General features: G+C 60.4%; 59 protein-coding genes (2 of these 59 only partly in view). 18 read left to right on the plus strand and 41 right to left on the minus strand.

Translation table 11 applies throughout. The features are described from left to right. The 5 genes in view from ASO19_RS08460 to ASO19_RS08480 are tightly spaced (at most 60 nt apart) and all read right to left on the minus strand, a layout consistent with a single transcriptional unit that may run on beyond the window. Positions 1 to 1128, minus strand: the 5' portion of a protein-coding gene (locus tag ASO19_RS08460) for a right-handed parallel beta-helix repeat-containing protein (protein ID WP_103765801.1). The gene continues 882 nt to the left of window position 1, outside the view; 1128 of the gene's 2010 nt are visible here — the first part of the coding sequence; the start codon lies at positions 1126 to 1128; its stop codon lies beyond the left edge, outside the window. Between the two features lie 60 nt (positions 1129 to 1188). After that, entirely contained in the window at positions 1189 to 2292 is a 1104-nt protein-coding gene (locus ASO19_RS08465; protein WP_103765802.1) for a glycine-rich domain-containing protein, read from the minus strand. Then, complete coding sequence (locus ASO19_RS08470) at positions 2289 to 2885, minus strand: DUF2612 domain-containing protein (protein ID WP_052349248.1); 597 nt, start codon at positions 2883 to 2885, stop codon at positions 2289 to 2291. Before ASO19_RS08470 ends, ASO19_RS08465 begins: the two co-directional genes overlap by 4 nt. Further along, complete coding sequence (locus ASO19_RS08475) at positions 2882 to 4108, minus strand: baseplate J/gp47 family protein (protein ID WP_103765803.1); 1227 nt, start codon at positions 4106 to 4108, stop codon at positions 2882 to 2884. Before ASO19_RS08475 ends, ASO19_RS08470 begins: the two co-directional genes overlap by 4 nt. Beyond that, the gene (locus tag ASO19_RS08480; protein WP_103765804.1) at positions 4095 to 4445 is read right to left on the minus strand and encodes a hypothetical protein; all 351 of its coding nucleotides are present in this window, start codon (positions 4443 to 4445) and stop codon (positions 4095 to 4097) included. The genes ASO19_RS08475 and ASO19_RS08480 overlap by 14 nt, the downstream gene beginning before the upstream one ends. Positions 4446 to 4491: 46 nt before the next feature. Here ASO19_RS08480 and ASO19_RS09085 point away from each other — a divergent pair, with 46 nt between their 5' ends. The 6 genes from ASO19_RS09085 (at position 4492) to ASO19_RS08505 (ending at position 8514) form a co-directional block, all read left to right on the plus strand. Next, on the plus strand, positions 4492 to 5061 hold the full coding sequence (locus ASO19_RS09085) for a hypothetical protein (protein ID WP_146046937.1): 570 nt from the start codon (positions 4492 to 4494) through the stop codon (positions 5059 to 5061). Between the two features lie 175 nt (positions 5062 to 5236). Continuing rightward, entirely contained in the window at positions 5237 to 5662 is a 426-nt protein-coding gene (locus ASO19_RS08485) for a hypothetical protein (protein ID WP_146046938.1), read from the plus strand. Between the two features lie 1073 nt (positions 5663 to 6735). Then, a complete protein-coding gene (locus tag ASO19_RS08495; RefSeq protein ID WP_143539976.1) occupies positions 6736 to 7071 on the plus strand; it encodes a hypothetical protein in 336 nt (111 codons plus the stop codon). Between the two features lie 197 nt (positions 7072 to 7268). Next, positions 7269 to 7562, plus strand: coding sequence for a hypothetical protein (locus ASO19_RS08500; protein WP_143539977.1), 294 nt, complete (start codon positions 7269 to 7271; stop codon positions 7560 to 7562). Positions 7563 to 7710: 148 nt separating this feature from the next. Continuing rightward, on the plus strand, positions 7711 to 7866 hold the full coding sequence (locus tag ASO19_RS09145; RefSeq protein ID WP_156878807.1) for a hypothetical protein: 156 nt from the start codon (positions 7711 to 7713) through the stop codon (positions 7864 to 7866). 75 nt (positions 7867 to 7941) lie between these two features. After that, entirely contained in the window at positions 7942 to 8514 is a 573-nt protein-coding gene (locus tag ASO19_RS08505; RefSeq protein ID WP_043562106.1) for a hypothetical protein, read from the plus strand. Between the two features lie 4 nt (positions 8515 to 8518). Here the strand turns inward: ASO19_RS08505 and ASO19_RS08510 are convergent, their stop codons facing one another. From ASO19_RS08510 to ASO19_RS08555, 11 genes are read right to left on the minus strand one after another with little or no spacing between them, the layout of a single operon-like run. Then, positions 8519 to 9172, minus strand: coding sequence for a Gp138 family membrane-puncturing spike protein (locus ASO19_RS08510; RefSeq protein ID WP_043562108.1), 654 nt, complete (start codon positions 9170 to 9172; stop codon positions 8519 to 8521). A gap of 54 nt (positions 9173 to 9226) precedes the next feature. Further along, a complete protein-coding gene (locus tag ASO19_RS08515) occupies positions 9227 to 10246 on the minus strand; it encodes a hypothetical protein (RefSeq protein WP_103765805.1) in 1020 nt (339 codons plus the stop codon). After that, a complete protein-coding gene (locus ASO19_RS08520) occupies positions 10243 to 10542 on the minus strand; it encodes a phage baseplate plug family protein (protein ID WP_043562113.1) in 300 nt (99 codons plus the stop codon). Before ASO19_RS08520 ends, ASO19_RS08515 begins: the two co-directional genes overlap by 4 nt. Then, positions 10539 to 11237, minus strand: a complete 699-nt coding sequence (locus ASO19_RS08525; protein WP_086431786.1) for a hypothetical protein — start codon at positions 11235 to 11237, stop codon at positions 10539 to 10541. Before ASO19_RS08525 ends, ASO19_RS08520 begins: the two co-directional genes overlap by 4 nt. A gap of 21 nt (positions 11238 to 11258) precedes the next feature. Beyond that, entirely contained in the window at positions 11259 to 12266 is a 1008-nt protein-coding gene (locus ASO19_RS08530) for a hypothetical protein (RefSeq protein ID WP_103765806.1), read from the minus strand. Next, positions 12253 to 12393: a hypothetical protein gene (locus tag ASO19_RS09150; protein ID WP_181005252.1), complete on the minus strand. Its 141-nt coding sequence runs from the start codon at positions 12391 to 12393 to the stop codon at positions 12253 to 12255. The genes ASO19_RS08530 and ASO19_RS09150 overlap by 14 nt, the downstream gene beginning before the upstream one ends. Then, the gene (locus tag ASO19_RS08535; protein WP_081562633.1) at positions 12390 to 12854 is read right to left on the minus strand and encodes a phage tail assembly chaperone; all 465 of its coding nucleotides are present in this window, start codon (positions 12852 to 12854) and stop codon (positions 12390 to 12392) included. Before ASO19_RS08535 ends, ASO19_RS09150 begins: the two co-directional genes overlap by 4 nt. An 11-nt stretch (positions 12855 to 12865) precedes the next feature. After that, positions 12866 to 13309: a phage tail fiber protein gene (locus tag ASO19_RS08540; protein WP_081562632.1), complete on the minus strand. Its 444-nt coding sequence runs from the start codon at positions 13307 to 13309 to the stop codon at positions 12866 to 12868. A 3-nt stretch (positions 13310 to 13312) separates the two neighbouring features. Continuing rightward, positions 13313 to 14482, minus strand: a complete 1170-nt coding sequence (locus ASO19_RS08545) for a DUF3383 family protein (protein ID WP_103765807.1) — start codon at positions 14480 to 14482, stop codon at positions 13313 to 13315. Between the two features lie 30 nt (positions 14483 to 14512). Next, positions 14513 to 15094 carry a phage neck terminator protein gene (locus ASO19_RS08550; protein WP_146046947.1) on the minus strand — a complete coding sequence of 194 codons (582 nt, stop codon included), beginning with the start codon at positions 15092 to 15094 and terminating at the stop codon, positions 14513 to 14515. Next, a complete protein-coding gene (locus tag ASO19_RS08555) occupies positions 15040 to 15429 on the minus strand; it encodes a hypothetical protein (protein ID WP_043562126.1) in 390 nt (129 codons plus the stop codon). Before ASO19_RS08555 ends, ASO19_RS08550 begins: the two co-directional genes overlap by 55 nt. Before the next feature lie 137 nt (positions 15430 to 15566). On the opposite strand from ASO19_RS08555, the gene ASO19_RS08560 reads away from it, so the two are divergent. Then, the gene (locus ASO19_RS08560; protein WP_043562128.1) at positions 15567 to 15758 is read left to right on the plus strand and encodes a hypothetical protein; all 192 of its coding nucleotides are present in this window, start codon (positions 15567 to 15569) and stop codon (positions 15756 to 15758) included. A 56-nt stretch (positions 15759 to 15814) separates the two neighbouring features. On the opposite strand, the gene ASO19_RS09155 is transcribed toward ASO19_RS08560, so the two are convergent. The 6 genes from ASO19_RS09155 to ASO19_RS08585 form a co-directional block, all read right to left on the minus strand. Continuing rightward, a complete protein-coding gene (locus tag ASO19_RS09155) occupies positions 15815 to 16279 on the minus strand; it encodes a DUF4054 domain-containing protein (protein WP_181005248.1) in 465 nt (154 codons plus the stop codon). Between the two features lie 67 nt (positions 16280 to 16346). Beyond that, positions 16347 to 16760 (minus strand): hypothetical protein, encoded by a 414-nt coding sequence (locus tag ASO19_RS09160; RefSeq protein WP_181005249.1) that lies wholly within the window; start codon positions 16758 to 16760, stop codon positions 16347 to 16349. A 3-nt stretch (positions 16761 to 16763) separates the two neighbouring features. Next, positions 16764 to 17789, minus strand: a complete 1026-nt coding sequence (locus ASO19_RS08570; RefSeq protein ID WP_052349250.1) for a hypothetical protein — start codon at positions 17787 to 17789, stop codon at positions 16764 to 16766. 56 nt (positions 17790 to 17845) lie between these two features. Continuing rightward, entirely contained in the window at positions 17846 to 18346 is a 501-nt protein-coding gene (locus ASO19_RS08575; protein ID WP_081562629.1) for a structural cement protein Gp24, read from the minus strand. Between the two features lie 35 nt (positions 18347 to 18381). Next, positions 18382 to 19311 (minus strand): DUF2213 domain-containing protein, encoded by a 930-nt coding sequence (locus ASO19_RS08580; RefSeq protein WP_052349251.1) that lies wholly within the window; start codon positions 19309 to 19311, stop codon positions 18382 to 18384. Next, positions 19308 to 20744 (minus strand): phage portal protein, encoded by a 1437-nt coding sequence (locus tag ASO19_RS08585; RefSeq protein WP_103765809.1) that lies wholly within the window; start codon positions 20742 to 20744, stop codon positions 19308 to 19310. Before ASO19_RS08585 ends, ASO19_RS08580 begins: the two co-directional genes overlap by 4 nt. Positions 20745 to 20780: 36 nt before the next feature. On the opposite strand from ASO19_RS08585, the gene ASO19_RS09255 reads away from it, so the two are divergent. Then, positions 20781 to 20912, plus strand: coding sequence for a hypothetical protein (locus ASO19_RS09255; RefSeq protein WP_256462226.1), 132 nt, complete (start codon positions 20781 to 20783; stop codon positions 20910 to 20912). A 12-nt stretch (positions 20913 to 20924) separates the two neighbouring features. Here ASO19_RS09255 and ASO19_RS08590 read toward each other — a convergent pair whose 3' ends face one another. The 4 genes from ASO19_RS08590 to ASO19_RS08610 all read right to left on the minus strand — a co-directional run bounded on the left by ASO19_RS08590 (position 20925) and on the right by ASO19_RS08610 (position 23968). After that, the gene (locus ASO19_RS08590) at positions 20925 to 22154 is read right to left on the minus strand and encodes a PBSX family phage terminase large subunit (RefSeq protein ID WP_219811869.1); all 1230 of its coding nucleotides are present in this window, start codon (positions 22152 to 22154) and stop codon (positions 20925 to 20927) included. 14 nt (positions 22155 to 22168) lie between these two features. Beyond that, positions 22169 to 22636 carry a terminase small subunit-like protein gene (locus ASO19_RS08595; protein ID WP_143539806.1) on the minus strand — a complete coding sequence of 156 codons (468 nt, stop codon included), beginning with the start codon at positions 22634 to 22636 and terminating at the stop codon, positions 22169 to 22171. Then, positions 22617 to 23021 carry a hypothetical protein gene (locus tag ASO19_RS08600; RefSeq protein ID WP_086431794.1) on the minus strand — a complete coding sequence of 135 codons (405 nt, stop codon included), beginning with the start codon at positions 23019 to 23021 and terminating at the stop codon, positions 22617 to 22619. The genes ASO19_RS08595 and ASO19_RS08600 overlap by 20 nt, the downstream gene beginning before the upstream one ends. A gap of 299 nt (positions 23022 to 23320) precedes the next feature. Continuing rightward, positions 23321 to 23968 (minus strand): hypothetical protein, encoded by a 648-nt coding sequence (locus ASO19_RS08610; RefSeq protein ID WP_103765810.1) that lies wholly within the window; start codon positions 23966 to 23968, stop codon positions 23321 to 23323. Positions 23969 to 24213: 245 nt separating this feature from the next. Here ASO19_RS08610 and ASO19_RS08615 point away from each other — a divergent pair, with 245 nt between their 5' ends. The 3 genes from ASO19_RS08615 to ASO19_RS08625 all read left to right on the plus strand — a co-directional run bounded on the left by ASO19_RS08615 (position 24214) and on the right by ASO19_RS08625 (position 27079). Beyond that, entirely contained in the window at positions 24214 to 24978 is a 765-nt protein-coding gene (locus ASO19_RS08615; protein WP_166651630.1) for a LexA family protein, read from the plus strand. 95 nt (positions 24979 to 25073) lie between these two features. Next, positions 25074 to 26126 carry a DNA polymerase IV gene (gene dinB / locus ASO19_RS08620; protein WP_249079264.1) on the plus strand — a complete coding sequence of 351 codons (1053 nt, stop codon included), beginning with the start codon at positions 25074 to 25076 and terminating at the stop codon, positions 26124 to 26126. A gap of 116 nt (positions 26127 to 26242) precedes the next feature. Further along, a complete protein-coding gene (locus tag ASO19_RS08625; RefSeq protein ID WP_043561701.1) occupies positions 26243 to 27079 on the plus strand; it encodes an aldo/keto reductase in 837 nt (278 codons plus the stop codon). Between the two features lie 65 nt (positions 27080 to 27144). On the opposite strand, the gene ASO19_RS08630 is transcribed toward ASO19_RS08625, so the two are convergent. Together ASO19_RS08630 and ASO19_RS08635 are read right to left on the minus strand one after the other, a co-directional pair. Next, complete coding sequence (locus ASO19_RS08630) at positions 27145 to 29142, minus strand: DNA gyrase/topoisomerase IV subunit B (RefSeq protein WP_103765812.1); 1998 nt, start codon at positions 29140 to 29142, stop codon at positions 27145 to 27147. Positions 29143 to 29183: 41 nt separating this feature from the next. Beyond that, positions 29184 to 29720 carry a hypothetical protein gene (locus tag ASO19_RS08635; protein WP_081562618.1) on the minus strand — a complete coding sequence of 179 codons (537 nt, stop codon included), beginning with the start codon at positions 29718 to 29720 and terminating at the stop codon, positions 29184 to 29186. A 261-nt stretch (positions 29721 to 29981) separates the two neighbouring features. Between ASO19_RS08635 and ASO19_RS08640 the strand changes: the two genes are divergently transcribed. Further along, entirely contained in the window at positions 29982 to 30590 is a 609-nt protein-coding gene (locus ASO19_RS08640) for an Ig-like domain-containing protein (RefSeq protein WP_146046939.1), read from the plus strand. Between the two features lie 128 nt (positions 30591 to 30718). Here the strand turns inward: ASO19_RS08640 and ASO19_RS08645 are convergent, their stop codons facing one another. The 9 genes from ASO19_RS08645 to gltX all read right to left on the minus strand — a co-directional run bounded on the left by ASO19_RS08645 (position 30719) and on the right by gltX (position 42703). Continuing rightward, on the minus strand, positions 30719 to 31864 hold the full coding sequence (locus tag ASO19_RS08645; RefSeq protein WP_043561026.1) for an OmpA family protein: 1146 nt from the start codon (positions 31862 to 31864) through the stop codon (positions 30719 to 30721). Between the two features lie 171 nt (positions 31865 to 32035). Continuing rightward, positions 32036 to 32389 (minus strand): DUF1491 family protein, encoded by a 354-nt coding sequence (locus ASO19_RS08650; protein ID WP_103765814.1) that lies wholly within the window; start codon positions 32387 to 32389, stop codon positions 32036 to 32038. 34 nt (positions 32390 to 32423) lie between these two features. Further along, positions 32424 to 34301, minus strand: coding sequence for a S41 family peptidase (locus ASO19_RS08655; protein ID WP_103765815.1), 1878 nt, complete (start codon positions 34299 to 34301; stop codon positions 32424 to 32426). A 178-nt stretch (positions 34302 to 34479) separates the two neighbouring features. After that, positions 34480 to 37206, minus strand: coding sequence for a type I DNA topoisomerase (topA, locus tag ASO19_RS08660; protein WP_043561693.1), 2727 nt, complete (start codon positions 37204 to 37206; stop codon positions 34480 to 34482). A 60-nt stretch (positions 37207 to 37266) separates the two neighbouring features. Then, entirely contained in the window at positions 37267 to 38475 is a 1209-nt protein-coding gene (gene dprA, locus ASO19_RS08665; protein ID WP_258036043.1) for a DNA-processing protein DprA, read from the minus strand. Beyond that, a complete protein-coding gene (plsY, locus tag ASO19_RS08670; RefSeq protein WP_043561018.1) occupies positions 38459 to 39094 on the minus strand; it encodes a glycerol-3-phosphate 1-O-acyltransferase PlsY in 636 nt (211 codons plus the stop codon). Before plsY ends, dprA begins: the two co-directional genes overlap by 17 nt. After that, entirely contained in the window at positions 39091 to 40368 is a 1278-nt protein-coding gene (locus tag ASO19_RS08675) for a dihydroorotase (RefSeq protein WP_103765816.1), read from the minus strand. Before ASO19_RS08675 ends, plsY begins: the two co-directional genes overlap by 4 nt. Then, the gene (locus tag ASO19_RS08680) at positions 40365 to 41303 is read right to left on the minus strand and encodes an aspartate carbamoyltransferase catalytic subunit (RefSeq protein WP_043561013.1); all 939 of its coding nucleotides are present in this window, start codon (positions 41301 to 41303) and stop codon (positions 40365 to 40367) included. Before ASO19_RS08680 ends, ASO19_RS08675 begins: the two co-directional genes overlap by 4 nt. Further along, the gene (gltX, locus tag ASO19_RS08685) at positions 41300 to 42703 is read right to left on the minus strand and encodes a glutamate--tRNA ligase (RefSeq protein WP_103765817.1); all 1404 of its coding nucleotides are present in this window, start codon (positions 42701 to 42703) and stop codon (positions 41300 to 41302) included. The genes ASO19_RS08680 and gltX overlap by 4 nt, the downstream gene beginning before the upstream one ends. Before the next feature lie 84 nt (positions 42704 to 42787). Here gltX and ASO19_RS08690 point away from each other — a divergent pair, with 84 nt between their 5' ends. Further along, positions 42788 to 45052, plus strand: a complete 2265-nt coding sequence (locus ASO19_RS08690) for a ComEC/Rec2 family competence protein (RefSeq protein ID WP_146046940.1) — start codon at positions 42788 to 42790, stop codon at positions 45050 to 45052. A gap of 7 nt (positions 45053 to 45059) precedes the next feature. On the opposite strand, the gene ASO19_RS08695 is transcribed toward ASO19_RS08690, so the two are convergent. Together ASO19_RS08695 and nth are read right to left on the minus strand one after the other, a co-directional pair. Beyond that, positions 45060 to 46004: a glycosyltransferase family 8 protein gene (locus ASO19_RS08695; RefSeq protein ID WP_043561007.1), complete on the minus strand. Its 945-nt coding sequence runs from the start codon at positions 46002 to 46004 to the stop codon at positions 45060 to 45062. A gap of 115 nt (positions 46005 to 46119) precedes the next feature. Next, on the minus strand, positions 46120 to 46818 hold the full coding sequence (nth, locus tag ASO19_RS08700) for an endonuclease III (protein WP_373364563.1): 699 nt from the start codon (positions 46816 to 46818) through the stop codon (positions 46120 to 46122). Positions 46819 to 46971: 153 nt separating this feature from the next. Here nth and ASO19_RS08705 point away from each other — a divergent pair, with 153 nt between their 5' ends. Beyond that, entirely contained in the window at positions 46972 to 48765 is a 1794-nt protein-coding gene (locus ASO19_RS08705) for an ABC transporter ATP-binding protein (RefSeq protein WP_103765834.1), read from the plus strand. 45 nt (positions 48766 to 48810) lie between these two features. Here the strand turns inward: ASO19_RS08705 and ASO19_RS08710 are convergent, their stop codons facing one another. After that, a complete protein-coding gene (locus ASO19_RS08710) occupies positions 48811 to 49950 on the minus strand; it encodes a type III PLP-dependent enzyme (protein ID WP_103765819.1) in 1140 nt (379 codons plus the stop codon). A 466-nt stretch (positions 49951 to 50416) separates the two neighbouring features. Here ASO19_RS08710 and ASO19_RS08715 point away from each other — a divergent pair, with 466 nt between their 5' ends. Together ASO19_RS08715 and ASO19_RS08720 are read left to right on the plus strand one after the other, a co-directional pair. After that, positions 50417 to 51175 carry an aspartyl/asparaginyl beta-hydroxylase domain-containing protein gene (locus ASO19_RS08715; protein ID WP_227656466.1) on the plus strand — a complete coding sequence of 253 codons (759 nt, stop codon included), beginning with the start codon at positions 50417 to 50419 and terminating at the stop codon, positions 51173 to 51175. Between the two features lie 56 nt (positions 51176 to 51231). After that, positions 51232 to 52209 carry a YihY/virulence factor BrkB family protein gene (locus ASO19_RS08720; protein ID WP_227449777.1) on the plus strand — a complete coding sequence of 326 codons (978 nt, stop codon included), beginning with the start codon at positions 51232 to 51234 and terminating at the stop codon, positions 52207 to 52209. Between the two features lie 11 nt (positions 52210 to 52220). Here the strand turns inward: ASO19_RS08720 and ASO19_RS08725 are convergent, their stop codons facing one another. Next, the gene (locus tag ASO19_RS08725; protein ID WP_103765820.1) at positions 52221 to 52811 is read right to left on the minus strand and encodes a septal ring lytic transglycosylase RlpA family protein; all 591 of its coding nucleotides are present in this window, start codon (positions 52809 to 52811) and stop codon (positions 52221 to 52223) included. Between the two features lie 174 nt (positions 52812 to 52985). Here ASO19_RS08725 and aroQ point away from each other — a divergent pair, with 174 nt between their 5' ends. Both aroQ and ASO19_RS08735 read left to right on the plus strand, forming a co-directional pair. Further along, positions 52986 to 53435, plus strand: coding sequence for a type II 3-dehydroquinate dehydratase (gene aroQ, locus ASO19_RS08730; protein ID WP_043561671.1), 450 nt, complete (start codon positions 52986 to 52988; stop codon positions 53433 to 53435). After that, on the plus strand, positions 53432 to 53672 hold the 5' portion of the coding sequence (locus ASO19_RS08735) for an acetyl-CoA carboxylase biotin carboxyl carrier protein (RefSeq protein ID WP_043560999.1). 215 nt of this gene lie beyond the right edge of the window; 241 of the gene's 456 nt are visible here — the first part of the coding sequence; the start codon lies at positions 53432 to 53434; its stop codon lies beyond the right edge, outside the window. Before aroQ ends, ASO19_RS08735 begins: the two co-directional genes overlap by 4 nt.

Genomic DNA, 53672 nt, shown 5'->3' on the forward strand with positions numbered 1-53672 from the left:
GGATACAAGGTTGTTGCGGACCTGTACGCCATGAGCCGCCACGATGCCGATGGATCCACCCCCGTTGCGTCCGTGCGTATTGTTGTTGGAGAGGATGTTTCCCGTAATGAGGATGTTCCGCTGGATCAGCCCGTCTGCACTTTTCTGGTCTGTCGTCGTGATGCCAATGCCCCCGTCGGCATTGTCGTGGACATGATTGTTGGCGATCAGGATGTTCTCGTTGGCGGGCTGGTCGGAACTGTCGGCATAGACGCCGATCCCGTCATGGTTGCTGGAGACCGTATTACCTGTGGCCCCGCAGCGACGGCAGCCCATGTAGAAGACGAAACCGCCATCGGTGTGACCGGTTGATAGGCTGTCCGTGAACCAGCAGTTGTCAGCCGACCAGATGAACTGGGGGCTGTTGCCGCCATCCAGCAGCGTGATGTTGGTAATGAGGCTGTTGCTGATGAACCCCAGAGAAAGCGGCCAGTTGAAGGTGTTGCGGATCGTGATTCCGGAAATCAGCAGATTGTCGATCCGTGTTGGAAATGAAGGCATATCAGGCGTATTGTCTGTATGGCTCAGCGTGTTGGCGCATATGCCGCCACTTACGGCGGTCTGTCCCCCCTGCTGGCCGGACCGGTTTCCGTCAATGATTCCCTGTCCCGTGATGGAAATCCGCTCCAGAGACTGGCCGGGGGCATAGATGTCCAGACAGTTCGTGTTGCTGTCTGGCGCCAGGGTGATGATACCATCCAGGACGAGATGCGTATCCGGGCGGGTGATGCGGAGCGTTCCAAGCATGACGGACAGCCCGGCAGGGTGCACCAGCCGGAAGGTGCCTGCACAGTCATTGATGGCGGCCTGATAGGCGGCACTGTTGGCGGCTGTGTGCTGGCCGTCAGGGTCGTGGGTGACACCGTAGCTGGTCACCAGTTTTTCCGGGAAGCGGGCCAGAACATCCCGGACTTTTTCTCCTGCAAGGGTACTGTCACCATCAATGGTCAGCCCCGCTGCCTGGCCGTTGATGGCGTCAATCTTGCCGCCAATTTCCCTGGCAACGGTTGTGGAGGGGACGATGTCGGTCGGGTTTCCCGTTGCCGTGTAGGAGCGCCAGGCAGGAACCCTGTTTGCTGGTTGTGTCATGGTTTCCTCATGCTGGTTTCATTGCGCCGCCTGCGGGCGGTCCCAAAGGCTGGATGACGCTCAGACCAGCCAGCGATAGCGGATCAGGCCGTTGCCTCCTGTGCCGCCAGAAAAGAGTGTGTTTTTGGAGAAGGCATCATAGGCTCCACCTCCTCCCGCACCGAAGGAGGAGGCATCCAGTCCTCCCTGTGCACCGGCCCGTCCACCGCCCCCGAAAGCAGAGTCGCCTCCGTTGCCAACAAGAATGAACGGGCCGTTCTGCCCGTCTGACCCTGGGGCACCGGTCTGCATGAGGATGTTTCCTCCATGTGCGGAACCGCCAGGGGCCCCAGCACTGGAGGCCTTTGCCTGCCATGAGGCTCCTCTGCCGCCACCTGCCGTCATGACGGCAGTTCCGTTGATGAACAGTACGGTATCGCCGCCAGGCTGTTCTGTGGTGCCCCCCCGACCGACCCTGACGGACAGGGTATCGGCAGGAGAGATGGAGAAGATACCCTCTGCATAGGCGCCAGCTCCACCGCCACCGCCTGAAGAATTGGTGTTGGAGAATTCGCCCCATGCCTGGCAGTTGGCACCTCCCCCTCCTGCCCCCAGTGCCACGACATGAAGGCGTGTGGCCCATGCTGGGGGAGTGGGCATTGATCCGTCCTGATAGAGCGAGGCGAACAGGAGATTGGCTGAGGCTCCATCAAGACGGCTGAGCCTGCTGTCCAGACGGTCGGAGAGGGCCCCCAGTGCGTGCTGGAGTGCCTCATCATTGCCGATGCGCCGCCAGTATGTTCCGTCAGGGTCGGTTGCGGGGTTGGTCATGTTGCCATCCTGCTGGCTGATGAGCAGAATGGACGGGTCCGTGGTGGATCGCAGAACAGCTCCCAGCGGGTAGCCTCCGACATCATGGGCGAATGATGCATCGAATGTCATCGTGGTGCCTGCACACCATGCCCGTGCGATGGATGAGAGGGCAAACAGGATGCCGTTCATGTCCCGGCCATCTGGTGGTGTGCCCCCAGCCCCCGTAGGCTGAAAGGTCAGCGCGGGGAAACCCAGCATGAAAGAGGCCGCCCCTGCATCACTGCTCTGGAGAGGGATGTCACGCCGATAGGCCAGACCTGCATTCTGGGCAAAAGGAACGGTAATTTTCTCTGGAAGGTCGGAAGTCTTCATAGAATGTCATTCCCGAAATCATTTTTGGCAGGGGGGATGAAGGTGTAGCGGTACTGCACGCCAGAGGGGCGGGGCAGCACACCGGATGCGATGATGGAAACGTCAATGGCTGTGGGGCGGAAGGAGAAAACGAGCATCATGGTGTGGTCGCTCGTATCGGCCAGGTAGCAGTTGCCACGGTTGCCGAAGAGGATCATGAGGATGCGGTTGATGTCAGCGATGGACCCGGCAGAAATGTTTGCTGCTGCCTTGGCTAGGATCAGCTGGCGGTAGTTTTCGTCTGTCAGGCGGTAATTGGCTGTTGCTCCACGCCCGGAATACCAGATGCCTTCACCAAAGGTTCTGGAGGTCGGATAGCCTTGTGCAAATCCCCAATAGCCTGTCGTGTCAATGCGTAGAACCCGCCCGACCCCAACAATCCTCCCCCACACGTCCAGCCCCCAGCCTTTGGCCGTGGCCGGGTTCCAGACATCATGGAGGAAGGTCTCGATAGACCGTTGCGGGTCCACCGCCGCATTGAAGCGCTCGAGGATGCCGGTGAGGGCAGGGCTGTTGGCATACTGGGCGAGGATGGTCTCCCGTATGTCGATCATGCCACCACCTGCACGCTGATCGTGTCCGCCGTCACCGTGGGAAGCTGGTTGATCGGTAGTGTGATCCTGTTCTGGCCCGCATTGCCATCGGTGCCGATGGTCAGGGTGAGAACCTCTGCCCAGTCCCCCAGCCCGTCCACCACGGCAGAAAGGCGGGAGGCATAGACGGTTCTGCCCAGCCGGATGCGGTTGGCCCCGGTTGTCAGATACGCCACGATGGCCTGCTGGATGAGCTGTGCCGCATTGGATGGCACGGCATCCGAGGCCGCAATCTCCATGACCACATGGACAGCAACCGGCGTCGGCCTGTCATAGCGGAACGAGTATGACGGCTGGTTCCCCGCATAAACAGGGTTGGCGTCCTGCACCGTGACGATCTGGGTGCCAACGGTGGGGATGCCCGGGGGCTTCTTGTGCAGGATGGCCTGGCCGATGTCCTGCGGGTTGCCCCCTTCGACAAGGATGTACTGCGCCCCCGCCGGGATGGTCACGCCCTGCTGCACCGTCGGAGCCTGTGCCGGATTGTCCGTCACATAAGCATCCGTCACGCCGGGCAGCTCCAGCAGCGCCCCCATGAGGGACGCATTCTGCCCGATGCTGTTGGCCGCCACGCTGGCCTGCCGCCGGGCCTCAAAGTCGGTGCGGCTTTCGGCATCAGCGCCCGTGGCACCGGGGGCAGGATTGGTGAGGGATGCCAGCCCCAGCCCCGCCTGATAGAGCGTCAGGCTGTTGGCGGGGCAGCTGATGGCCCCGGATGTCTGGCAGGCAAGCTCGAGGCTGGCCGTGGCGGACTGGGGAAGCGTGATGGCCTGCGGGGCCACATAGAGGCTGCCATCCGTTCCCTGCGCCACGACCGTACCGGCAGCGATGGTCTGGCCGGGGGCGTTCACGCTGGCCTGCACCGTGACGGTCGTTGCCGTGGCGGGGCGGCGCTCGATGAAGTAGATGCGCCCGATGGCCTCCTGCATCCGCCCGGAAGAAGAGGCCGGGTCCACGCCATTGAAGATGGCGATCATCGCCCCCAGAAAGTCGCCAAGGATGGCGGTCTCGGAGAGGGCGATCTGCCCCTGCGGGGTGGAAAGGGCCGTGTTGGCCCCACCGCCCAGGGCGGCGTTCATGTCGGCCAGAACCCCGGCAAGGATGTCCTGCTCGGAAGGGGCAGTGAAGCCCGCATCGGTGAGGATGGGGGCCGGGACGTTGGTCGTGGCGTCAGAACTGGGCATGGTCCGTGCTCCCATCGCTGAAGGTTACGAGAATGATGCCGGTGAGCTGGCGTTCCTTGGTGGGATTGGCGAGGTGGCAGGTGGCCGCCGCCACGCCGGGAACAGACGTGGCGGCATCCTCGATCTCCGAAGAATAGAAGGAGAGGTCCACGTCCGAGCGGAGGATGTCCGTGTCGTAGGGGATGCCCTGCCCGGTGTCGTAGAGCACCTCGCCCAGCCATGTGCGGGCGGCAGAGCATACGTCCTGAAGGATGGCCGCCTTGTCCGTCAGCACGACCAGATTGCCCGTGCTGTCCAGTGTCAGGTCCCAGTCAGGGGTGAGGGAGAGGGTTTTCATGGGGCATCCTGTGGAGTAGCGTTCTATGGAATAGGGAGGATGTGAGATGAAGAAACTTCTGTTTGCTGCCGCTGCTGTATGGGCATTGGCAGGGGGCAAAGCGTGCGCCGATGATCGCTATATAACCGCAGGGGTTGTTACTGGAGTATGGCGAGCAATCCACGATGTTGCTGGCGCGCCGGAGTTGGAATTTTCTTCTGGGCGTGAGTTCGTGTTGACGGCATTTTGGGTGCCTCCCCAAACACGCTCATCACCGCAAAAGGCGGGAGCGACTTTAATTATTCCGGGACAATATTTTGATTGTTCTGAGAAGGCTGTTACGCTCAGTTTCTCGAATGGAGACTCTTTGCCTCTTGAAGGAAGAGGGGATTGCCTTCCCAAGTCCTCCGTAGACACGTCTAGGGGAACTGTTTTAGCAACAAAAATGGGGGAAGATTCCCAAAAAGATGTTGCGGCCAAGTTTGCCACGGGTGCTTATCCAGTAAGTGTAATTTATGGCAATCAGCAGATAATTCTGCACGGAAGCGGGTTCGAAGCAGCTGCTTCGCAGTATAGGAATGATATAGACCCATTACTTAATCCTGATTTTTATGATAAATTCGGGATTTCGCCGTAATTTTTGACTGTTGCGGAGATTAGGCAGACTACAGCGTTCTCGTGAGTTTACTCAGGCGCGATTGTCTTCCTACTGCCCTGATTGGCCCCAGTAGGGGGTGTTATTTGTTGGCATGGGTCTTCCCCTTTATTGTTCTGATGCCTTAGATGGACGAATGACCTTACGGGAGTTGACCATGAAACACTTTCTTCTCATCACCGCCGCTATCATCGGGCTGTCCGGCGTGGCTTGGGCAGATAATGGGCTTACTCTTGCTCAGAGGAATGAGCGGCAGATGGAAGCCAACAGGAAAGTAATTGATTCTTTGTGTGCGCCTCATTGCAGCCGTCCAGTCATAGAGCCATCCCAAAGCGATTGGGATGCTGTTTCAAATCGCATGGCTGCGGAAACAGAGATCCATTTGCGTCAACTCGGCATGTCCCCTGATGTCGCCCGTAAGGCTGCATGGGCAACGCAACACAAGCCCTATAGCGCATGTTCTCACTATGTGGCCCAGCTTACAGCTGATTATGACAGAGGATTGTCTCGTAGAGATTATGATGAGGACCTCATCATTTCTATCGAGCGCTCAGGGACATGCGAGAAGAAGAACCTCGACTGACTATTTAACGGCGATTTGCTGTCCTGCGCTAGTCAACTGGCAGTCCACAAAGGTGTGCCAGTTGCCGCCCGGTATCTCGGCAGTGACCTCGTGAGTAATGCTGTAGGGCAGCCACAGGCCATTCCATGGGGCTGAGGCGATGCGCTGTCCCTGCTGGTTCAGGCCGTTTTCGCCGGCCACCCACCCGGCAGGAGTGTACTCTTTTACCACCTTCACGGGCTGATAGTAGGAGATGTCTGGCCGCAGAAGGCAGGAAAAGGAAATCCCGGCCCTGTGAAGCTCCTTTCTCCATGGTGTTGTGACTATTCTCTACGTCGTTGTAAATATTATTTAGTAGGCGGCCTGGTGATAGGAAAAATGTGCTGTTTTGGTTTTCCTTATATCGGGCGAAAAGAGTAATGACGGATAGTGTCTTGACTGGATCATTCTAATGTTTCCCAGAGAAGATTGCAGTATTCCGCGAGAGTGTTTTTGTTTAATTTGGCGTCAACCATGATTGAAGTACTTTTCAGTTAGAGGTTAGGGAGGTTGTGCGGGTTGTGGACACATGGGGTTACCTGTGCCGAAACGATCCTCCTTCTGATCCAGCAGGTATTGGAGGCAGAAAAAGAGGAGTAGTTACGTGGAGGAGATCATGAAGAAATTAGGCGTTGCTTTTGTTCTGGCTTCTGGGCTTTTGGATACTCTCTTTCGGCGAGAGCCGAGGAGAATGAGGATCAGGTCAACCAGTTGATGCACTCCGTGACGGCTCAAGACTTCCTGCAAGTTCTGGACCATTTCTACGGGAAGTAAAGAGGTAAGGGGGAGGAAGCAAAAAACTCCTTCCTTACTGCCGACACGCCATATTTCATCTGTTGCCTGGATGAACTGGTCCAGCCCGTTGTGCGGCTCTCTTTTTCTTTTTTGGAAAAACCGATCGCCACAGGTTTGTGGTAGAAGCAGGCTCTTCCACAGGTCCGTTGAGTGTGGTTTTCATATGTGGCCCTGATGGATCAGGATGTGGTTGTCAGAGTCGGTGGCTGCACCCGGTAGGGTGGGTGCTGTCAATTTCAGGAATGAACAGGATTATGGGCATGAAACATCTGGTGCTGTGCGCCGTGTTCGCACTGGCTCTGCCCGGTGTGGCACGGGCGGAGGCTGTGTATCTGAAAAATGAGGATGGGTCTTTCGCCATAGACCCTCCAAAACTGTACGAATTTCTTCACAAGGCTTATTCCAGCAAGCGGGTGGCGGATAATGCCTATGATGTGCTCATCAACAAACGGCGGGGCAATTGCTACGATGCTGTCGTCCATGTGCTCAGATATTTTGATGATGGGCCAGGAAATGTGCCGAAATATTGTTACAGGCCGGATCTGGCCAGTGATGATGCCGTTACGGACGAGCCGCAGGGCCTGAGAGCGCCCTGAAAGCAACACCCGGCCAGAAAATTGTCTGATTGCCAGCGCATGGGGTGAAACCACATTGGAGAGGTTGTCGGGATGCGCTATTTTCTCCGTAGCCTATGGGGCGTAATGCAGGAATCCTGTCCATGAAACACGTTCTTTTTGTAATTGCAGCCGTTTCTGTTTGGGGCGGAGTAGCCCGTGCGGATGCATTGAGTCACATGCCCGAAACCAGAGGCACCCTCTCTCAGGCGCTGCATAGTGCCAAGGTGCAGGCGCATCAGGGGGTGAATCATCAGGAGCAGCGGACGGATGAGGAGAATTTGCGCCGCATCGGGCTTTCCGCCGAGACGGTGAGGGATGGTCTCTGGGCCGTATCACACCGCCCCCATTCGCCCTGTGCCCAGTATATCCGTCAGCTGACAGCCGATGCAAAGGGCAGTTCGGCGGCCCTGTTGCAGAGTGACCAGCGGCTTGTCACTTACGTCGAGAATTCTGGAATCTGCGAACGCTAACCGGCTGGAGCAGTGGTTTCTCTGCAAGGCAGTCGTGCAGTGATAGAGGGACCTTGCGCTTGATCGACCGTTCCTGATGGTTCAGTGCTGGGCTGCGCCCTTCTGGAAAAGAGGGCGTCCGATAGTGAATGACTGGAAAGGGAGTATCATGTCCGAGAAGGAAGAACCGGCTGCAAACCCTGTGAAGGCAGTACACGACGTGATCAGGAACATGCCAGCTGAGGAACGTGAAAAGGCTCATGAGCGCCATCATGAAGTGCTCGATGAAGTCTCCAGTGATGAATCCGAAACTGTAACTGACTGAAATCTGTTACGGGCGGGGGCAGGCGGGCCTGTTCCGTCCTGCCCCCGCCCCTGTATCGTGAGGGAAAGGAAAGTGATGATGCGGACGACACTGTGCATGACAGGCCTGAGTCTGATGCTGCTGGCGGGCAGTCTGACAGATGCCCGGGCCCAGACCCCGCTGGATGTGGCGCAGGATGGAACGGTGACAACAAGCGGTCTGGCCGCTCTTGGTGTATCTCCCAATGGGGGGCAGCGCTTGGGGCAGACCGGTAAATGGCAGATGCTGGAGCTGGACCACACGCTTACGGCTCTTCTGGCAGAAAATGATGTCATGTTGTCTGCATCGCCACGTCGGGGTGGTGATGTCTTTCTCATGTTCGTCCTGAAGAATCATGAGATTCACCAGCCAGAACTGGAGGTCCGTTTCTCTAACGGATACGAGGTGAAAGGCTTCCATTATACAGGCATCATCAACCGGGGCACGCAATGGGGATGTTATGTCTCCGAAGCTGAGGGGCACGCCCTGTTTGATGCCCTGGCAGGCAGTACGTCTGTCAGCATGTCCTGGGCAGGGGGCGCAGCCCACATCGATTTCGATCACGGGGATGAGTTCGTCCGCACACTGGCCGAGACAGCCTGGCGTGGAAATATGCCGTTTCCGAAATGATATTTCATTGCGGGGGAGCGCTTGTGCCCGGACCGGTCTGCACGCCGCCGTGAGTATGCTGTTTTAGCGAGATGCCACCCGCCTGAACGTCGCCGGATGTGACAATATCGCAGGTGGCTTCAATGCGGCTGGCTTTCAGGGTGAGGGGCCCTTGTGCGTCTATGGTGACGGATCCCGGCGTCACGATCCGCCAGCCCTGATCCGTTGCCTGTATGAACTGGTCTGGCCCTTCATTGAGGAAGCCGCCCACATATACGCAGTCCTGCATGGAGAACTGTCGGAACGAGGCCGGAGGTGAGGGCTGTCGGGTCGTGATGGCATGGGTGTGGTCCCGCCCTGATATGATGATGAAGCCAATATCCCCCGGCTTGGGGTCGATGATGAAGGCGGAACGGCCGCCTTGCAAACGCAGGTAAGGAACATTGTGGATGAGGTCATGTGGCAGGGTGCGGGAGAGCGCATCCTGCTGCTGTACCATGGGACGGACCGTGACCTTGCCTGTAATGGCAGCGGCCTCGGTCGTGACTGTTTCTACCTGTACCAGCATGGAAGGGCCGATCTGGTTGATGTGGCTGGCAATGAGTGAATCCAGTGCACCTTTCAGGCTGTTTTTGCCCGCATTGGAGCGCAGGAGATAGGGCGTGGCTGTAGCTGGCATGCTGTGATCCTTCAGGCCGTTCTGGAGGTGGTTGTTCAGGAAGGTGGCGGCCCGTCATCGTCTGCCAAGGGTCGTACGGATGCATTCCATATGTGTATGCCAGGCTCCATGTGAGGTCTCGGTACTGATGTCGTGCCAGACAAAGGTGGCCAGCCACAGGCCGTTCCAAGGTGGGGTGCCGGTTGTGCATGTTCCGGTGACGGGTGCGAAGGTGCTTTCCAGAGCCAGTGGACGCCAGAAGGTGATGTCTGGCCGGAGGAGGGTTGTCAGGGATATGCCGGAACTGCTGTATCGGGGATAGCCGATCATCCCCGTTGCGGCTGAGATGACAGGAACTGTTGTTTCCTGCCCTGCTGGCGGGATGCCGGTAAAGGTCGGCCCCCATATTTCAAGGAGCCCCCTGTAGGGAATGGCCCCCTGGTTGCTTTCCATCATGGGGATGAAAGGTGAGAGATTGAAGGTGCCTTTCGTCGCCGTCAGGATGGCCTGTATCTGCTCAAGAGCCGTTCCCCATCTGTAATGGTTTGTCAGGCTGGCATGGCGTTCCCAGCCACCATGATCCAGCAGCTGGAAGCCTGCTTCTTTGCAGATATCCGCCATCAGGGTGATGACGTCCTGCGGTCCGGCATAGCCTTTGGCCTGTGGCAGGATGGACGCTGGAATGGTGCTGGTCATGGCATGGATATGGAAGGGACTGTCCAGATCATCATAATCCGTCTGGGCACTGTCGACTGTTCCAGTGAACAGGTTTGTCAGCGGGCTCCCTTCATCACCGGCCTGTAAGGTGATGAAAGTCTGGCCAGCAGTGATTGTGTTTAGGTTGTCTGGTGCAGGATGGTCGGGAAGGATGGAAAGGCTGTCTCTGTCTATCTGGGAGAGCCCCCTGATGGTGAGGTCAGCTTCGGAACCGGTGGTAAATCCCGCATGTTTTATGGTGGCCTGTATTGCATGTCCCTCGCCAACCGTGAAGCTGTCCAGGCCTCCGTTCAGCCCGGGCATGAAGAATGTGACGGTTATCTGTTTGCGGGCAAAGCTGTGTGTCGTGGTGGCATTGGGATATGTGATGGCTGTCATGATGTATCATCTTCGTAATGAAGCAGGAATCGGGACCCCAGACCTGAAAATGTGGGATCATCAGCCCCTTGTGTGTCGGTGAAGTACAGGCGGCCTGGCAGCAGGCTGGCAGGGTTGCGGATGATGTTGGTCCCGTTCTGGCAGACAACGCCACGGAGAAGGGCTTCGGTACCGACGGTCAGGTCCATGTATAGTCCGGTGGAAAGCTGTCTCAGCCAGATGTGGCATTGCAGCCCGGCAATGGGGCAGGTCATGCTCTGGGCTGCTGTTGGCTGGAGCGGAACCGTGTAGATCATGTCCGTTTCTCCGGCTGAAGGGTGACGGGGCCTGCATTGCGGGTTTGCGCACCCTGTGGGTGGCGGCTTCCCGTCCAGCGGGACGTGTTTCCCTGTCGGACTTCCTGAATGGTGATGTTGGCCGTTATGATGTCAACGCCGCTGTCGACCGTGCGGGTGAAGGTGTAACCGGTGATGTTGGCATTGGGGTAGATGCCCTCTGGCGTGGCGACGAAATAGAGGTTTGTGTCCTTTACGAGCCGGGAAAGCGTTTCCAGAAAATCTTTCCGCACCGTGTCAGACCCCACACCAAGGGTGCTGCGTATGAAGTCTGGCAGCAGGTTTTCACCAAGGGAGCCTGTTTCCGACCCGTCACAGACCATGCGGATCATGGCCCGGTAGGGCAGGAATACCTTGTTGTAGCTCGTGAAGGTACCGTTTTCCTGTGGGGCGGAGCAGATGTTGGCCTGTTCATCCAGTCGCAGGGAATCGACATGGGCGGCGGAGAGGACACGTCTTGGCGCCTGGCCTGACAGGAAACTGGATGGGCCGCCAGCTGATCGGTTGAAACCGGACGATGTGAGGGAACTGAACTGGTCAGCCGTCGGGCGGCGGAAGATGCCCCATTGGCGGGCGGCACGCTGTACGGCCCAGTTTCCCAGCGTTTCACCACCGGTGGCGGAGGCTGACGCCCGGAGAGATGTCAGGATGGACATGAGGACTGCTCCAGAAAGAGATTATCCGGTCTGGGTGAGGGTCTGGCGGGCAAGGGCTTTTATGGTGCTGGCTTCCACGGCACGGGCAATGTCTTGCGGTCTGCCATGACCTGCCGTCACGGTGATGTTGATGGTCGGGCTGTGCGTGGTCGTGTTGTGGGTCGTGAGAGGGTGCGGTCGTGCTGTGGTTTCGACATGCCGGGCAAGGTGGGCAAGAGCTGGCCCTGCACCGGGAGTGGGCCTGCCCGGAATGGCGGGGGAACGGGAACCCGGTGCTGCAGGAAGCATCCGTGAGAGTGTCTGATCCGTACGGGCAAGGGTCAGGGACAGGCGATGCAGCCGCTCCTGGTCCTGCTGCGGCGTGGGTGAGACGTTTAGTTCCCGTGAGGCCGTGCCGGTCAGGTATGGGATGGACATGGCAGGCAGGAGCCTGCCCGGCTGGCGAGGAGGGGGTGTCTTCTGGCGTCCGGTTTCATCATGGGGTGAGGAGAGGTCTTCAGGAGCATGAAGGTTCAGGATGCTGCGGGCCGTCATCATGGCTGAAAAACCTTGCAGGAGGGGGCCGGGGTCCGCTCCCTCCCGTGTCGTATCAACCTGTCGTGCCTGGAGGTGAAGGACACGCTCCAGAGCCTGCTCTGCATTGTGGAGGGTTGGCTCCACGTCCTTCAGGGCCTGTCGGGCGGCAGGGGTGGACTGGGCCAGCAGGGTGGACCAGTCCCGCACGGTCTGTACCGCCGAGGGAGGCATGGGCTGGGGTGAAGGGGCTTTCGCTTCGGGAGTTGTGGCATCGCTCTGGCGGGCCGGTGGCTCCGGCGTTGGCATCATGGCGGGCAGAGGGCGTGCCATGACAGGGACATCTGTTCCGTCTGTGTCCTGCTGTTTCAGACCAGTGAGTGATCGCCCCCCGGTGAAAAGGGCCAGTGCCCCCATGACATTCCGCCGGAAGGTTGCCGTGCCCTGTTTCAGGGGGAGATGGGCCGGGGGACGTATCAGGTCCGACTGGGCAATGAGTGTATCAAGAATGGCCATTCATGCGCTCCACGGCCGCAATTTCCCAGAGAAGCCACATGTCTTCGCTGTCATAGAGGGTTTTCAGCTCATGCAGTGTGGCCAGCCCCGTCCCGATGACAAAGGCCATCGGACTGGAGAGATTCACGCAGCGGGCGGGAGGTCCCCGTCCGGCTGTGTCTCCCTCAAGATGGCGATGAGGGGGTATATCTGGTAAATTGCGGCCTTGAAAAAATCCACGTTCAGCCGGAAGGCCTCTGCCCGCAAGGCAGGCAACGTGTTGGGGTCCGTTATGTCCGCCTCGATGAGCGGGGCAGGCTCAAGGGCCCGGTTCGTGGGGTCCCGGCGGATTGTCACACAGTCCAGAAGGCCGGAGAAAGCCCGGTCACAGTCTTCATCGCTCATGTGCCCGAACAGGGCCATGCTCTGGCCGGAGAGACCGGCAATGCCGCTGTGCAGGGCCTCCCGTGGGGTGTTGGCTCCGGCACGGGCCAGGGCACGGACGACATGCCGTGCCCAGCGGTCCGCCGTGAAGGCCGACATGCGGGAAATGACAAAACATTTGCCTGCATCAGGGCCTTCGGCAGGGGTCCATTCGATGGTTTTCATGGTGGGTTGCCTTACAGCCCTGCCGGGAGGACATTTTCCCATGTGATGTTCACGGTCCGGTTGCCCAGCGTTGTATCCCCCGCCGGAACGGGGTCATAATCCGTCAGGCAGCCATTGGTGAAGGTGAAACGCTGTCCCAGCCCATGCAGCAGAAGCTCGCCGTTCAGTTCGTAGACTGTCCGGGCCTGCCGGGAGGCCGTGGCGATGGCATCGAAGACGGGAAGGGAGCGTGATCCGGCAGAGAAATGCAGGGCCATGTGATAGGCCGAAGGGACAAATCCCTTGTTGAGACGGCCATCAATGGAGAGGCTCGTCGTGGCCAGCTTCAGCTTCTGGGAGCCACTCCAGCCATGGTCGGTTGCCCAGTTCTCCAGCGTGATGGGCGCATTGAACAGGGTCTTGACCGTGAGGGTGAAAACGGCGTCAGCCGAGGTGATGAGCGCAGTGCGGGACATGACTTACTGGACCTCGATGGATGCAAGATGAATGGACTGGACGGACTGGCCATCCGTGTACCAGAAGCGGCACGGGGGGCTTCTGCGGGCGGCCCGGATGTCGGCTGCGGCGGTGGAGGCATTGGGCTGGAAGTACCAGCCCCGGCTCTGCACCGTGTCGCTGATGGTGGTTCCGGCAGCCTGGTCGATCTGCTGTTTCTGAAGGGATGTCAGCTGGATTCCGGGGCGGATGGCCCCGAAGCGCAGGGCCTGGTTGATGGTGTCCTGCACGCTGGCCGAGATCAGCCCATCCCCGAGGCTGTCATACGGAATCTGCCCGGTCTGGAGCAGAAGCGTGGTCAGGGCGGACTGGAAGGACGCATTGAGCCATATCTGGTTGATGTAGCTGTCCGCCCAGAGGAAAGCCCCCGAGACATGCCCGTCCTCCAGCCACTGGAAGCGGCCCAGCCCGTTGGCATAGGCCCCGTAGAAATTGTAGCCATTGGCCCGGAGGGTGGCGGCTGTCGTGGCATCGGTCACGCTGGGGGTGAGCAGCCCGCTGCGGCGGAAGCAGAGCGTGGTGCGCCCGTCCGTTGCGCTGAAATCGAGCGAGGCCAGCCAGCCGAGACAGAAGGCGGCAGCTAGAGGGTCCTGATAGATCAGGGTGGTGCCATCAATGTTCCGGTTCTGCAACCATGTGCCGAAGCTGGCACTGTTCTGCGGGTTGAGGGCCTGCTCGTCCGTGTCCCATGGGACATACCAGTAACGGTCCGTCGTGCCGGCCACCCATGTGGCGAAGGCCTGTTTCTGTGTCAGGGTGGGTTCCCATGTGGTGGTGAAGCCGGTGAAAGCCTGATTCTGGCTGGTGATGAGGTCCATCAGGCTGGCAGGATCGGCCTGGTGGGCCGGGTCCGCCATATGGATCAGCAGGGTGGGCGGTATCTGGGCTGCATCGTCATGGCTGGCGAAATAGACGGCGGCCATGCGGGCTTCCGGGCTGTTGGCGGGGAAGTCTTTCGTCACGTCTGCCAGGGAGCCGTAGGATTTCAGCTGACCTGTACCGAGAGCGGCTGAATCCGAAGGGGTTGTGATGAGCAGCCCGTTCATGAAAGGAACGCCACTGGCTGTGCCGAGTGTGACGGGATTGATGCTGACAGTCTGGGCAAGAGGGATGGTGCCGGTCAGGGAGGCCATGATGGAGTGTCCTTGTCTGTGAAAAAGGAATCAGTGGTCGGCAGATGGGAGGGGAGTGGCCAGGGTGGCTTCCACCATGGAGGCCATGCCGAGGGCTGTGGCCGTCTCGGCCGGGCGTTTCAGGGTGGTCATGATGACGAGACGCAGTGTCAGGGTGGCGGAGGCCTCATACTGCTGTTCTGCACTGGTGAAGTCCTGCTGCGTGAGGGGCCCGGTGTCTATGGGGGCCATGTCAGGCCGTCTGTGGCGGAACCACGCCACGGTCCGCCGGTCCCGCCACAGGGTGCTGACACCGCCCAGAACCGTCAGGGATTCAGGCCCACGGGCGGTGAGCCGGATGGACAGTTCCACGGGCTGGGAGATGGTGACGCCTTCTTCATCATGGCCATGGCTGTTGGTGGCGAGCGGACGGCGTGTGGTTGGCTGCATGACGAGATGGCTGCCTGAAGGCATGGGCAGACGGTTCTGCTGGCCCTGGAAGAGGCCCCAGCCTTCAGGCAGAATTTCTGCTTTCAGCCAGTCTCCCAGCATCTGCATGACCGTGCTGTCTGTCGGGGTCAGCTGGAACTCTGCCGGCATGGAATCTGGCGGGTGACGATCAGGCGGCACCATTCATTGGCTCCCCATTGTTCGAGTATTTTCGTGACCAGCCATTCCGATCCTTCAAACAGGAGGCTGTCGCCCCCGCTTTGCAGAGGGCGACTGAGAGTATGGGCGCTGCCTTGCAGAAAGACGGTGCGGCTTTCTCCCTGCTGGGCGATGTCGCCAATGAGCTGGAGGAGAGTGGCCGGGGCGGGCTGGATGTCGATCAGCACAGGGATGTCCTCATGAAGCGGGGTCGTGCTGTAATCGGCGGCAATCTGGCTGCCTGTCATGCGGCGGAGAATGGCAGGCTGAAGCGGGTTGATGGTGGTTGTCACGCTGCTGGCGAGAGAGAAGAGATTCATGCTGTCTGGTCTTCCATCAGGTGGTGAAACCGGTCAGGCGGGACTGGATTGACGAAAGCGCATGACTGCGCCACTTTACGGCCAGTTCTGGCTGGTTGCGGATGCGTGTTCAGCCAGTGAGACAGGAGTAAGATCGTATGTATGGTGCTGTAACCGGCAAGGCCGTGCTGTTTGCCGTGGTGCTGATCCTGTGTCTGCTTTCTCTGACACGGACCATTTTCCTGATGATGCGGGCCGGTGATGGCAAGCGTATCACCTTCGGTACGCTGGTCCATCTCGTGGTGCCTTTCCTGTTCGCCTATGTTGTCTGGAAGCTGCTCTGGCACTGAGAGCGTCAGGTGATGATGGAAGACGGCCCACCCTTCTGGGGTGGGCCGTTTCCGTATCAGGGCCAGAGATAGGCTGGATGTGCATGGCCAGGCAGGAAGCGCATCTGGCGGAGGGGGGCCGTGGCCTGCCAGAAGATCAGTCCATACTGCGTCTGGCTGAACCACCCGGCCTGCCTTGGCAGGGCACTGCCATCCAGTGTGATGGAGACGGCCCCCCGTGTGGCGGAGGCGACCCGTCCGACTGGCGGTGCCGCTGGCGGGCTGCCGGTGGCCTCACCAGACTGGGCTGGTGTTTCGGTGGCGAAGAGCTGCGCTTGGTGCGCTACCAGCAGCCAGAGCAGCGTCCTGCGTCGTGTCATGTCCCGGACAGGGGAACGGCCCGTATTGTTGAGGATCAGTTCTGCCAGCTGGAAGAAGCTTTCCGCCTGCCCGGCACTGACATGCCCGACGAAGGCCGGATAGGCGGCGAGCCAGTCCTGATAGGAAAAGGTAACCTGCCCTGGGGGGGAGGAGTCCGTCATGGTGGCATTGTCTCCCGGTTGGAGGCCCGTGCCGTTGGGCTGGAGGGCATAAGGCACGGGCGGGTGGTTAGGCTGTTTTCTGCATGGGGGTGACACCTTCGGCCAGGGTGGTGTTGTCAGCCCCTTCCAGCCCCGTGCGGTCCTTGGCCAGTTCGGCCATGGCATTGTCGGCACGGGCGGGCGTGGTTTCGGCAAAGATGATCTTCCGGGTGATGAGGTCGCTCTGCCTGTTCTGTTCCAGCCAGGCTTTCCAGAAGTTGGTCGGCACAGTGGTCCGTCCTGCCCGCCCGAGCAGACGGTTTTCCACGGGATGGTAGAGCGGGTCCTGCCGGATGCCATTCAGCAGTATGGAGGACCGGGCCTGTGGCGGAGTCATGACGGGGGCCGTGGCCTGTGTCCGTTCGCTCAGGCTGGAGAGGTCATGCAGGTCGAGCCGGATGCCGGAAGGCAGACGGCAGAGGACGGTGACAGTATCGGCCATGGTTCAGATTCCTGTCATGGTGACGCAGGCCACCGGGTAGAACCAGATGGTTCCCCATGTGCCCTGGGATTTTTTCTGGCGGATGTAGGAGCTGTAGCGTTCGACCGCATGGGCACGCAGCTTCTCGGTAAAGGCGGTGGTGACACTTTCCTGCCCGTCCACCTCCCGCAGGAAGAGCTGCATCTGCGTGACCTTGCTGAGACCACCAGACAGCGTACTGCCGGCTTCCGGCAGGGTCTCGATCTTCAGGTTGGGCAGGTTCTCCCGCAGCAGTTCACGCAGGGAGACACGGAACTGGTTCGTGTATAGCAGGCACTGTTGCCGCTCCGTCGGAATGACGAGGGTCAGGGGGCTTTCCAGCGTGACATTTCCGCCCATCTGTTCGGAAAGCTGCTGGAAGGCCTTGAGAATGTCGGCATAGACCTGCATCGGGTCGGTCATGCTCAGCCAGTCGCTGCTGCCCGTTGCCGCTCCGGAAGGAGCAATCTTCGGGGTGGGCTGGATGGCCGGTGGCAGGGCCGTGTCATTGAGGGCACCACGCAGCTGGAGACCTTCCATTCCGAAGAGGCTGATGCGGTTGCTCGTCTTGTTCAGGATGGAGATGGATGCCTCATTCTTGCGGGAGACCCAGTCCAGCCGTGCCGCCCCCATGCGTTCCGCCTCCCGTTCTCCCCAGCGGGTCCATGTCTGGAAATGGAAGGACTGCCTCTGCACCCAGTTGGCGTTGACGTCACTGTCCCCGGAGCTGTCATAGTCCCCGTAGGAAGCTGTCTGGCCGGAAAGTTCGACAAAGGGGAATTGTGCCGTGTCCGTCAGCCAGTCGCCTTTCTGGCCCTGGCCATAGATGGCCTCGGCCCGGATGGGTGTGATGAGAGCCTTGATGGTGCGAGGGTCGGCATAGGTGGAAAAGATGGACGGAATGCCGGAATTGGGAGCCGTCACGGCGCTGTCGAAGGCCATGGCGTGGTCAAGCACGCCATGAATGCCGAAGTCACGTTTCAGCATGGCGGAAGAAATGGAGTGGGGCATGGTGATACCTTGCTTGTGGTCGGGAGCGGAGAAGGGGCGGGCGGGTTGAAGAGGGGTCAGGCCGTCATGGGGTGCATGGGGCCGGAAATGATGATCGGTTCTCCCGCACTGCCGCCACGGGAGACCGTCCAGCCTGTGGCCACGGTTCCCTGCGGTGTGTTGCCTGCCGGGGCCGTCTGGAGGCTGCCGTCACCTGTGGAGGCATAGACGGCCTGTCCCGCCGTGGCTGCCGTGCTGGCCACGGCCCAGAAGTCTCCGCCCTCAGCAAGGCTGGCCATGAAGCCCTGCGGCAGGGTCATGGTGGCGGACTGGAGATACTGTGTCGTCAGCCCCTGCTGCGAACGGTAGAGGAAGCCCGCCGGGGTGGTGGTGCCGGTGTGGCTCAGGCTCACGCCGTCTTCATGACGCCAGACGAAACGGGCAATGGTCAGCCCGCCCTCTCTGGCGATGAATCCGCCTTCCGGGGCGATGGCCGTGCGGATGGGGTTGGCACTGGCCGGGGCTCCGGGAAAACCCTGCGGCCATGTGTAGGAGACAGTCTGCTGGAAATCGGACATGGATGTGCTTTCTGTAAATCTGGGCAGGGATGGGGTCAGTAACGGCGTGGGGCCGTATACCCGGTGGCGGTTTCATCAGCGGCAGGAGCGTGCGTGATGGGTGGAGTCATGGCCTCCAGACGGGTCTGGACGAGGGCATGAAGACCGGCCTGATTGATGGCGGCGAGACTGTCCGCTGCCATGCCGGACTGCCGGAGGGCATAGCGGTAGACGTCATCGGCACTTTCCATGCCATGAACCTCTCCGACCAGGGGGCGGACAAGGCGGCGTGCCTCCTCCGTGGCCTGGCGCAGGGCACGGTCGGCGGAAAGGGCCTTCTGGATGGCCTCGTTCAGGGCAGATTCCGCCTCTTCATGGTGGGGTGCCTCGGCGGTGGGCGTGTCGTCTTTCCGTGTCATGGTGGTGGCTGCTTTCCCTGTGGCTGAAGAATCATGGACCAGCACGTCAGGGCCGGCCCGTCCTTTTGTTACGAGAGCAATATGGTTTCCCCGGATGTTGACCATGCGTCCGTCATAGGGCTGGCCCTCATGGGTGCCCGGTGTCATGTCCGCCTCATAGGCGTAGCCGCAGGACAGTTCCTTCTGGTCACCGGACTGGATGCGGGTGATGGCAGGACCATCAAAGATGACCATGCCGACCGTCAGGTAAGGGCTTTCGAAGCGGGCATTGTCCATGGTGGAGCCGACCGTCAGTTCCCTTGGGTGGGCATCCGCACTGGTGGGGACGTGTTCCTCCAGAACAGGCAGGGAGTTGAAACTGTCTGCCGCCTTTTCCAGTTCTTTCGGGTCCCGCAGGAGGCGGTAGGACTGGTCCGGGTTCAGGCCCAGCCGGGCATGGTCGGGAATTTCCCGCCCCTGATAGAGGCAGATGTTGGCCTTGCTGATGGGGGTCCGTTCCACACGGAGGCGTCCGTTGTCATCAAAACTGCGGACGGACCCGGTGCGGTCATAGGCGAGAATGGTCATGAGGCCTCGGATGGCTGTGGTTGTGTGGTCTGCTGCCAGAGGGGCTTGAAGGTGATCTCCAGCGCAGGGTCGGTGTCTCCCCAGAGGTTGAGCTGGATCAGGGTGAGCAGGCGGCTCAGCACGGGCCGCATGTGGGCTTCCTGAAAGGCGGCGATCTCATCGTAGAACACCCTGATTTCTCCAGCGGAGGAGGCGTTCAGCCCGTTGGGGGTGATGCCGAAGAGCTTCACGAGCGGTATGCCGGGTATGGAGGCCATGGCTTCCATGGCCTGGGACTGGAGGTCGGCAAGCCCTGTCAGGGGTGTGGCCACGATGGATACATCCTCGTTCTGCCGGTCGGCCACGATGATGTCCTGTCCTTCGGAAATTTTCTGCATGAAGGAGGCCCGCCCCGTGATGGAGGCTGTCGGGTCGGCCTCGTCGCTGGTGCCGGTGGCCATCAGGCCGCCCATGTCGGTCTTCAGGACAAGCCTTGAAAAATTGGCCGTGATGTTGCTGATGCTGTTGCGGGTCCGCAGGAAGTTGTGGACATAGGGGCGCAGCTGCTGTGTCAGGCTCATCCCGCCGAAATTGAATGACGGTTTGAAGAGGTCGGATACGCCATAAGGCACCATGCTGATGAGCCTGTCCCGATGGACAAGGCTACCCTGCACCCACCAGTTGCGGGGCCGGTAATAGTCATCCTGCAGGGGAGAGTCGGCATTGTAGGCGTTGGGCGTGGTCCAGACCGGTTCGATGTTTTTCAGCCCGGCTAGAGTTCCCCTGCGGACCCCGTGGGGGGTGAGGGGCAGCGGGAGTGTCTGCCCATAGGTCGTGCGGGGCGTGTCAGCCATGTTGAGCCAGATATGGCCGATGCCGTAGAGCAGGCTGTCCAGAATCTGCTGGTGCAGAAGCTCGCGGACATTCAGCCGTTTCATCTCCACATCCAGCGCATGAAGGCGGGCTGCGGGATCCGACGGAAGAGCCGGAGAGGGATGGTCTGGGTTGTGCGTGCTGAGGCTGATCCATTCCCGTGTGGCTTCCCGTGCGATGACATCACAGGGTTTGCGGAACTCCGCCCGCTGGGCCATCTGGGCGAGGGTCGGATACCCCAGAAAACCAAGCCCGTCGGCCATCCATGATGGCTGGGCTGCCGTCTGTCCCATAGCCCAGCAGGCCATGTCCATCATGGCCGTGGGGGCAGAATCCATGCCGGGCTGGTCATGCCCTTCCGGCACGACGCCCGGTGGTGGCCGGTAGGGGGAGAATGGCGTGGCTGTCTCTCTGTCATCGGGTGTAGGGATGGTGTGGGAGGCCCGCCACAGGCGGGTCAGCCAGTGGGGACTTGTCTTCCCGGCCATACTGGTGTGACGTGGAGCGGCGGGTTCCTGCCGGGGGCGTGCGGTTGTTGTAGGCTGTTTTTCAAACAGACGGGTGAGAGAAAAACCGGGCATGGGCAAGGCCTATCTGTAACGGAAAGGAGACGTGTCATGAGATGGATCGACTGGAAGGCATCATCACAGCGTATTGCCGGACGGATGCTTCTGCTGGCCCTTCTGGGTGGGCTGATACTGGGGGGAGCCGTAGGGGGATGGCTGGTCTGGGCGCTGGGTCATCCGTGAGAGCCATGTCCATCAGGTAGGTGGTGCAAACCGTGAGAAATCCGGCAGGGGGGACTGGTTGGTGATGAGGCCATCCAGAGCGTAACGCAGGGCGTCGATGTAATGGTTGTTCGTATCTTCCACCTGCGGGAGGACATCGCCTGTCAGCGGGTCCGACCTGTAACGGTAGAGGCGGAACTCACGGACTGTCTGCTGGCAGCGGGGATGGATGCGGATGGACCGGAAGGAGCGCAGCCTCTCGATGCCATCCTGTACGCTTCCGGGCCATTTTCGGGCGGCACTGATGCGGAAATGATGGCGGGTGCGAAGGTAACTGATCGTTTCCGGCCGGGCACCGTCTGCCCGGATGGGCCAGTGGCGGATGCCCGGTATCCTGTCGAACAGGGCAGGCAGGTGGTCCAGTGGAATGTGGGTGCCGCCTGCCTCATGGTCGATATGGAGGATGTCCTCGTGAATGAAGCAGCGTATGACGGCTGTGGGGTCCCGTGAGAAGCCCCAGTCCACTCCAAAATGGAAGCGGCAGCTGCTGGGGGGCCGGAACTCTTCAACCGTGATGCGGTCGGGGAAGATGAGGGCTTCGTGATGCAGCTGATAGCCTCCCTCCCAGATATGGCCATAGTCCTGTGGTCGCAGATGTTGATCCCGTTTTCGTTCCTGGTCCAGAACATTTGGGAACCACGGATTGTCTGACCAGTTCGCCCGGATCGTGATGAAGGAGGGGTCACCTTCCGTGGCAGGATCACGCATGAAGGCATCCACAGGGTCGGAGGGATGATTGGGATTCCAGCTGAACCAGAGTTCGGAACCGGGCTGGCGGATGGTCGGGCGCAGGAGTTTCAGGGACCTGGCCGAGAGGGACTGCGCTTCCTCCACCCAGGCGATGTTCATTCCTTCCAGGGATTTTATGGTTTCGGCATTGTGGGACTGCATCCCCTGGAAGAGGATGACACCGCCGCCGGGTGTACGGATTTCCCTGTCCAAAACTGTGAAGAGGTGGGACAGGTTCAGGCGTGCGATGGTGTCCCGGAGCAGCTGGTGAACGGAAACAGTCAGGGATTTCTGGATTTCCCGGATGCAGACCGCCCTCAACCCGGGGCGCAGTGTGGCCTGTTCGATCAGCATTCCGGCAAAGAAACAGGACTTCCCGGAACCTCGTCCTCCCCAGATGCCTTTATAGCGGGCAGGCTGTAGAAGGGGCGCAAAGGCCCGGGGTGTCATGATGGTGACCCGGTCTGTTGTCATGAGGCCCCTGCATTTTATTGCGGTGATGTGTCCGGTGGTGTTGTGCCCGGAGCAGCGGGATCAATGATGAGCCGCTGGATGGTGTGTACGGGGCCGCCATCATGCCCGGCATGTTCCATGGTCTGCCGGTCGCCATACCGCTTTGGGGCACGGCGGGCCATGATCCAGCGGAGCATGTCGAACCTCAGCTTGTGGAAATTGACCGTGGCCGCATCAGCTTTTTCTGGCATGGCCCTGATATGGGAGAGGATGGTGCTTTCCAGACTGTCGGCAGACAGTTCCCGTGCCCGGCGATAACGGGGCAGGAGGGCCGGATGTTTCTGGAGCCAACGATAGAAGCTGCGCAGGGTGGGGCGCTGTGCGCCGGAGCAGATGTCATGCAGGGGAGTGCCGAGCATGAGGTCTTCCATCATTTCATCAAAGAGTTTCTGCGAGAAGGAGACAGGCTTTTTGCGGGGCGTGTCATGAGACATGGGTTGCATGAAGGCGGTTGCGGGCATGTCTGCCAGAGAAGAAGGGCAGCCTGTCACTTTCCAGAGCGTTGACCTGCAGTTCCCGGTGTGTCCGGAGGCGGAGCTGGGTGAGGGTGAAGGCGGAGAGACTTGCAGGCTGGGGGGTGACGGCCTGACGCTGCTTGAGGAAGGGAATGGCCCTGACGACCGCATTTTGTTTCAGTCCCAGAATGAGTTCATCCCTCCATGTCAGAGGAATGTCGGCCCTGTGTGTCAGGGCTGGAGCTTCGTGGATCGGGCAGAGAACAAGACTGTTGCCCTCTTCGGCAAGAACGGTGCAGAGGCCGCGTCTGGTCAGAACGATGCGGCCGCGGCCGAGCGGCTGCCCGGCGGGGGAGGAAGGCATGTGAGCCATGGAAGAAAGTCCGTTTTTAATGAATGCAGGTGCCGGGCATGGAAGCCGGATCATGCATGTCCGGCAGGATGGGCCTCGGTGGTGCAGTGGAGGTGGATCATGGCGCATGGGGTCGCACCGCCGGGAAGGGCGGTGGTTTGCGGAATCCATCCTGAAGGGAAAGAAAAGCTGTCTGTCTTGGAACAGCAGTCATGAAAAGAGCCGTACACCCCTCTGGGCGCACGGCTCGTGATGATGTCCTTTTTATAGGCTAAAGCGGGTAAGCTGTCAACAGGAAAAAAGCAATCCGGGTGCCATGGTCAGTTGCGGAGTTCCGCAGCCGTGATCTTCTGGGGTTTGTTCAGGATGATCTCGCCATGCCGGATGATCTTCTCAAGACCTTCAGGGGCCAGATGATAGCGTCTGGACAGGGTCATCATGTCGAGCCCTTTGCGATGTTCCCGGGCAATGGTGACAGCCTGTCTGGCTTTTTTGCGTCGCTGTTCCTGCCAGAAGGCGGCCAGCATTTCCAGTGTGGCGGCGCACTCTTCCGAAGCCTTTTTGCGGGCACTGTCCGGGTGCAGATCGGGATAGAGTTTGGAGCCGAGGGAAGAAAAGGACCAGCCGAGTCCCAGCATGTTCACGAGCAGCTGGTGTCGGGCCCGTCCCGCATGGCGGCGGAAGGCGTTCAGCCGCCCCCAGGCTTTGCCCTGCAATGCATTGAAGGTGAAGACATTCCCCGCCTGTGCGGGGGCGCCGCCATTTTTCATGATGTCGAGATAGCCGTGTTCGGCCAGCATCCAGTCCTTGACCCACTGTTCTGCTTCAGAAATGACATCAGCAGTCAGACGTGAGGAGAGGGCACCAAGAGTGTTGGCACGGCGGCGCCTGCGGCCGATGATTTCATAATCGGGCTTGCGGGTCCGCTCCCGTGTCGGGGTGGTCGTGATGTGCGTGATGCGAGACAAAGGAATTCTCCCGGAAAACTGCGTTATGGTCCGTAATGGGGCATGGCCCCATGACAATCAGGTCATATGGAGAGGATGAAAGCAGTGAGGGTATTTCTTCCTTGGCAGATTGAGTGTCGGAGAGCCTCCTGTAAGGAATTGCTCTGAGGATGCGGGGATATACCCTTAACTGTCAAGAAAAATTAACAGGACCTAGGGTGTCCCCTGTCTGGACATACGCAGGAAAGAGGGATAATCCCCGTACCATGTCTATTGAATCGTTGTTGTCGCATCTGGATTCCCTTCTGGCGGCCCAGGGATTGTCCGACAGGCGGGCCTGTCTGAAAGCCCGTGAGATCAATCCTGCTGTTGGTGTGGATTTTTTGCGGGACATGCGTCGGCGCAAACATCTCCCCCGTACGGACAAACTGGCAGCCCTGGCCCAGGTGCTGGGTGTGCCGGTTGGTCCGCTGGTAGCAGAGATCAGCAGGTCTGAAGAGCAGAAGACAGTCGAACAGCCAGCGCCGTCTCCTAATCTGCCTGTTTCGCAGGTGCAGGTCTGTGGTGAGGTGCAGGCCGGGGTCTGGAAGGAGGCACATGAATGGCCTCTTCCAGACCAGTATGCGATCACCATTCCTTACGATGCAGCCTATCCCGGTCTGAAGCGATACGGGTTGATGGTGAAGGGGCAGTCCATGAACCGTGTGTTTCAGGATGGTTCGGTGGTTATCGTCATCAATTTTTCCGAGCTGGGACGCCGGCCCCGTAATGGGGATTATGTGGTCGCCATGCAACGTTCCAGAGTGTCGGATGGTTTCGAGGCCACCATAAAGGCGGTTCAGGTCAAGGAAAGCGGACAGATGGTTCTCTGGCCCCAGAGTACCGAGCCGGAGTTTCAGTCACCGATCATCCTGCCTGCACCGGGTGATACGGTCTGCCACAGCGCTGCTGAGAGCCCGGATGTAACCATCCTTGCGCTGGTTGTCGGCAGTTATGTGCCGATGCCAACGGCATCTTTTCAGGGATCGTGAGAGGGGCTGAGGCAGGCATGTCCCATCCGGCGGGGTTGGAAAGGGTAAAAGAGGGTAGGGCTGATGACGCTGCGAGGCGGATCCTGCATGTGGACATGGATGCGTTTTATGCTTCCATCGAGCAGCGAGACAATCCGGCTTTACGGGGCAGGCCAGTGGCTGTGGGGCGTGGGTCAGGTAGAGGTGTCGTGGCCGCTGCCAGTTATGAGGCCCGTGTCTTTGGTGTACGTTCCGCTTTGCCCTCGCACATGGCACTGGAACGTTGCCCGGAGCTGATCTTCGTTCCTCCCCGTTTTGACGTCTATCGTGCTGTCTCGGCTCAGATTCATGCCATTTTCCGGCATTATACGGCGCTCATACAGCCGCTGGCGCTGGATGAGGCCTATCTGGATGTTACGGAACAGTGGCCTCCTTATGGATCTGCTACAGCCGTTGCTGAAGCCATCCGGCGGGATATTCGGCAGCAGACAGGGCTGACGGCTTCAGCGGGGGTATCGTATAACCGTTTTCTGGCCAAACTGGCTTCGGGGCAGCGAAAGCCCGACGGGCTTTTTGTGATTTCTCCCCGGCAGGGCGCTGCTTTCGTGGCGGATCTGCCTGTGGAGAAATTCCATGGTGTGGGGCCGGCGACCACGCGGCGGATGCATGGTCTGGGAATCCACACGGGAGCGGACCTCAGAAAATGGACAGTACCGGAGTTGAGGCAGCATTTTGGCAGTTCAGCCCAGTTCTATCATGATATCGCCAGAGGTCAGGATCATCGCCCGGTAGAGGCCAACCGGCCCAGGAAGTCATTGGGAACGGAGACAACCTTTCCGCATGACGTGGCTGAATGGGACAGGCTGGCAGCGACGTTGAAAGCGATTGTCAGCAAACTGGCTGCTGGCTGTGCGCAGAAGCGCCTTGCCGGACGGACCGTTACGCTCAAGTTGCGCTATGCCGGATTTCATACGGTAACCCGGGCTCGCTCAATGGCTTTCCCTGCCGCCGATGAGTGCGTATTGCTGCCAGTGGCTCTGGAAATTCTGCGCAGTTTCTTTCCGCTGGACCGGCCAGTGCGACTGCTGGGACTGACCATTTCCTCGCTGGTGTCGTATGAGGACCGTTCCCTGCCGGTACAGATGGGTCTGTTTGAGCAGACTGTCTGATCTCCCGGGAGTGCATGGAGAATGGCTTGCCTGATCTTTCGGGAAGAGCGAGGATGAATGAACCGGCGGCACTGGCTGGTGGTCAGTGCCGTGTCGCCCAGAATCAGGGAGGGAACATGAGTGATTTTCCCAAGGATGCTGCATCCTGTGTACAGCTGAATGATGGTCATGCCATGCCGTGGATCGGGCTTGGTGTTTGGGAAACACCGCCTGATGAAACAGCTGATGTTGTCAGAACAGCCATAGAGCTGGGCTACAGGGCCGTGGATACGGCCCGGCTGTATCGCAATGAGGCGGGAGTTGGCGAGGGGCTGAAAGGGCACCCCGCCATGTTTGTCACAACCAAGGTCTGGAATGACGAGCAGGGTTATGATTCGACCCTGAAAGCTTTTGATGAGAGTGCCCGTCTGCTGCAGCGTGATGTGGTGGATCTCTACCTCATTCATTGGGCAATGCCGCAGCAGGGACTGTATGTGGAGACGTGGAAGGCTCTGATCGACCTGCAGAAACAGGGGCGTGTCCGGTCTATCGGCGTGTCCAATTTTGAGAAAGATCACCTCCAGCGAATCATGGATGAGACAGGTGTTGTGCCTGCCGTCAATCAGATCGAGATTCATCCTTTCTTCCAGCAGGAGGAGTTGCGGGCTTTTCATAAAAGCGTGGGAATTCAGACCGAAGCGTGGCGTCCTCTGGGCAAGGGGACTGTACTGAACAACGAGCTGATCGGTGATATTGCCAGACGCCACGGCAAAAGCCCGGCACAGGTGATTCTGCGCTGGCACCTCCAGAATGGGGTGATCGTGATTCCCAAATCAGTTCATCGGGAGCGCATGGCAGAGAATCTGGACCTGTTCGATTTTGTCCTGCCCGAGCAGGAGATGGCGGCGATCGCCACGCTCCATAGGGCGGATGGCCGCATGGGAGAGAATCCGGCGAATCCGGTATTCGGCTGACATGGAAAAGGCGCATCCTGTTTGTGGGATGCGCCTTTTCCTGTTTCCGGGGATGCTCGGGCGTGTCAGATATCGAGAAGATTGACCGACTGGGCCTGCTCCTGAATGAACTGGAAGCGCAGCTCAGGCTTGCGGCCCATGAGGCTCTCGATCCGTCTGCGGGTCATCAGGTTGTCTTCTGTCGGGACGGTTACACGCAGGAGTGTGCGGCGTGCAGGGGACATGGTGGTTTCCTTGAGGTCGGAAACCGGCATTTCCCCCAGCCCTTTGAAGCGTGAAATTTCAACTTTGGCATTGGGCTTGAAGTCCGTCTTCAACCTGCGGTCACGGTCGAGGTCGTTCATGGCGTAGACGGTCTTGCTGCCATGAGTGAGCCGGTAGAGTGGTGGCTGCGCCAGGTAGAGGTGCCCCTGTCGGACGAGGTCCGGCATCTCCCGGAAGAAGAAGGTCATCAGCAGGGAGGCGATATGGGCGCCATCCACGTCAGCATCTGTCATGATGATGATGCGGCCATAGCGCAGTTTTTCAAGGTCGAGAGTCTTGCCAAAGCCACACCCAAGTGCCTCGATCAGGTCTTTCAGCTCCGTATTGGCCAGCAGTTTTTCCTGTGTGGCAGAGGCGACATTGAGTATCTTGCCCCGCAGGGGCAGGACGGCCTGTGTTTCCCTGTCACGGGCCTGACGGGCAGACCCCCCGGCTGATTCGCCTTCCACGAGAAAGATCTCCGTCTCATGGGCATTGCTGCGAGAGCAGTCTGTCAGCTTGCCGGGCAGACGCAGGCGCTTTGTCGCCGTTTTGCGGGTTGTTTCACGGGCTTCACGGCGGCGCAGGCGTTCTTCTGCCCGTTCGACCATATAGCCGACCAGACTGTCAGCCTGCTGGGGATTGCCCCCCAGCCAGTGGTCGATCCGGTCCCGCAGGGCACCTTCCACGAGGCGACTGGCCTCCTGTGTGGTCAGCCTGTCTTTTGTCTGTCCCTGGAATTGTGGGTTGCGGATGAAGACGGACAGACGGGCATTGATGGTGCCCAGCACATCTTCCGCCGTGATGGTGCTGGAACGGCGAATCTTGCGCTGGTCCCCCCAGTTGCGGAAGCCTTTGACGAGTGCCGCTCGCAGGCCGTTCTCATGGGTGCCACCCTGTGGTGTGGGAATGGTGTTGCAGTAGGAAATGAGAGCGCTGTTTCCCTGGTCGAGAAAGGCAACAGCCCACTCGACACGCCCACCGGGTTGGCCATCGGCAGCCACAGGCAGCTCAGCCTCACCAGCCCAGAGGGGGGTAAGCAGGGCAGGTGAGGGACCAAGATCAGCCGTCAGGGCATCTTCCAGACCATTTGGATAGGCGATGACAGCTTCGGCTGGTGGAGCATGGTCCCCTTTCAGAAGTTCCGGGGCACAGGACCATGTGATGCTGACCCCCCGGAACAGCGCTGCCTTGATCTGGCACTGGCGGTACAGGCGGGCCGGGGAGAAATGCAGGGGGCCGAAAATGTCACTGTCCGGGGTGAAACGCACCATCGTGCCACGCCGGATGGCAGGTTTTGTGCTTTCTAGCGTACTGGTTGGCAGACCACGGGAGAAAGTCTGTCGCCATCCCTTGCGGTTGCGGTAGACCTCGACTTCCAGATGGGAGGCCAGTGCGTTGACGACAGAGCTGCCCACACCATGCAGACCGCCTGATGTGGCATAGGATTTGCCAGAGAATTTCCCCCCCGCATGGAGCGTGGTGAAAATGACCTCAAGGGCTGATTTTTTCGGGAAGCGGGGATGGGGGTCAGTCGGAATCCCACGGCCATTGTCACGGACCATCAGGGTGTGGGCGTCTTCCAGACAGACCTCGATGGTCGTGGCATGACCCGCCACGGCTTCATCCATGGCGTTGTCAATGATTTCGGAAGCAAGATGGTGGTAGGCCGCATCGTCCGTACCCCCGATATACATGCCAGGGCGACGGCGTACGGGCTCCAGTCCTTCAAGGACCTCAATGGCCCCGGCATCATACTGTTCAGCTGGCTGTACATGGGAGGGGGCAGGTGTGGAACCCTGCTCGAACATATCGGCCATCCTGTGATCCTGTCTGTCGGGGCGTGGGGAGGGGCGGGAGGTCAGCCCCGGCGCCTGCGGCGGCTCGTGGCCCGGTGGGGAGGCTGGGGTGCCGTGCAGCTTTCGTAGGAAGAAGGCTGAACAATATCCTTGGCCTCGGCATAATGGGCGAGATCGCTGTTCGAATCGTCCAGCGCCTCGATCTCGTCATACATCGGCACACGTTGGGCACAGAAGGCCGTACCGGACTTCAGCCCCCCCAAGGACTGCACATCCGCCAGCTGCGTGATGTAATCATCATGTTTTTTCTGTGCTTGGCGGCCAAATGTCCGGTGGAAATAGGAATCCAGCCGTCTTTCCGATTCTGTCAGGATGGGGCGGAAGCGTGTGATGAACTGGTTGTAACGGTCCTGCGTCTGGCAGGAGAGAGCCGTCACCATGAGTTCCGATTTCAGACCAGCCAGATTGAAGGCTGAATGGTCTTCTGCCGAAGAGTGGCAGGCTGCTGCCCATGAGGCAGGGGCAATGGCAAAAAAAGCCGCAGTGGCAAGGGCCAGTCCAGTCCTGGAGAAGGACAGGCCGTAGGACAGAAGAGACATATGAAAACTCCCGCTGACAGGTTCTCTGCCTATATCATGGTCATTTGGGAAAGTCTGCCCTGAGACGGGCAATTCTTTGGTGGATATGGCCGTGTAATGATGAAGGAAACGTTAAACATAACTGACAGAGAAAGAAATATGGAAGACCTCATTCTCATGATGGTGCTGAAAGCGTATCGTGCGTTCTGAAAACTGGCGGATTGCGGGCAGGGGCCTGGATGCGCCTTTTTTATCTGTTTTTAGTTTTCTCTGGAGTGGACTGTGCAGCAGAGCAGTTTTCTAGTGCGGGCAGGGGTTGTCGGTGCAACTCTTCTGGCCCTTGGCGGGTGTGTCGGCCAGCAGTCAAGGGGGCCGAGTGGCATCGAGATTCCTCCCAATCCTTTTGCCAACGAGAAGCGGGCTGCTCATTGTGAGGTATCGCCTGTGCAGACAGACGCCACGGGCCGCATGAGTGTGAGCATGACGGTCAGCGCTGGTGATGGCGGTACCTGCCCGTTTTCCATCAGCAAAGGGGGTGGAGGCAGTTACGTGTCTTTTGGTGTGGTTCCTCCGCCGGAGAATGGCAGGGCCTTTCTGTATAATTATGATAATCGCACATATGTGGAATACACCCCTGCGGCGGATTACAAGGGGACTGACGGCTTCACCGTGGAGCTGATTCCTGCCCATGCACAGCCACGCCGTCAGCTTCAGGTCCGTGTGCAGGTCGAGCCGGCTGTCGTTGCAGCTGCCCCTGCCCCCTCTGAGGAACCGGGCAAGAAGATGGCCGAATCAACTGAGAAAAAGACGCCTCAGGCTGTCCATCATGCGACCTCCCGAACGGTGCATCATGCCGTCAGCAGGCACGCTCCGGCAGCCAAGACGAAGTAACAGGGCGTAGAGACCTGTCAGAAAAAACGGGCCGGACACGTATTCAGTGTGTCCGGCCCGTTTTTTGAGAGAGCACATCAGGATGTCTGACCGGCAGGCGAAGGCCGGTCAGACTCTGAAGTACCTGTTTACTGGAAGTCGATTTCCACCCGGCGGTTCTGCGGTTCTGCCGTACCGGGGCGGGTGGAGACCAGTGGCTTCGAATCACCAAAACCGTGAACCTCGATGACGCCAGCCGGTACGCCATCGCGGATCAGCTCTGCCTTGATGGTCTGCGCACGGCGGAGAGACAGGGCCATGTTGTAGGCTTCAGCCTTCCGGCTGCCAGGACGGACAGCTGAAGAATCGGCATGGCCATTGACCTGGATCCGGGTGAACTGGGCTGATGTGGAGTTGCGGGCAGCTGTTTCCACGATGGCCCGCGCCCGGTCGGACAGGTTGGCACGATCCCAGTCGAAGAACACCAGATAGGTGCGGACGGGGGCAGGTGCCGGGGTGGAGAGGGTGGGGGCCTGTGTCGGTGGCGGCGGAGCCGGGTTGAACTCATAGCGCAGCCCGAGCATCAGGGAATGGTTGAAATCTGTCCGGCTGCCACGCTTGCCGCTGACGGGTCCACTGTCGGGGGCAGCGATGTTGTAGGATGCTGTCGTGAAGTGCCTGTGGCGGCCCGTGATGGTGTAGAAGCGATATTCCATTGTGGTGGAAAGGCCAACAACCCATGGCACGGGCAGTGAAACACCAAAGATGCCCTGATAGGCAAAGCCGCCTGCGCTGTCACGGGTCCGCTGCCTGTAGCCCCTGTCTGCGCCTGTCCCCTGGATTCTGGTGTTCGTGAACTGGCTTCCATAACCGATACCAGCCCCGAAATAGGGGTAGATCCAGTTCTGGCCGATATCCATGTCAAACAGGGCATTGGCCATGCCCCCGTATTTCTGCTGGTGACCATGGGCTGTGCTGCTGAAGCCGGGGGAATGGAACCGGGAAAGGCGGTTGTTGCGGTAGTTGCCCTCCACTTCCACACGGAAACCGTTCCCCAGTCCCCAGCCGATGCTGCCCAGCCCGGTGATGCCTGTCGCAAAGTCGTCCCGACCATGCGCAAAGAGCTTCGTGTGGGGATTGACGGTCTGGGACTGGTTGAAGCTCGCCCCCGCTGCCCCGCCGACATAGAGGCCACGGACAGGCTGTGCCCGGGCCGCACCAAACGCCATGACTGACAGGCAGGCGGCACAGGCGCTGCGGGCCAGCAGTGATGTAATGGAGGGGCGTGCGGTCATGTAATTACTCTCCAGCCAGACAGGTGGCTACCCTTTTCACTGAAAGTGACAGTAAACGCAATGGATTGCCGGGACATACCTGTGCCGTTTGCGTCTGAATCGGGAAAAGATGTGTCCTATGTGTTACAGGTGGATGAGGCGTCGGTCGGCCCCCGGGGAACATGGGGCTGGTCAGTCTTCATGGCTGAAGCGGCGTGTGGTGATGTCATGCTCCAGCGGGTGGGTGCTGTCCGGGACATCAACTTCCATGATCCAGAGGTCAGGGTCGTACCGTTTCTGCCGTTCCAGATAGGCATTGGCCTGCATCATGGCACTTTCCGTGTCGCTGTCCTCAAAGGTCTGGCGCAGCCATGTCGCACCCTGTTCCCGTAATATGGCGATGCGTCCATCCCGGCCATTCAGCATGATGAAGACACTGCCAGCATCTTCGTCACCTTTACGGACCAGAACGGCCATCAGGCCATTCTGGTTGAGGTGCCTGAGGGTGGCACGGACCCAGAATCCGGTTTTCAGGCCATGGAACATGAGTCCGGTCTCCCTGCCAGATGGTGCATAGTCGTCATGGGGTGGTGTTGGCCGCCGGGTGAATTGCCGTGTTGTCCGGCAGATGCAGGAGGGCAGCACGATAGGTGTGGGGGATGATGAAAAGTGCCAGAGCGGCGGAGATGTCGGTCGGGCTGGCAGCGGCAGGGGGGCAGACCTGTCGCAGGGCACGCCGTGCCGCCTCCGGGCTGTCTGTGTGGATGAGGCGGGACTGGCGCAGGGCATCGGTCATGAGGGACTGGTCAGCACGAAGCGCTGCCAGCTGGTCCCGGAGGGAAAACTGTCCCTGGGGGCTTGTGCAGAGCTGGGGCAGGACACCAAGGTCCTGCAGGGCCCAGCCTTGGGGAGCGGTGATGTGTGCCCATGTCAGGGACAGGTGCCCCCCGTTGGGCAGGGTGGAAGAAATCTGGACCATGCCTTTGCCAAAGGTGCTGCTGCCAGTCACAACGGCCCTTTGCTGGTCGGCCAGCGCTGCTGCCAGAACTTCGGCTGCACTGCCCGTATCCTGGTCAACCAGCAGGGCCAGCGGGGTATTGTTGGTCAGATCTCCGCCCTGGATGCTCCAGACGTGATTGGCCTCCGCCGCCCGTCCTTCGGTCGTGGCGATCACGCCGTGGTCGAGGAAGAGCGCCGCCGTCATGACCGCCTGTTGCAGGATTCCTCCATGGTTCCCGCGCAGGTCCAGCACGAGGCCGGGCAGGGTGGGTGCTGGTGGGGTCCGGCCGTCTGGAGGGTGGGGCAGACTGCTATTTGGGGGTGTTTCTGGCAGGAGCGTGGAAAGATACTGGCTGACCTCTTCGGCCGTCCGGCTGGAAAAATGGGTGACCCGCAGGATGGGGAACCGCCCGGCCTGTTCAGGGAAGACACTTTCTTCTGCCATGCGCCCACGGGTGAAATTCCTGATGAGATGATGTCCGTCCTGGGTGCGGAATTCCAGCTCCACCGTACTGCCAGCAGGGCCAGTCAGCATGGCCTGGAGGGCGGGCAGGGCCATCTGGCGTGTGCTCTGGTGGTCGAGGCTGGTCAGGCTGTCTCCCGGTATGATTCCGGCATCCCACAGAGGGCTGTCGAGGTTGAGGGCCGCCACGACAGGGAAATGGGCTCGTGTCCGGCGGAGGGTCAGCCCGACGCTTGCTGCGGGTTCGGGTGGGGGCTGGGCAGGGGTGACGGCATCAGACTGGCTGGGCGGCGGTGGAGGAGACTGATAGCGGGAATAGGGGTCCAGCCTGGCCAGAAGGCCATTGAGAAAACGGCTCAGCAGGGTTTCATCATTCATGAGCTGGTAGGATGGCACATCACGTCGCAGGAGCGTGATGAGCTGGAGGCTCAGATGGCTCCAGCCGGTCACGTCGTCCTTGTCGGGTGTCCGAACAGACAGCAGAGGGTGCCTGTCATGGAGCAGGCTCATGTGAGCCGGGCTGAACATGGTTCCGGGCTGGACGGCGAGGGTGAAGCTGGATGATGGCGCCTGCCCATGGTCCGGCTGTTGTAAAGGCTGGGGGACTTCCAGCAGGGCCTGCATCCCCCAGAGGCAGAGTTCCTGCGGTGTGTGCGGGGTCAGCGTCCGGGGAAGCATGAATGTAAGGGCGGTTGATAATGTCAGCTCTGCCAGCCGGTCTTCATCCGTGAATTCCGGGAGAGCCGGAGCGGTGGGGACGGGGGTGGGTCGGGAGGAGCTGCCTGTCCCTGCGGGTTGGGATGTTGTGGTGGCGATGGATCCGACCGGGGTGGAGGAGGGTGTTCCAGGGCGGCCGGCAAAATGGTGGAGCAGCCGGCTCCAGAAAGGATGGGCCTGAACAGGCTGGGCGATGGCAGAGCCGACTGTCAGCACGCCGGACAGGGCAACCCCGGTGAAGGCTGTGCAGACGGGACGCAGGAGGCGAACTGGCATCATGAAGGCGATGGACCGGACTGGTAAGAAAAAGGGAAGATGAAAAGCCGGGACACTGTCACATGGTTTCTTTCGGGGACAGAGGCCGGGCAGGGCGGATCGTGCCCGTCGCGGGCCGGGGGCGTGCCATCATGGAAGACACATCCCCCGCTATTATGCCGCATTCATGGAAGAAGGGAAATCAGAAAGGAAGGTCATCCTTGCTGATGGGCGCCTCTGGTGAGGTTTTGCTGCGGCTGCCGGTTTTTGTGGTTCCGCTTTTTGTCGTTTTGGCTCTGCTGGTTGCCTTCCCTGTCGCTGCCTTTTTGGTGGCCGTTTTTCTGGTCGTGCTCTTCGCCGTAGTGGTTTTTCTGGTCGTGGTCTTTTTGGCGGCCGTTTTTTTCGTGGTTGTCTTGCGGCCACCTTTCAGCGGTTTGCCTTTTTCATCCAGCAGGGTGAGGGCCTCTTCCAGCGTGACGTCATCCATCGAGTCCCCCTTGGGGAGAGTGGCAATGGTCTGGCCATGCTGCACATAGGGACCAAAACGTCCCTTGCGGACCATGACGACCTCACCATCCTTGGGGTGCGTACCCAACGTGCGGATGGAGGCCAGCTTTTTGGCCAGAGCATCAACGGCCCGGTTCAGGCCGATGGTCAGCACGTCATCATCCTTGCTGAGCGTGCCGTAGATGCTGCCCATCTTGACGAACGGTCCGAAACGGCCAAGACCGGCCGTGATCATCTCGCCCGTTTCCGGGTGGGGGCCAACCTCACGGGGGAGGGAGAGAAGGCCGATGGCTTCCTCAAGGGTGAGCGTTTCGCCGTTACGGTCCTTGGGGATGGTGGCCCGTTTTGGTTTGGCCTTCCTGTCTTCAGGGTCCGGCTCGCCACGCTGGACATACAGCCCGTAAGGTCCACGACGGAGGGTGATGTCCTCGCCCGTGGCAGGGTCATGGCCAAGCAGGCGCATACCGTCCGGTAGGGCAGTCTCCTCGCCATTATCAACCGCCAGGGGGCGGGTGACACGGCATTCCGGATAGTTGGAGCATCCCAGGAAGGCTCCATGCCGCCCCAGCTTGAGGCCCAGCCGTCCATCAGTGCAGGACGGGCAGCTGCGTGGATCACTGCCATCCGGTCGGGGTGGGAAGAAATGGTTGCCGAGGTCCTGGTCCAGCGCATCAATGACATCAGAGATTTTCAGGTCTTTTGTCTTGGCAACCGTGGCCGAGAAGTCGTTCCAGAAGGCGGACATGACATCATGCCAGTCAGCCCGGCCATCCGAGATGTCATCCAGCTGCGTCTCCAGCGAGGCCGTGAAGCCCGTATCTACATAACGCTGGAAGAAAGAGGTGAGAAAAGCTGTGACCAGCCGCCCCCTGTCTTCCGGCACGAAGCGTCGGGCATCAAGGCGCACATAATTGCGGTCCCGCAGGACGCTGAGGATGGAGGCATAGGTGGAAGGCCGCCCGATGCCGATTTCTTCCATCTTCTTGACCAGTGATGCTTCGGAATAGCGGGGAGGTGGCTGGGTGAAGTGCTGTTCGGCTGTCACGTCCTTCGTGCCCAGCTGGTCGCCTTCCTTCATGGCGGGGAGAAGACGGTTCTGGTCATCATCCCCGCCTTTTTCCTTGTCATCATGGCCTTCGATATAGAGCTTCAGAAAGCCGTCAAAGGCGATGATGGAGCCGGTGGCCCGCAGCAGGGTCTGCTCCTGTTCATCACCGATGGTGACGGCTGTCTGGTCCAGCTCGGCAGACTGCATCTGTGAAGCAACGGAGCGCTTCCAGATCAGCTCATAAAGGCGTTTCTGGTCCGCCGTGAGCACGGAGGCGACAGAAGAAGGTGTACGGGACACATCGGTAGGGCGGATGGCCTCGTGGGCTTCCTGTGCGTTTTTTGCCTTCGTGGTGTAGGAGCGTGGCTTGCCCGGGCAGTAATCTTTGCCAAAGGATGAGCTGATATGGGAGCGGATGGCCTGCACGGCCTCCGAGGCCATGGTGACGCCATCGGTACGCATGTAGGTGATCAGGCCGAACGTCTCGCCATTCAGGTCCACACCCTCATAAAGCTGCTGGGCGGTGCGCATGGTGGTCTGTGCACTCATGCCCAGCTTGCGGGAGGCTTCCTGCTGGAGGGTGGAGGTGGTGAAAGGCGGTGCCGGATTGCGGCGTGTCCGCTTCCGCTCGATCTTCCGTACGCTGAGGGCGGAGGAGCGGACCAGATCACGGGCCCTGTGGGCCATGTCCTCATTGGTCAGGGCGAACTGGTCGAGTTTTCTGCCTTCAAGATGGGTCAGTTTTGCGGTGAAGTCCGCCTTGGCGGGAGTTGTGAAGAGACCTTCCACACTCCAGTATTCCCGGGGTTTGAAGACCTCGATTTCCGCTTCCCGTTCGCAGATCAGCCGCAGGGCGACAGACTGCACACGCCCTGCACTGCGGCTGCCCGGCAGTTTGCGCCAGAGAACGGGAGACAGGGTGAAGCCGACCAGATAGTCCAGCGCACGGCGGGCCAGATAGGCATCAATCAGGGGGCGGTCCAGCGTACGGGGGGCCTTCATGGCCGCAGCGATGGCGTTTTTGGTGATCTCGTTGAAGGTGACCCGCTCAACCTCAATATCCTTGAGGAGCTTTTTTTCCTCGAGGGCACTGCGGACATGCCACGAGATTGCCTCACCTTCCCTGTCCGGGTCGGTGGCGAGAATCAGTTTGCTGGCCCCTTTGAGAGCCTTGGCAATGGTGGCAATCTGTTTCGAGCCACGATCATCGGTCTGCCACGACATGGCGAAATTCTCGTCAGGGCGCACGCTTCCATCCTTGGGAGGAAGGTCCCGCACATGGCCGAAGGAGGCGATGACGGTATAATCGCTGCCGAGATAACGGTTGATGGTCTTTGCCTTGGCAGGGCTTTCTACAACCACAACATTCTTCACTGCCATGAGTCTTTCCCGGTCTCTGGTGTCCTGGTGGTAAGGCTGTCTGGCCGATGCCCGCTAGCTGGGAAGTTTGATCTGCCCATCGTCGTGGCGTTGGACAGCTCCGTTCATTTCCAGCTCGATGAGTATTGCCGCAACTGCTGAGATGGACAACTGACAGCGTGATGCAATCTCGTCAACAGTGGAGGGGGTATGCGCCAGCAGGGAGAGAATATTTTTTTCGTCAGATTCCGGTAATGATTGACTGGCCGCAGGGGCTTTCCGGGGGGCAGCTGGCGGGGCGGTCGGTACTTTTTCAGTGAGTGTGAAAAGGGATGGCTGGCGTGAGGGAGGCCTGCTCCATGGGGCCAGTCCGGGGTCTGGTGAGGGCGTGTCTGCCAGGGCGGACAGGATGTCCTGAACCTGCTCGACCAGTATGGCCTGATTCTGTTTCAGCAGGTCATTCCCGCCGCTGGAACGTGGATCGCCGGGAAAGCCAGGCACGGCAAAGAGCAGACGCTGGAAGGTTGCAGCGAGTCGGGCCGTGATGAGTGTGCCGGAGCGTCTGGCTGCCTCAACCAGCAGGCAGCCACGGGCCAGACCGGCAATGAGAAGGTTGCGCCGTGGAAAATGGCGGGCATTGGCCGGCATGCCGGGAGGATATTCCGTAATCAGGCAGCCCTGCTGGGCTATGGCGGCCTGCAAGCCTGCATGTTCGGGAGGGTAGGTAATGTCCAGCCCGCCGGGCAGGGCGGCAATGGTCCGGCCAGAGGGCAGGGCTCCCCGGTGGGCCGCTCCATCAACTCCACGGGCCAGACCGGAAACGACAGTCAGGCCGGCTTCTGCCAGACCGGCGGCGAATTCCTCTGTCAGTTTCAGGGCCGGATTGGAGGCCTTGCGGGCCCCGACAATGGCCAGGGAGGGCGTGGAGAGCAGGTCTGTATTGCCTTGGGTGAATAGAAGTACGGGAGCATTCGGCAGTCCGGCCAGCAGGCGGGGATAGGCAGGATCGGAGCGTAGCAGATGGTGGCCTCCCCGTTTTCCCAGCCAGGCAATTTCGTCTTCCATGCGGGATGCGGAGGGAATGGCTGGCGCCGGACAGCCGGAAAGGCGGGCACGGGCAGGCAGCGCTGCAATGGCCTGCTCTGCCGTGCCGTAAAGGCCCATCAACCGGCTGAATGTGGCGTTGCCAATGCCCTTTGTGCGGGCCAGCCGCAATCGAGCCAGACGTTCCGTTGCTGTCAGGTTGGCTTCTGATAATGCAGCTGGCTCATTTCTGTCCGACACGGGGTTCCGTTCCGCTACAGAGGCGGGCAATGTTGCCGTAATGGCGCAGGAGGATCAGCAGGGTGATGCATGCTGCTGCAATGGGACGGGCCGACATGATGGGTGCCAGAGAGAAGGCCACCATCAGGAACGGTGCTGCCAGAAAAGCCAGAAGCGCCCCCACGGAAGAAATCCTGCTCAGACGGACACCAGCCAGCCAGAGCAGGGTGCAGAGCAGCCCGACCGGCCAGCACATGCCCCAGAAAACACCGATGCCTGTAGCAACGCCCTTGCCGCCACGAAACCTGAGCCATATGGGGAAGCAGTGCCCCACGACAGCGGCACACCCTGCTACGGAGAGGCACAGGGCCGTGTCGTGAGGGGAGAGGGCCTCCGCCAGCAGGACGGCCAGAAGCCCCTTGAAGGCATCCAGAAGCAGGGTTGCCGCAGCGAGGCCTTTGCGGCCTGTCCGCAGCACGTTGGTGGCCCCGATGTTGCCGGAACCGATGCGCCGGATGTCACCCTGCCCACTGAGTGCGGTGAGCAGGAGGCCGAAAGGGATGCTCCCCAGAAGATAGGCCCCCAGAGCGATGACAGGCAGGCTGGGGGGCATGAGGGACCAGGTCAGGATGCCGCTCATGCAGGGAGACCTTTGGCAGTGAAGACTTCACGACCCTGACGGAAGGTCCGCAGGACACGTCCTTTGAGGTTTCGGCCATCAAAGGGGGTATTCTGTGCCCGGCCGGGCAGGCTGCCCGCGGTGACGGTCCATTCTTCTTCCGGGTCAAACAGGCAGAGGTCTGCCGGGGCACCGACGGCCAGCGTCCCGGCTTCCAGCCCCAGAAGACGGGCCGGGGCCACAGTGAGCAGGCGCAGGGCCTCCAGCAGCGGCAGGCCAGCCTGAAGCGTGACACCCAGCAGGGTGACGAGGCCGGTCCCGCCAGCCCGGGCCTGGGCAAAGGGAAGACGCTTGTCATCTGCATCGGCCGGGCTGTGATCGGAGGCGATGGCATCAATGGTGCCGTCTGCCAGACCCGCCAGAACGGCCTGCCGGTCAGCTTCCAGCCGCAGCGGCGGGGAGAGCTTGGCGTAGGTGCGGAAATCCCCGATATCCGCCTCCGTCATGGCGAAATAGGGCGGTGCCGTGTCGCAGGTGACCCGGATGCCCCGCTTTTTGGCATCAGCAATCAGGCCGAGGGCTTCCCCGGTGGAAACATGCCCGAAATGGATGCGTGCGCCCGTCAGTTCGGCAAGGCGAAGGTCACGGGCGATCATCATGGCCTCGGCGCAGGCGGGAATCTGTGGCAGGCCCATTTTCACGGCCTGCGGGCTGGCAGTGGCGCAGCCCCCTTTGGCCAGGGAGGGATCTTCCGGGTGGAGGACAATGACGGTATCCAGAAAGCCGGAATAGGCCAGCAGGTTGCGCATCTGCTTGGTGTCGGCAATGGCCCGGGCACCGTCGGTGAAGCCGATGGCCCCGGCTTTTTTCAGCAGGCCGATTTCGGCCATGTCCGTTCCGGCGCAGCCTTTTGTCAGGGCTCCATAGGGATAGATGGAGACAAGACCAGTCTCTTCCCCACGGCGGCGGATGTAATGGACGAGTGCCGGGTTGTCGATGGCAGGCTCGGTATCGGGGAGCAGGGCCAGGGAGGTGATGCCTCCTGCCACGGCAGCCTGAATACCGGAATCAATGCTCTCCCGGTATTCAGCTCCGGGTTCGCCAAAGCTGGCCCGCATGTCCACGAGGCCGGGGCAGAGGACAGCCCCTTTGCCATCCACGATGCGGGCAGCCTTGGGAGCATCTTTTGGGTCGAGGGCGGCAATGCGCCCTTTCTCGACCAGCAGGCTCCCTTTGCCATCCCGCCCGGAGGCAGGGTCAATCAGCCGGACATTTTCAAAAAGGATGCTGCTCATGCGGGATTCTTCATGCGGGAAAGACGGTCGAGGACAGCCATGCGGACGGCCACGCCCATCTCGACCTGTTCAGAAATGACGCTCTGTGGCGAATCGGCGACATCGGAGGCAATTTCAACACCCCGGTTCATCGGGCCGGGATGCATCACCAAGGCTCCTGGCTTGGCCAGAGCGAGGCGGCGGCGGTCCAGCCCGAAGAGGGAGAAATATTCCCGTGCGCTGGGGACAAGGCCGCTGCCCATGCGCTCCCGCTGGACACGGAGACACATGGCCACGTCCGCATCCTTCAGGGCCTCATCAATGTCATGATGCAGGGTGACGCCTTCCAGCGTGCCGAGGGCACCGGGCAGCAGGGTGGGGGGGCCTGCCAGATGGATGTCGTTGCCCATGGCCCGCAGGAGGTGAATGTCCGACCGGGCCACACGGCTGTGGGCGATGTCGCCGCATATGGCGATTTTCAGCCCGCTGAGGCGGCCGAAATGCCGCCGGATGGTCAGGCCGTCCAGCAGGGCCTGCGTGGGGTGCTCGTGCATCCCGTCCCCGGCATTGACGACACTGGCCTCGACCTTCTGCGAGAGCAGGGCCGGGGCACCGCTCTGGGCATGGCGGACCACCAGCAGGTCGCAGTGCATGGCGTTGAGGGTGGAGGCCGTGTCCAGCAGGGTTTCGCCCTTGTTGACCGAGCTTGTGGCGACGGTCATGTTCACCACATCGGCACCCAGCCGCTTGGCGGCCAGCTCGAAGCTGGTGCGCGTGCGCGTGCTGTCCTCAAAGAAGAGATTGATGACGGTACGGCCCTGTAGCACGTCCCGTGGTGCATTGCGGGAACGGCTGAGCAGGGCATAGCTCTCGGCGAGGTCCAGAAAAGGCGTGATGTCCTTTTCTGTCATGCCTTCAATGCCGAGAAGATGGGGCGTGTGGTGTGTGGGGTTCATGCGGACAGGACACTCCGGATGCGGGCGAGAACCTCATCCCGGCCCAATGCGGCGAGCGTGAGGTCGATTCCGGGCGATGTCGTGGTACCTGTCATGGCAGCACGGAGCGGCTGGGCGACGGCACCCAGTTTCAGCTCATGCTCGGCAGCGAAGGCCCGCAGCGTGCTGTCGATCCCTTCTGCCGTGAAAGGTTCCAGCCCGGCGAGTTTTTCCTCCAGCCCGGCGAGAACCTTCCGGCCTTCCTCGCCCAGATGCTTTTCCGCCTTGGGGGTGATGGTCAGCGGCAGGCGCAGCCCGGCGAAGGCGGCGTTGTCGGCCAGCTCCACGACCGTCTTTGCCCGTTCCTTCAGCCCCGGCATGAGGGCAAGCACACGGGCACGGACCGTCTCGTCATGGTCAAGGTCATCACGTCGCTCCAGACGCTGCATGACAAGGGCCGTCAGCCGCTCGTCATCGGCACGGCGCATCCAGATGCCGTTGAGGTGGCTGAGCTTGACGTAATCCATCCGGGAGGGAGAGCGGCCGATGCCGTCCATGTCGAAAAGCCTGATCTGTTCCTCACGGTCCAGCACCTCGGCATCGCCATGTCCCCAGCCGAGGCGCAGCAGATAGTTGCAGAGGGCCTCCGGCAGGATGCCTTCCTCACGGAAGTCCACGACGGACTGTGCACCATGACGTTTGGAGAGCTTGGCTCCATCCGGCCCGTGGATGAGGGGCAGATGGGCGAACTCCGGAAGGTCCCAGCCCATGGCCCGGTAGATCATGGCCTGACGGAAGGTGTTTGTCAGGTGGTCGTCACCCCGCATGACGTGCGTGATGCCCATGTCGTGGTCATCCACCACCACGGCGAGCAGATAGGTCGGTGTCCCGTCGGAGCGGAGCAGGATGAGGTCATCCATTTCCGCATTGGCGACACGCACCTCGCCCTGCACATGGTCCCTGATGATGGTCTCGCCTTCCTTCGGAGCCCTGAGGCGGATGGCATAAGGCACGCCTTCTGGGGCTTCGGACGGGTCACGGTCACGCCATGTGCCATCATAGCGGGGCGGGCGTTTCTCGGCCCGGGCCTTCTCCCGCATGGCGGCCAGCTCTTCGGGCGTGCAGTAGCAGCGGTAGGCCATGCCCTTTTCCATGAGCTGGGCCACGACCTCGGCATGACGGTCCTGCCGGCTGGCCTGGAAGACAGGCTCTCCATCCCAGTCCAGTCCCATCCATTTCAGGCCATCAAAAATGACGTCCACGGCGTGCTGGGTGGAGCGTTCCCGGTCTGTATCCTCGATGCGCAGGACAAATTCTCCACCGTGATGACGGGCGAAGAGATAGTTGAACAGGGCAGCACGGGCGTTGCCGATATGGAGCAGGCCGGTGGGCGAGGGGGCAAAACGGGTACGGATCTTCATGAGCAGGCCTTATAACATGCCGGGATGGGTCGGGCCATCCACTTCAATGTGTCATCATGGGCTTTATCACAGGCAGCGGCACTTGTGGAATGGACGGGCCAGGGGTGGATGCAGGAGGCGGCAGAGCGGAGGATGATGGGGCAGGCTGTACTCAGGATGGTAGCGTCGGGGCTGGCCCGTCAGGGCAGTCGCCTGACCTGCTGGCTGCCTGTCGGTGTAGCCTTGGGCATTGTGGGGTATTTTGCCCTGCCGGCAGAACCTGCGTGGAGCACAGGCCTGATGATGGGTGGTTTGGCGGGCATGGGGCTGGTGTTGCTGGCCTGCTGCCGCTGGATGGTGGCCGGGACGGAACAGGCGGCACACTGGCAGGTGTTGGGGCATTGTCTGGGAAGTGGCCTCCTGGCGATTGGCCTGGGGTTTCTGCTGGCCTGGGGGCAGGCTGTCCGGCAGTCCCCCATGCCGCTCCTGCCCATGGAATCGGTCTGGCTGGAAGGACGGCTGGCGGCTCTGGAACCTGTTCCAGGCCGACATGAAGGGCAGAAGCCCAGCTGGCATGTGGTGGTGGAGGGGGCCGTGTTCGACTCTCCATGGTGGAATGGCATGGCGCCCCTGCAACGGCGGGTGACTGTCACCTTTCTGCCCAGAGAAGGGCAGGAAGATGGCCTGATGGCGTTGGTGACAGGCCAGCCTGTGCGGATACGGGCGCTTCTGCGCTCTCCGCCCCCACCGCTCTGGCCGGGAGGGCATGATGGGCAGCGTGCGGCCTGGTTTGCTGGACGTGCCGGAGCGGGACTGGCCCTCTCACCGCCCTTGCCGCTGAGAGCTGCACCGGCAGGTGGTGTTGTGGGCCGTCTGGAGGACAGGCTGGTCCACCTGCGGCAGACAATGGCCTGGATGATCGGAGCGGCCCTGCCGGGGCAGGTGGGAGCGGTGGCATCCGCCGTGCTGTGTGGCGAAACGGGCCGTCTTTCTGCCGAGACGAGGCAGAGCTATGCGGCTGCCGGGCTGGCGCATCTTCTGGCCGTGGCGGGCCTGCATCTGGGGCTGGTGATGGGGCTGGTGTTTGCCACGGTCAGACGTTGCCTCAGCCTGTCGCAGCGCCTGTCGGCCTACTGGCCCTGTCGTGAGGTTGCCATGCTGGTCTCTTTTGGGGCCGGGGTGGTTTATGTGGTGCTGACAGGGTTGCATGTGCCGGGGCTGAGAGCGCTGGGCATGGCGGGGTTGGCCGTGTTGGCCCTGCTGCTGGGGCGGCGGGCCGTTTCCATGCGGGGGCTGGCTCTGGTCTGCCTGGTGCTGGAGGTGATGTCTCCTGTTCTGGTGCTGGATGTTTCCTTCCAGATGTCTTTCGCAGCTGTGATGGCTCTGATTGCGGGTCACGAATCATGGCGGAACTGGCTGTTCCGGTTGGGAGGGCATCATGGGCGGCAGGCTCCGCCTCTCTGGCGGCGGGGGGCAGCTCTGCTGGTGGCCCTTGTTCTGACCTCCCTGCTGGCCGGACTGGCGACCCTGCCGCTCAGCATGGCGTATTTCGGCGCCTTCCAGCCATGGTTTGTCATGGCCAATCTTCTGGCAGTCCCCTTGATGGGTGTCTGGGTGATGCCTGCCGGGATTGTGGCCCTGCTGCTGATGCCATTTGGCCTTTCTTCGGGGCCACTGCACGTGATGGGGTGGGGCATAAAGGGTATCGGCTGGTTGGCAGGGTGTGTGGCGGCGGCTCCGCTTGCATCATTGCCGGTGCCGTCTTTTCCGGCCTGGGGGGTGGGGCTGTATCTGCTGGGGCTGACCGTGATGTGTCTGTGGCGGGGATGGGGCCGGTTTGCTGGCGTGGGTGTGATGGCTGTGGCGCTTTCAGCACCCTGGCTGGTGGACCGGCCCGTGATGCTGCTGGTGGAGCAGGGTGCCGGTTTGGCTGTCCGGCAGGAAGGGGCCATGAGGGTGATGGAGGGGCGCCCTGGTAGCGGGCTGGTCCGACAGGAGATGCAGCGTGCCTTGGGCTGGAATGTCAGAGGGCTGGGGCAGCCGGACTGTGCGGCAGGTCTCTGTCATCTACGCCTTGGGAATGATCGGCTGGTTTTGTGGCGTGGGGTTGCCGGGCCGGAGCGTGGTGGAGAGGCATCATGCCAGGATGTTGTGTTGGAGATACGTATGGGCGGACAGCATCCTCTCTGTCCGTCTGTCCGGCAGCTTGGTCCGGCTGATCTGCGGCGGGAAGGAAGCTGGGCCGTTTATGGGACGGGGGCGGGTGGTATCAGGCTCGTGTCGGACAGAATGGTGCAGGGGGATCGCCTCTGGACCGGCGAAGGAGCGTTCCAGAATGTCGTGCCCCTGCCACCAGCTCCGGCTGAGTGAAGGGGAATCAGGACCCGCACAATGTACGGATCAGTGGCGGGGCAATGCGGCTGAGGCGCTGCTCCAGGGCAGCGGAGAGGCGCCGGTAATGGCTGGCACCAGGCAATGCCGGGTCTTCCCACGGTTTGGTCCCCTCGGGGAACTGGATGATGCAGCGTTTCAGCCGTTCGCTTTCCCGGCGTTTCTTCCATGGTTCCGGGAGATGCAGGCAGAGATTTTCCGTCAGCTTGCCGGTCAGGAAGTTCCAGCGTTCGGGCAGGAGATGGACATGGTCGTGGAAGACCTGATTGAGGATGTCTGTCCCCGGGCAGAGATAGGGGCGTGTGGCAAGGGTGAAGCAGCGGTTTATCTGCGACGGTGAGATGAGCCGGGGGCGGAGCAGCATCATGCTGCTGTTGAAGTAGTCTTCCGGCCGGGCAAGGGAGAGATGCTGGCGGGTATAGTCGGGCAGGGAGACATCGGGCAGCCCGGCAGCGGGAGCATCGCCCAGCAGGGTATGGATGGGCACTTCATGCTGGCGGAGAATCTGGGCGACAGGGTCGGCCACGGCACCGATGGCGGCCTGCCGGGGAAAACGGTTCAACAGGGGGGGCAATGGTCCGGTAACGAGCAGGGCACTGTCCAGCCAGAGCACATGGACATCATCCCGGAACAGCACCGGGAGATAGCAGCGATAGAAACATTCATTGCGCCATCGTTGATGGGTGTGCAGGCGCAGGGCTGCGGCTTTCTGTCCGACATCGTGAAAGGTCAGCAGGCTGTATTCTGTTCGGAACAGGTCACTGATGATGAGCTGGAGGGCTGGCGCCACATTGGTGTGGAGGATGTGGAAATCGAGCTTCGTGCGGGGATTGTGATCCACGACGGACTGGATGGCACAGAGCGTGGCCCAGAGGTCTTTGCCATTCGTGCCAAAAACGATGGCCGTCTCTTCCAGTCGAGGCGATGGCATGGTCTATCTCATGGTTTGATCGTAAAATTAGACACAAAAGGTCTTTTATAGACTTTTAAGATAAAATAAAGGCCTTGATATGAAGGCTTTTTGGGAGGAGAAGCTTGTGGCCTGCTCAGCGCTTGGGGGGTATTTTGTTCTTTTCCCTGTAGAGACACCATTCGGTGACGGGGCAGCGCCAGCATTCCGGTGTGCGGGCCTTGCAGACATAGCGGCCATGCAGGATGAGCCAGTGATGGGCAGGGCGGAGCATCTCTTTGGGGATGCGGCGGACCAGCTCATCCTCCACGGCACGGACGGTCTTGCCCGGTGCGAGGCCAGTACGGTTGCCGAGGCGGAAAATATGGGTATCGACAGCCATGGTTGGCTGGTCGAAGGCGATGTTGAGGACGACATTGGCTGTTTTCCGACCCACGCCGGGCAGGGCTTCCAGCTCTTCCCGGCTTCCGGGGACCTGCCCGTCATGTTTTTCCAGAAGCTGCTGGCAGAGCAGGGCCACGTTATGGGCTTTTGAGCGCCAGAGGCCTATGGTGCGGATATGTCTGGCAATGCCTTCTTCACCCAGTGCGGCCATGCTGGCAGGGTCGGGGGCTTCTTCGTACAGGGCACGGGTGGCCTTGTTGACGGAAACATCCGTTGCCTGTGCTGAAAGCACGACACTGACGAGCAGCTCGAACGTGTTGTGATAGATCAGCTCGCTGCGGGCGTCCGGGTGTGCTTTCTCCAGCGCGGCCAGAAAGGCGCGGACGGCCTTCAGGCTCATGCGGGGCTGGGAGCTGGTCGAGCGTGTGCGGGGCGTGCTGGTAGAAGCCATGAGGGTATGGTGGGTCCGGCCATTATGGGAAAAACTCTGTCCGTTCCTAAGGGGAGTCGGGTTTTTCTTCAAGCGGAGGGGCCGGGTGTGGTCTGACAGGTTTTGAAGGAGGAAAAGGCAGACGTGGCAGAAAATGGGGATGGACGGGACAGCATGAAGAAACTCTCCTTTGGGGCGATACTGGCTTTTGTGGTGAAGCGCTGGCTTGGCCAGCCTGCCATGCTGGCATGGACGCTGGGCGGTGTGGCCTTGGCCACGGTAGCTGATATATGCACTCCTCTTCTGGCTGGTCGCCTAGTGGGTGATATTTCCACAACGACATCTGCCTCATCGGCTGCTGGTGGCCGGGAGGCTTTGCTGCATGATGCCCTGCTCATGGTCAGCGGGCTGCTGGTTCTGGGGCTGGTGGGCGTCATGGGCCGGCGGTCTTCCTATCTGGGGATCAGCAAACTCAGCCTTGCTGTCATGCGCCGGGTGCTGGATGATGCTTTCGCCCGGGTGCAGCGTTTCTCGTCAGACTGGCACGCCAACAATTTTGCGGGCTCTACCGTGCGGCGGATCACCCGGGGAATCTGGGCCATTGATACGCTGGATGACACGCTTCTCCTGCTCATTACGCCAGAGGTTCTGGTCCTGCTGGGGACGACCCTAGTCCTGCTGGTGCGGGCGCCCCTCATGGGGCTGGTGCTGGCCGTGATGGTCGGGCTGTTTGCCTGCATGTCCATCTGGCTGGCTATGCGTTATGTGGCGCCAACAGCCCGGATATCCAACGCCTGTGATTCCAGGATGGGGGCCGTGCTGGGGGATGCCATTACCTGCAATGCGGTGGTGAAGAGCTTCGGGGCGGAGGAACGGGAGGAGCGGCAGCTCCATGCCGTAGCCCGCACGTGGGCGGACAAGACCTATTACAGCTGGTATCGGGGGACGAACAGCGCCAACTTTCAGGCGTCCTATACGCTGCTGATGCGTGTGGTGATGATTGGTCTGGCTGTGCTGCTCTGGTGGCGTGGTATGGCCGGGCCGGGTGATGTGGCCTATGTGCTGACGATGATGTTCCTCATCCAGGGTTATCTGCGGGATCTGGGGCAGCAGGTGAGCCAGGTTCAGCGGTCGGTCAATGAGATGGAAGAACTCGTCGGGCTGTTCTCGAGCGAACCGGCCATCCGGGATATCCCCGGTGCCATTCCGTTGGAGGTGACGGCGGGGGAGATTGTCCTTCTGGATGTGAGTTTCCGGTATCCATCCCAGGAAAAGCCGATCTATCAGGGGCTGTCGCTGAGGATCGCACCGGGGAGCCGTGTGGCCCTGGTCGGGGCGTCCGGGTCGGGCAAGACGACGCTGACACGGTTGTTGCAGCGTCTGTATGATGTGGATGGTGGCAATATTCTGATTGATGGGCAGGATATTGCTTACGTCACCCAGCAGAGCCTGCGGCGCCAGATTGCGCTTGTCCCGCAGGAACCCATGCTGTTCCACCGAACATTGGCTGAGAACATTGCCTATGGTCGGCCTGATGCCACCCGGGAGGAGATAGAGCAGGCGGCACGGCTTGCCAATGCTGATGGATTCATCACCCGTCTTGCCGAAGGGTATGAGACGCTGGTTGGTGAACGTGGCGTGAAGCTCTCCGGGGGAGAACGCCAGCGCGTGGCGATTGCCCGGGCTTTTCTGGTTGATGCGCCGATTGTGATTTTTGATGAAGCCACGGCAAGCCTCGATTCTGAATCAGAAATGCTGGTGCAGGAGGCCATGACCCGCCTGATGGAAACACGCACCGTACTGGTTGTGGCGCACCGTCTGGCCACCGTGCGTGACCTGGACAGGATTCTGGTATTTCATCAGGGGCAGATCGTTGAGGATGGCACGCACGAGAGTCTGATGGCTCTGAAGGACGGGGCCTATCGGCGGCTCGTGTCGCTGCAATCGCTTGATGCAGCCAGCCCGTAACGGGCTGGCTGATGCTGGATGGTCGTCTCCTGCCCTGCGGAAGGGTCAGATGTAATGTTCATCCAGTGGTGGAAAGCCATTGAACCCGGTCGAGCAGTAAGTGGACACATAGGCACCAGTGGCGAGGATGTTGATCCTGTCTCCTGCCTTGAGCTCTTCTGGCAGGGGAACGGGATTTTTCTCGTATAGCACGTCCATGCTGTCGCATGTCGGCCCGGCCAGGATGCAGGGTGAGCGGCTGCTCGTGGTGTCGTCATGGGGTGTCTGGAAGATATAGCGGATGGATTCGCCTTCTGTTTCCGCCAGACCACCAAAGCGGCCGATATCCAGATAGACCCAGCGGGGAGTGTTGTCCTCACCGCCCCGCCTGCTGGCCAGCACGACCTCGGTATGCACGATTCCCGCACTGCCAACCATGTAGCGGCCCGGCTCCAGCAGAATGCGGGGGGCCCCTTGTGGGAAATGCGCTGCCATGGCCTCCGTTATGGTCGTGCCGAACTGGTCGATGCTGGGGATGGGGCTGTTGTAATAGGTTGGAAAGCCCCCGCCCATATTGATGAAGTCCAGCGTGATGCCCTGCTTCTGGAGGCGGTGGCAGATTTCGGCAGCCTGAGCAATGGCGTCGGCATAGGCTGTCGTGCTGGTCTGCTGGCTACCGACATGGAAAGACAGGCCAGCTGGTTTCAGGCCCAGCTCACGGGCTTTCTGCAACAGGGTAAAAGCGCTTTCCGGCGTCGTGCCAAACTTGCGGGAGAGCGGCCACTGTGCCCCGGTATTGAGAACTCCCAGCCGACAGAAAACCTCACAGCCGGGGGCGTGTTCTGCCAGTTTTTCCAGCTCCTCCATGCAGTCGAATGCATAGAGTGTCAGGCCTTTCTGATGGGCATAGGCAATGGAGCGCACTGTCTTGACGGTGTGGCCGAAAGAAAGCTTCTGCGCCGGAATGCCTGCTTGCAGGCAGATGTCGATCTCTCCGGGGGATGCGATGTCGAAGAACGAGCCGAGGGCATGCAGCTCCTTCAGGATCGCTGGTGCCGGATTGGCCTTTACGGCGTAATGGATCCGGGCAGAGGGAAGGGCATCGTGCAGGGCGTGGTACTGCGTGCGTACGCAGTCTAGGTCCACGACAAGGCAAGGGGTGGCGGGTTTTTGTTCGGTGAGAAAACGGGCGATTCTGGGAGTCATGATACTCACGTCCCCTATAAATTCTCCCCGGTCGGGGGAGATGTTGCGAAACGGTCGAACGGACCGGCGGGATTCCGCCTGCCCCCTGCAGGCAAGGGGATACGGGGCCAGAGCGCTTGACGTCGTTGCGTAACCTCATGAGGGCCAGTGGCACGTGCGTTGCTGCGTGGAGTGCGTGACAATGCCCAGATTTTTTTTCAATGCAAGGGGAAACTGAAGGGTGGCTTCCGGGTATGGTTCTCATCACAAAAAAGTGATGTCAAGCCAGCCATTCAGCAGGAGGGGACGGGAAGGGAGCGCTCTGTTCAGGAAGGATTTTTATTAAAATTCAGTGTGTTGTTGAGTGGGGTCAGTCATGGCCGGTAGATGCCATGTCGATAGGGTGACTTTCAGTTAAGAAAACTGTTCTGGTAACAGTGTAACGTCTGCGTGGACTGGTTTGATGTGTTTTCTGCTAATGGAGGACATGATGACGGTAGGTCATGACGATAAGAAAAAACGCCCCTTTCTTGTGCGGGTTGGCAAGGCGCTGCGCCCCTTGTTCAATGCCCTGATTGCCAGAGGGTCACTGGTCCCCAATACACCTCTGCTGGACAATGGCCTGTTTCCTTGGGCGGTGGCCCTGGAGAAGGCTGCCCCGCTGATGCAGAAAGAGTTTCAGGCCATCATGGCTGAGCGTGAGAAAATTCCGCCCCTGCGTGACCTTTCGCCCGATCATGAGCGCATTGCGCCGGACAGCCGCTGGAAGTCATTTTTTCTGTACGGCTACGGCATTCCTGTTCCAGAGAATTGTGCCAAGGCCCCTGTTACGGCCCAGCTTGTGGCCGGGATTCCGGGTCTCTGTTCCGCCCTGTTCTCTGTTCTGGAGCCCGGTGGGGAAATTCCACCCCATAAAGGGGTTACCAAAGGGATGCTGAATGCACATCAGGGCTTGGGGGTTCCACGAGATCGTGATAATTGCTGGATCAAGGTCGCAGATCACACGCTGCACTGGGATGATGGCAGGCTGTTCATCTTTGATGATACCTACCGGCATACGGTGCAGAACAACACCGATGAGGTGCGTGGCATACTGTTCATTCAGTTTGAGCGGCCTACCCGTGGTCTGGGATGGTTGATGCAGCGTATTTTCCTTGGAGGGGTGAAAAAATCCGCCTTTGTCAGGGATGCCCAGAACAATATCGAACGCTGGAACCGTATTCAGGCTGAACTGGAGAAAGTGTGATGATGGAGCCGTGATCTTGCTGTCACGGCCTCGCAGGGAGAGGAAAAGCGCACCCCGTGCCCGACAAGATCGAGATGCCATTGGAGCCTCCGCCACCACCAAAAGGCCTCTGGGCCACGTTCAGGCAGGTCCTGAGCAACAGCGGAGACAGCCAGACGTCCCTCAGTGCGGCGGGATGCGCCTTCTTTGCAACCCTGTCGCTGTTTCCCGCCCTGACGGCGCTGATCTCTGTCTATGGGCTGGCTTTTGACGTACAGACGGCAGAAGAGCAGCTGCGTGTCGTCAGGCATATGCTCCCTCCTGCCGCCTATGAGATGATCTTCGACAGGATCCATGCGCTGGTGACTCAGCCTCAGTCCTCACTGACCCTGGGGCTGGTTTTTTCCCTGCTGGTGGCTCTCTGGTCCGTCACGGCCAGCAGCAAGTCCATCCTGTCTGCCCTGAACATCGTCTATCATGCCAGGGAAACTCGTGGTTTCCTGCATTTTCAGGTTCTGGCCTTCGGCACAACTCTTCTGGCCGTGATAGGGGCCTGCCTGACGTTGGCGCTCATGGTGGCGGCTCCGGCCATCGTGGATTATCTGCCACGCTATCTGAGTTATGTGGGGGTGACGATAGATAGCCTGCCGCCATCGCTCCATTTTCTGGTGGAGCAGGGCACGCCCGTTCTCGTTCACTGGCTGGCCCCTTCCATCATGCTCTGTTTCGTCTTCATGGCGCTGATCGTGCTGTATCGTATCGCCCCGTGCCGGGAGCGCATGACATCATGGCGCTGGATCCTGCCCGGTGCGTTTCTGGCGACCTTGCTCTGGGTTGGCGTGTCCATTGGTTTTTCGTGGTACGTCTCGCACTTTGCCAGTTATGGTACGACGTATGGGCCACTGGGTGCCGTGGCGGCTGTCATGATGTGGCTTTTTGTCAGTGCGTATGTCGTGCTGTTTGGCGCCGTGCTGAATGCCGAGCTGGAGGAGCGGGGCTACCGGCGGATCGTCCGCAAGGAAATGGGAATCCCCGTCAGGCCAGCGGATCACTGAGGAGCTGCCGGTTACCGGAGCGGGCTGTCCTGTGCGATTTTTTCGGCCTGACGGGCCTGGTCCTGAAGAATCTCGTGCATGTCGGTAGGGTGGCGGAAACGGGAGCGGCGGCGGGGAAGGACCGTTATGGTGATGTGGCTGACACCGTGATTCATGATTCCCAGGCTGGCCGCAGCCCCCTGCGAGAGGTCGATGATGCGGTCGCCGTCGGCTGGCCCGCGGTCATTGACCCTCACGATGACAGATCGGCCCGTGACGGATGAATGGACCAGCAGTTTCGTTCCCAGAGGGAGGGACGGATGGGCGGCCGTCAGCGCATCGGGGCTGAAGCGTTCGCCGCTGGCAGTCCGTTTTCCGATCAGCTTTTTGCCGCCATACCAGCTGGCCAGCCCGCTTTGCGTGGGAGGGAGTGCAGCTTCTTCCGTCTTCTCCACGTCTGATGACATCCCGGCCGCCAGAGCGGATGGGCTGGAGGCGACATGCCCCAGACATGCAAGAATGATCAGACACGGCAGGGTAGAGGCTATGAAGGGGAACCGCCTGTTCCGCCCATGAGGGACGATAGCTTCCATGGAAGCAGGGAAAGGTGTGTTTGCCTTCATGTTACCCACGGATATTGTTGATGGTCATCCCGAGTGTGTCACAACTTGAACAGATGGGCCAGCGTGGGCGTCCAGATGATTGTAAACTATTGGATAACATATGAAGATTGCGGTGCCAGACTGTAAAAGAAGTGGCTTTACCTGATGAAGATGAAGGTGCTATCAGCCGTTCGGATGAAGCGACCTCTTATTGTTGTCCTGAACGGACCGAACCTGAATATGCTGGGGCTGCGGCAGCCTGAGATTTACGGCGAAGCCACACTGGATGATGTGGAGCAGCTGTGCCTTCAGGCTGCGGAGCGGCTCGATGTGACGATCGACTTCCGCCAGACCAATGGCGAGGGGGAGCTTGTGTCATGGGTGCAGGAATGCCGGGGCCGTGCAAGCGGTATTGTCATAAATCCTGCGGCCTATGGGCACACATCGATTGCTTTGCTTGATGCGCTGCTGGCTGTTGAGCTGCCAGTGATTGAGGTGCATATGTCTAACATTCATCGCCGGGAAGCATTTCGTCATCACACGTATGTTTCACAGGCAGCCCGTGGAGTCATCTGCGGGCTGGGGATACGCGGGTATGCCCATGCTCTCCAGGCGGTGGCAGATATGATTGAGGATGAAGGATGAGCCGTATGCTCGTGGACAAGGAGGCCATTCGGGCACTGGCCGATATCCTGACGGATACAGGCCTGACCGAGATTGAAGTTTCCGAAGGCGACAGCCGCCTTCGTGTTGCCCGGAATGTGACCGTACAGGCTGCGGCTGCTCCCGTGGCCGCTGCTCCTGCTGCGGCTCCCGCCCCCGTGGCGGAAGAGGCCGTGGCCCCGGCAGACCCGTCATCCCATCCTGGCGCTGTTCCCAGCC

Origin of the sequence: Parasaccharibacter apium, from assembly GCF_002917995.1 — a bacterium.
GTDB lineage: Bacteria > Pseudomonadota > Alphaproteobacteria > Acetobacterales > Acetobacteraceae > Bombella > Bombella apis.

Excerpts from the sequence above, each read along its gene's own strand:
- ASO19_RS08695 (WP_043561007.1), bottom strand. The coding sequence starts at position 46,004 with ATGCCATCGCCTCGACTGGAAGAGACGGCCATCGTTTTTGGCACGAAT.
- ASO19_RS08540 (WP_081562632.1), bottom strand. The coding sequence starts at position 13,309 with ATGTCCCGCACTGCGCTCATCACCTCGGCTGACGCCGTTTTCACCCTC.
- ASO19_RS08480 (WP_103765804.1), bottom strand. The coding sequence starts at position 4,445 with ATGAAAACCCTCTCCCTCACCCCTGACTGGGACCTGACACTGGACAGC.
- ASO19_RS08585 (WP_103765809.1), bottom strand. The coding sequence starts at position 20,744 with ATGCCCGGTTTTTCTCTCACCCGTCTGTTTGAAAAACAGCCTACAACA.
- ASO19_RS08710 (WP_103765819.1), bottom strand. The coding sequence starts at position 49,950 with ATGACTCCCAGAATCGCCCGTTTTCTCACCGAACAAAAACCCGCCACC.
- ASO19_RS08590 (WP_219811869.1), bottom strand. The coding sequence starts at position 22,154 with ATGACAACAGACCGGGTCACCATCATGACACCCCGGGCCTTTGCGCCC.
- ASO19_RS08510 (WP_043562108.1), bottom strand. The coding sequence starts at position 9,172 with ATGCCAGCTACAGCCACGCCCTATCTCCTGCGCTCCAATGCGGGCAAA.
- ASO19_RS08575 (WP_081562629.1), bottom strand. The coding sequence starts at position 18,346 with ATGTCCGATTTCCAGCAGACTGTCTCCTACACATGGCCGCAGGGTTTT.
- ASO19_RS08495 (WP_143539976.1), top strand. The coding sequence starts at position 6,736 with ATGAAACATCTGGTGCTGTGCGCCGTGTTCGCACTGGCTCTGCCCGGT.
- plsY (WP_043561018.1), bottom strand. The coding sequence starts at position 39,094 with ATGAGCGGCATCCTGACCTGGTCCCTCATGCCCCCCAGCCTGCCTGTC.
- ASO19_RS08475 (WP_103765803.1), bottom strand. The coding sequence starts at position 4,108 with ATGCCCAGTTCTGACGCCACGACCAACGTCCCGGCCCCCATCCTCACC.
- nth (WP_373364563.1), bottom strand. The coding sequence starts at position 46,818 with ATGGCTTCTACCAGCACGCCCCGCACACGCTCGACCAGCTCCCAGCCC.
- ASO19_RS08530 (WP_103765806.1), bottom strand. The coding sequence starts at position 12,266 with ATGGCCATTCTTGATACACTCATTGCCCAGTCGGACCTGATACGTCCC.
- ASO19_RS08635 (WP_081562618.1), bottom strand. The coding sequence starts at position 29,720 with ATGTCTCTTCTGTCCTACGGCCTGTCCTTCTCCAGGACTGGACTGGCC.
- ASO19_RS08705 (WP_103765834.1), top strand. The coding sequence starts at position 46,972 with ATGAAGAAACTCTCCTTTGGGGCGATACTGGCTTTTGTGGTGAAGCGC.
- ASO19_RS09145 (WP_156878807.1), top strand. The coding sequence starts at position 7,711 with ATGTCCGAGAAGGAAGAACCGGCTGCAAACCCTGTGAAGGCAGTACAC.
- dinB (WP_249079264.1), top strand. The coding sequence starts at position 25,074 with ATGGATGCGTTTTATGCTTCCATCGAGCAGCGAGACAATCCGGCTTTA.
- ASO19_RS09160 (WP_181005249.1), bottom strand. The coding sequence starts at position 16,760 with ATGGCCGATACTGTCACCGTCCTCTGCCGTCTGCCTTCCGGCATCCGG.
- ASO19_RS08465 (WP_103765802.1), bottom strand. The coding sequence starts at position 2,292 with ATGAAGACTTCCGACCTTCCAGAGAAAATTACCGTTCCTTTTGCCCAG.
- ASO19_RS09255 (WP_256462226.1), top strand. The coding sequence starts at position 20,781 with ATGAGATGGATCGACTGGAAGGCATCATCACAGCGTATTGCCGGACGG.
- ASO19_RS08470 (WP_052349248.1), bottom strand. The coding sequence starts at position 2,885 with ATGATCGACATACGGGAGACCATCCTCGCCCAGTATGCCAACAGCCCT.
- ASO19_RS08630 (WP_103765812.1), bottom strand. The coding sequence starts at position 29,142 with ATGGCCGATATGTTCGAGCAGGGTTCCACACCTGCCCCCTCCCATGTA.
- ASO19_RS08600 (WP_086431794.1), bottom strand. The coding sequence starts at position 23,021 with ATGGCTCACATGCCTTCCTCCCCCGCCGGGCAGCCGCTCGGCCGCGGC.
- ASO19_RS08625 (WP_043561701.1), top strand. The coding sequence starts at position 26,243 with ATGAGTGATTTTCCCAAGGATGCTGCATCCTGTGTACAGCTGAATGAT.
- ASO19_RS08650 (WP_103765814.1), bottom strand. The coding sequence starts at position 32,389 with ATGTTCCATGGCCTGAAAACCGGATTCTGGGTCCGTGCCACCCTCAGG.
- ASO19_RS09155 (WP_181005248.1), bottom strand. The coding sequence starts at position 16,279 with ATGACGGACTCCTCCCCCCCAGGGCAGGTTACCTTTTCCTATCAGGAC.
- ASO19_RS08560 (WP_043562128.1), top strand. The coding sequence starts at position 15,567 with ATGTATGGTGCTGTAACCGGCAAGGCCGTGCTGTTTGCCGTGGTGCTG.
- ASO19_RS08580 (WP_052349251.1), bottom strand. The coding sequence starts at position 19,311 with ATGACCATTCTCGCCTATGACCGCACCGGGTCCGTCCGCAGTTTTGAT.
- ASO19_RS08485 (WP_146046938.1), top strand. The coding sequence starts at position 5,237 with ATGAAACACTTTCTTCTCATCACCGCCGCTATCATCGGGCTGTCCGGC.
- ASO19_RS08715 (WP_227656466.1), top strand. The coding sequence starts at position 50,417 with ATGATGACGGTAGGTCATGACGATAAGAAAAAACGCCCCTTTCTTGTG.
- ASO19_RS08545 (WP_103765807.1), bottom strand. The coding sequence starts at position 14,482 with ATGGCCTCCCTGACCGGCACCATCCCTCTTGCCCAGACTGTCAGCATC.
- ASO19_RS08675 (WP_103765816.1), bottom strand. The coding sequence starts at position 40,368 with ATGAGCAGCATCCTTTTTGAAAATGTCCGGCTGATTGACCCTGCCTCC.
- ASO19_RS08550 (WP_146046947.1), bottom strand. The coding sequence starts at position 15,094 with ATGGTGCCGCCTGATCGTCACCCGCCAGATTCCATGCCGGCAGAGTTC.
- ASO19_RS08595 (WP_143539806.1), bottom strand. The coding sequence starts at position 22,636 with ATGCAACCCATGTCTCATGACACGCCCCGCAAAAAGCCTGTCTCCTTC.
- ASO19_RS08680 (WP_043561013.1), bottom strand. The coding sequence starts at position 41,303 with ATGAACCCCACACACCACACGCCCCATCTTCTCGGCATTGAAGGCATG.
- ASO19_RS09085 (WP_146046937.1), top strand. The coding sequence starts at position 4,492 with ATGAAGAAACTTCTGTTTGCTGCCGCTGCTGTATGGGCATTGGCAGGG.
- ASO19_RS08500 (WP_143539977.1), top strand. The coding sequence starts at position 7,269 with ATGCCCGAAACCAGAGGCACCCTCTCTCAGGCGCTGCATAGTGCCAAG.
- ASO19_RS08555 (WP_043562126.1), bottom strand. The coding sequence starts at position 15,429 with ATGAATCTCTTCTCTCTCGCCAGCAGCGTGACAACCACCATCAACCCG.
- ASO19_RS08505 (WP_043562106.1), top strand. The coding sequence starts at position 7,942 with ATGATGCGGACGACACTGTGCATGACAGGCCTGAGTCTGATGCTGCTG.
- ASO19_RS08645 (WP_043561026.1), bottom strand. The coding sequence starts at position 31,864 with ATGACCGCACGCCCCTCCATTACATCACTGCTGGCCCGCAGCGCCTGT.
- gltX (WP_103765817.1), bottom strand. The coding sequence starts at position 42,703 with ATGAAGATCCGTACCCGTTTTGCCCCCTCGCCCACCGGCCTGCTCCAT.
- ASO19_RS08655 (WP_103765815.1), bottom strand. The coding sequence starts at position 34,301 with ATGATGCCAGTTCGCCTCCTGCGTCCCGTCTGCACAGCCTTCACCGGG.
- ASO19_RS08570 (WP_052349250.1), bottom strand. The coding sequence starts at position 17,789 with ATGCCCCACTCCATTTCTTCCGCCATGCTGAAACGTGACTTCGGCATT.
- ASO19_RS08515 (WP_103765805.1), bottom strand. The coding sequence starts at position 10,246 with ATGACAGCCATCACATATCCCAATGCCACCACGACACACAGCTTTGCC.
- ASO19_RS08535 (WP_081562633.1), bottom strand. The coding sequence starts at position 12,854 with ATGAAAACCATCGAATGGACCCCTGCCGAAGGCCCTGATGCAGGCAAA.
- ASO19_RS08615 (WP_166651630.1), top strand. The coding sequence starts at position 24,214 with ATGTCTATTGAATCGTTGTTGTCGCATCTGGATTCCCTTCTGGCGGCC.
- ASO19_RS08525 (WP_086431786.1), bottom strand. The coding sequence starts at position 11,237 with ATGTCCATCCTGACATCTCTCCGGGCGTCAGCCTCCGCCACCGGTGGT.
- ASO19_RS08725 (WP_103765820.1), bottom strand. The coding sequence starts at position 52,811 with ATGAAGGCAAACACACCTTTCCCTGCTTCCATGGAAGCTATCGTCCCT.
- ASO19_RS08520 (WP_043562113.1), bottom strand. The coding sequence starts at position 10,542 with ATGATCTACACGGTTCCGCTCCAGCCAACAGCAGCCCAGAGCATGACC.
- aroQ (WP_043561671.1), top strand. The coding sequence starts at position 52,986 with ATGAAGCGACCTCTTATTGTTGTCCTGAACGGACCGAACCTGAATATG.